This is a genomic window from Mycobacterium sp. NGS57 (assembly GCF_059812405.1).
Map to the genome: position 1 here is coordinate 343,446 of NZ_JCALCP010000005.1, position 56,295 is coordinate 399,740.

General features: G+C 67.6%; 57 protein-coding genes (1 of these 57 cut by a window edge). 35 read left to right on the plus strand and 22 right to left on the minus strand.

Going from position 1 to position 56,295, the window contains the following annotated elements; translation table 11 throughout:
- Positions 1–150: 150 nt before the first annotated feature.
- From AC5Y43_RS12450 to AC5Y43_RS12460, 3 genes are all read left to right on the plus strand, one after another.
- Positions 151–576 (plus strand): hypothetical protein, encoded by a 426-nt coding sequence (locus AC5Y43_RS12450; protein ID WP_499972876.1) that lies wholly within the window; start codon positions 151–153, stop codon positions 574–576.
- A 168-nt stretch (positions 577–744) separates the two neighbouring features.
- The gene (locus AC5Y43_RS12455) at positions 745–1,143 is read left to right on the plus strand and encodes an MmpS family transport accessory protein (RefSeq protein ID WP_499972877.1); all 399 of its coding nucleotides are present in this window, start codon (positions 745–747) and stop codon (positions 1,141–1,143) included.
- A 35-nt stretch (positions 1,144–1,178) separates the two neighbouring features.
- Positions 1,179–3,959 carry an MMPL/RND family transporter gene (locus tag AC5Y43_RS12460; RefSeq protein WP_499972879.1) on the plus strand — a complete coding sequence of 927 codons (2,781 nt, stop codon included), beginning with the start codon at positions 1,179–1,181 and terminating at the stop codon, positions 3,957–3,959.
- Here the strand turns inward: AC5Y43_RS12460 and AC5Y43_RS12465 are convergent.
- The 3 genes from AC5Y43_RS12465 to AC5Y43_RS12475 all read right to left on the minus strand — a co-directional run bounded on the left by AC5Y43_RS12465 (position 3,956) and on the right by AC5Y43_RS12475 (position 5,630).
- Positions 3,956–4,696 (minus strand): SDR family NAD(P)-dependent oxidoreductase, encoded by a 741-nt coding sequence (locus AC5Y43_RS12465; RefSeq protein WP_499972732.1) that lies wholly within the window; start codon positions 4,694–4,696, stop codon positions 3,956–3,958. The genes AC5Y43_RS12460 and AC5Y43_RS12465 overlap by 4 nt on opposite strands.
- Positions 4,697–4,708: 12 nt before the next feature.
- Positions 4,709–4,942 (minus strand): hypothetical protein, encoded by a 234-nt coding sequence (locus AC5Y43_RS12470; RefSeq protein WP_499972733.1) that lies wholly within the window; start codon positions 4,940–4,942, stop codon positions 4,709–4,711.
- Between the two features lie 64 nt (positions 4,943–5,006).
- A complete protein-coding gene (locus AC5Y43_RS12475; RefSeq protein ID WP_499972734.1) occupies positions 5,007–5,630 on the minus strand; it encodes a PadR family transcriptional regulator in 624 nt (207 codons plus the stop codon).
- Positions 5,631–5,691: 61 nt separating this feature from the next.
- Here AC5Y43_RS12475 and AC5Y43_RS12480 point away from each other — a divergent pair, with 61 nt between their 5' ends.
- From AC5Y43_RS12480 to AC5Y43_RS12490, 3 genes are read left to right on the plus strand one after another with little or no spacing between them, the layout of a single operon-like run.
- Entirely contained in the window at positions 5,692–6,510 is an 819-nt protein-coding gene (locus AC5Y43_RS12480) for a maleylpyruvate isomerase mycothiol-dependent enzyme family protein (RefSeq protein ID WP_499972736.1), read from the plus strand.
- A gap of 57 nt (positions 6,511–6,567) precedes the next feature.
- Positions 6,568–7,161, plus strand: a complete 594-nt coding sequence (locus tag AC5Y43_RS12485) for a helix-turn-helix domain-containing protein (RefSeq protein WP_499972737.1) — start codon at positions 6,568–6,570, stop codon at positions 7,159–7,161.
- The gene (locus AC5Y43_RS12490; RefSeq protein WP_499972739.1) at positions 7,158–7,787 is read left to right on the plus strand and encodes an RES family NAD+ phosphorylase; all 630 of its coding nucleotides are present in this window, start codon (positions 7,158–7,160) and stop codon (positions 7,785–7,787) included. Before AC5Y43_RS12485 ends, AC5Y43_RS12490 begins: the two co-directional genes overlap by 4 nt.
- Positions 7,788–7,879: 92 nt before the next feature.
- On the opposite strand, the gene AC5Y43_RS12495 is transcribed toward AC5Y43_RS12490, so the two are convergent.
- Positions 7,880–8,491, minus strand: coding sequence for a nitroreductase family protein (locus AC5Y43_RS12495; RefSeq protein ID WP_499972880.1), 612 nt, complete (start codon positions 8,489–8,491; stop codon positions 7,880–7,882).
- Positions 8,492–8,535: 44 nt separating this feature from the next.
- Positions 8,536–9,648, minus strand: coding sequence for an NAD(P)H-dependent amine dehydrogenase family protein (locus AC5Y43_RS12500; protein ID WP_499972740.1), 1,113 nt, complete (start codon positions 9,646–9,648; stop codon positions 8,536–8,538).
- A gap of 97 nt (positions 9,649–9,745) precedes the next feature.
- On the opposite strand from AC5Y43_RS12500, the gene AC5Y43_RS12505 reads away from it, so the two are divergent.
- Positions 9,746–10,654, plus strand: coding sequence for an enoyl-CoA hydratase (locus AC5Y43_RS12505; RefSeq protein WP_499972742.1), 909 nt, complete (start codon positions 9,746–9,748; stop codon positions 10,652–10,654).
- A 17-nt stretch (positions 10,655–10,671) separates the two neighbouring features.
- A complete protein-coding gene (locus tag AC5Y43_RS12510; protein ID WP_499972881.1) occupies positions 10,672–11,085 on the plus strand; it encodes a PaaI family thioesterase in 414 nt (137 codons plus the stop codon).
- Here AC5Y43_RS12510 and AC5Y43_RS12515 read toward each other — a convergent pair.
- Positions 11,067–12,083 carry an acyl-CoA dehydrogenase family protein gene (locus tag AC5Y43_RS12515; RefSeq protein WP_499972744.1) on the minus strand — a complete coding sequence of 339 codons (1,017 nt, stop codon included), beginning with the start codon at positions 12,081–12,083 and terminating at the stop codon, positions 11,067–11,069. The two genes, AC5Y43_RS12510 and AC5Y43_RS12515, sit on opposite strands and share 19 nt — an antisense overlap.
- A gap of 108 nt (positions 12,084–12,191) precedes the next feature.
- On the opposite strand from AC5Y43_RS12515, the gene AC5Y43_RS12520 reads away from it, so the two are divergent.
- Positions 12,192–13,349 (plus strand): acyl-CoA dehydrogenase family protein, encoded by a 1,158-nt coding sequence (locus AC5Y43_RS12520; protein ID WP_499972745.1) that lies wholly within the window; start codon positions 12,192–12,194, stop codon positions 13,347–13,349.
- On the opposite strand, the gene AC5Y43_RS12525 is transcribed toward AC5Y43_RS12520, so the two are convergent.
- Positions 13,338–14,126, minus strand: coding sequence for a TetR/AcrR family transcriptional regulator (locus tag AC5Y43_RS12525; protein ID WP_499972747.1), 789 nt, complete (start codon positions 14,124–14,126; stop codon positions 13,338–13,340). The two genes, AC5Y43_RS12520 and AC5Y43_RS12525, sit on opposite strands and share 12 nt — an antisense overlap.
- 179 nt (positions 14,127–14,305) lie before the next feature.
- Between AC5Y43_RS12525 and AC5Y43_RS12530 the strand changes: the two genes are divergently transcribed.
- Positions 14,306–15,493, plus strand: a complete 1,188-nt coding sequence (locus tag AC5Y43_RS12530; protein ID WP_499972748.1) for an amidohydrolase family protein — start codon at positions 14,306–14,308, stop codon at positions 15,491–15,493.
- A gap of 152 nt (positions 15,494–15,645) precedes the next feature.
- Here AC5Y43_RS12530 and AC5Y43_RS12535 read toward each other — a convergent pair whose 3' ends face one another.
- Genes AC5Y43_RS12535 through AC5Y43_RS12550 form a run of 4 tightly spaced genes read right to left on the minus strand, consistent with a single transcriptional unit; the run spans position 15,646 to position 19,513 of the window.
- A complete protein-coding gene (locus tag AC5Y43_RS12535; protein ID WP_499972750.1) occupies positions 15,646–16,470 on the minus strand; it encodes an enoyl-CoA hydratase/isomerase family protein in 825 nt (274 codons plus the stop codon).
- Entirely contained in the window at positions 16,467–17,552 is a 1,086-nt protein-coding gene (locus AC5Y43_RS12540; protein WP_499972751.1) for a hydroxyacid dehydrogenase, read from the minus strand. Before AC5Y43_RS12540 ends, AC5Y43_RS12535 begins: the two co-directional genes overlap by 4 nt.
- Positions 17,549–18,667 carry a TauD/TfdA family dioxygenase gene (locus AC5Y43_RS12545; RefSeq protein WP_499972753.1) on the minus strand — a complete coding sequence of 373 codons (1,119 nt, stop codon included), beginning with the start codon at positions 18,665–18,667 and terminating at the stop codon, positions 17,549–17,551. Before AC5Y43_RS12545 ends, AC5Y43_RS12540 begins: the two co-directional genes overlap by 4 nt.
- 27 nt (positions 18,668–18,694) lie before the next feature.
- Entirely contained in the window at positions 18,695–19,513 is an 819-nt protein-coding gene (locus tag AC5Y43_RS12550) for an HpcH/HpaI aldolase family protein (protein ID WP_499972756.1), read from the minus strand.
- 53 nt (positions 19,514–19,566) lie between these two features.
- Here AC5Y43_RS12550 and AC5Y43_RS12555 point away from each other — a divergent pair, with 53 nt between their 5' ends.
- Positions 19,567–20,712, plus strand: a complete 1,146-nt coding sequence (locus tag AC5Y43_RS12555; protein WP_499972757.1) for an acetyl-CoA acetyltransferase — start codon at positions 19,567–19,569, stop codon at positions 20,710–20,712.
- Positions 20,712–21,116: a Zn-ribbon domain-containing OB-fold protein gene (locus tag AC5Y43_RS12560; protein WP_499972759.1), complete on the plus strand. Its 405-nt coding sequence runs from the start codon at positions 20,712–20,714 to the stop codon at positions 21,114–21,116. Before AC5Y43_RS12555 ends, AC5Y43_RS12560 begins: the two co-directional genes overlap by 1 nt.
- On the opposite strand, the gene AC5Y43_RS12565 is transcribed toward AC5Y43_RS12560, so the two are convergent.
- The gene (locus AC5Y43_RS12565; RefSeq protein WP_499972884.1) at positions 21,113–22,573 is read right to left on the minus strand and encodes a class I adenylate-forming enzyme family protein; all 1,461 of its coding nucleotides are present in this window, start codon (positions 22,571–22,573) and stop codon (positions 21,113–21,115) included. The two genes, AC5Y43_RS12560 and AC5Y43_RS12565, sit on opposite strands and share 4 nt — an antisense overlap.
- A 108-nt stretch (positions 22,574–22,681) precedes the next feature.
- On the opposite strand from AC5Y43_RS12565, the gene AC5Y43_RS12570 reads away from it, so the two are divergent.
- Positions 22,682–23,548: an SDR family NAD(P)-dependent oxidoreductase gene (locus AC5Y43_RS12570; RefSeq protein ID WP_499972762.1), complete on the plus strand. Its 867-nt coding sequence runs from the start codon at positions 22,682–22,684 to the stop codon at positions 23,546–23,548.
- Positions 23,549–23,557: 9 nt separating this feature from the next.
- On the opposite strand, the gene AC5Y43_RS12575 is transcribed toward AC5Y43_RS12570, so the two are convergent.
- Positions 23,558–24,394 carry an enoyl-CoA hydratase/isomerase family protein gene (locus AC5Y43_RS12575; protein ID WP_499972763.1) on the minus strand — a complete coding sequence of 279 codons (837 nt, stop codon included), beginning with the start codon at positions 24,392–24,394 and terminating at the stop codon, positions 23,558–23,560.
- Positions 24,395–24,447: 53 nt separating this feature from the next.
- Between AC5Y43_RS12575 and AC5Y43_RS12580 the strand changes: the two genes are divergently transcribed.
- The 9 genes from AC5Y43_RS12580 (at position 24,448) to AC5Y43_RS12620 (ending at position 33,295) form a co-directional block, all read left to right on the plus strand.
- Positions 24,448–25,698, plus strand: a complete 1,251-nt coding sequence (locus tag AC5Y43_RS12580; protein ID WP_499972765.1) for a hotdog family protein — start codon at positions 24,448–24,450, stop codon at positions 25,696–25,698.
- Between the two features lie 4 nt (positions 25,699–25,702).
- Positions 25,703–26,509 (plus strand): enoyl-CoA hydratase/isomerase family protein, encoded by an 807-nt coding sequence (locus AC5Y43_RS12585; RefSeq protein ID WP_499972766.1) that lies wholly within the window; start codon positions 25,703–25,705, stop codon positions 26,507–26,509.
- Positions 26,506–27,753 (plus strand): acyl-CoA dehydrogenase family protein, encoded by a 1,248-nt coding sequence (locus AC5Y43_RS12590; protein WP_499972767.1) that lies wholly within the window; start codon positions 26,506–26,508, stop codon positions 27,751–27,753. The genes AC5Y43_RS12585 and AC5Y43_RS12590 overlap by 4 nt, the downstream gene beginning before the upstream one ends.
- Positions 27,750–28,556: an enoyl-CoA hydratase/isomerase family protein gene (locus AC5Y43_RS12595; protein ID WP_499972769.1), complete on the plus strand. Its 807-nt coding sequence runs from the start codon at positions 27,750–27,752 to the stop codon at positions 28,554–28,556. Before AC5Y43_RS12590 ends, AC5Y43_RS12595 begins: the two co-directional genes overlap by 4 nt.
- Positions 28,553–29,353: an enoyl-CoA hydratase/isomerase family protein gene (locus AC5Y43_RS12600; protein WP_499972770.1), complete on the plus strand. Its 801-nt coding sequence runs from the start codon at positions 28,553–28,555 to the stop codon at positions 29,351–29,353. Before AC5Y43_RS12595 ends, AC5Y43_RS12600 begins: the two co-directional genes overlap by 4 nt.
- A complete protein-coding gene (locus AC5Y43_RS12605) occupies positions 29,350–30,801 on the plus strand; it encodes a class I adenylate-forming enzyme family protein (RefSeq protein WP_499972772.1) in 1,452 nt (483 codons plus the stop codon). The genes AC5Y43_RS12600 and AC5Y43_RS12605 overlap by 4 nt, the downstream gene beginning before the upstream one ends.
- 62 nt (positions 30,802–30,863) lie before the next feature.
- Positions 30,864–31,298, plus strand: a complete 435-nt coding sequence (locus AC5Y43_RS12610; RefSeq protein ID WP_499972773.1) for an SDR family oxidoreductase — start codon at positions 30,864–30,866, stop codon at positions 31,296–31,298.
- Complete coding sequence (locus tag AC5Y43_RS12615; protein ID WP_499972775.1) at positions 31,295–32,053, plus strand: SDR family NAD(P)-dependent oxidoreductase; 759 nt, start codon at positions 31,295–31,297, stop codon at positions 32,051–32,053. Before AC5Y43_RS12610 ends, AC5Y43_RS12615 begins: the two co-directional genes overlap by 4 nt.
- A gap of 48 nt (positions 32,054–32,101) precedes the next feature.
- On the plus strand, positions 32,102–33,295 hold the full coding sequence (locus AC5Y43_RS12620) for an amidohydrolase family protein (RefSeq protein ID WP_499972776.1): 1,194 nt from the start codon (positions 32,102–32,104) through the stop codon (positions 33,293–33,295).
- Here the strand turns inward: AC5Y43_RS12620 and AC5Y43_RS12625 are convergent.
- From AC5Y43_RS12625 to AC5Y43_RS12640, 4 genes are read right to left on the minus strand one after another with little or no spacing between them, the layout of a single operon-like run.
- Positions 33,292–34,851, minus strand: coding sequence for a class I adenylate-forming enzyme family protein (locus tag AC5Y43_RS12625; RefSeq protein ID WP_499972778.1), 1,560 nt, complete (start codon positions 34,849–34,851; stop codon positions 33,292–33,294). The genes AC5Y43_RS12620 and AC5Y43_RS12625 overlap by 4 nt on opposite strands.
- A complete protein-coding gene (locus tag AC5Y43_RS12630; RefSeq protein ID WP_499972780.1) occupies positions 34,848–36,059 on the minus strand; it encodes an acyl-CoA dehydrogenase family protein in 1,212 nt (403 codons plus the stop codon). The genes AC5Y43_RS12625 and AC5Y43_RS12630 overlap by 4 nt, the downstream gene beginning before the upstream one ends.
- Positions 36,056–37,024: an acyl-CoA dehydrogenase family protein gene (locus AC5Y43_RS12635; RefSeq protein WP_499972782.1), complete on the minus strand. Its 969-nt coding sequence runs from the start codon at positions 37,022–37,024 to the stop codon at positions 36,056–36,058. The genes AC5Y43_RS12630 and AC5Y43_RS12635 overlap by 4 nt, the downstream gene beginning before the upstream one ends.
- 17 nt (positions 37,025–37,041) lie before the next feature.
- Positions 37,042–38,238, minus strand: coding sequence for an amidohydrolase family protein (locus tag AC5Y43_RS12640; RefSeq protein WP_499972784.1), 1,197 nt, complete (start codon positions 38,236–38,238; stop codon positions 37,042–37,044).
- A gap of 168 nt (positions 38,239–38,406) precedes the next feature.
- Between AC5Y43_RS12640 and AC5Y43_RS12645 the strand changes: the two genes are divergently transcribed.
- Complete coding sequence (locus AC5Y43_RS12645) at positions 38,407–39,522, plus strand: acyl-CoA dehydrogenase family protein (protein WP_499972785.1); 1,116 nt, start codon at positions 38,407–38,409, stop codon at positions 39,520–39,522.
- On the plus strand, positions 39,519–40,421 hold the full coding sequence (locus AC5Y43_RS12650) for a TIGR03619 family F420-dependent LLM class oxidoreductase (protein WP_499972786.1): 903 nt from the start codon (positions 39,519–39,521) through the stop codon (positions 40,419–40,421). Before AC5Y43_RS12645 ends, AC5Y43_RS12650 begins: the two co-directional genes overlap by 4 nt.
- 7 nt (positions 40,422–40,428) lie before the next feature.
- On the opposite strand, the gene AC5Y43_RS12655 is transcribed toward AC5Y43_RS12650, so the two are convergent.
- Positions 40,429–40,866: a nuclear transport factor 2 family protein gene (locus AC5Y43_RS12655; protein ID WP_499972789.1), complete on the minus strand. Its 438-nt coding sequence runs from the start codon at positions 40,864–40,866 to the stop codon at positions 40,429–40,431.
- Between the two features lie 50 nt (positions 40,867–40,916).
- Between AC5Y43_RS12655 and AC5Y43_RS12660 the strand changes: the two genes are divergently transcribed.
- The 3 genes from AC5Y43_RS12660 to AC5Y43_RS12670 all read left to right on the plus strand — a co-directional run bounded on the left by AC5Y43_RS12660 (position 40,917) and on the right by AC5Y43_RS12670 (position 43,297).
- Positions 40,917–41,552, plus strand: coding sequence for a cysteine hydrolase family protein (locus AC5Y43_RS12660; RefSeq protein ID WP_499972790.1), 636 nt, complete (start codon positions 40,917–40,919; stop codon positions 41,550–41,552).
- An 87-nt stretch (positions 41,553–41,639) separates the two neighbouring features.
- The gene (locus AC5Y43_RS12665) at positions 41,640–42,833 is read left to right on the plus strand and encodes an amidohydrolase family protein (protein WP_499972791.1); all 1,194 of its coding nucleotides are present in this window, start codon (positions 41,640–41,642) and stop codon (positions 42,831–42,833) included.
- Positions 42,830–43,297, plus strand: a complete 468-nt coding sequence (locus tag AC5Y43_RS12670) for a MaoC family dehydratase (protein ID WP_499972793.1) — start codon at positions 42,830–42,832, stop codon at positions 43,295–43,297. Before AC5Y43_RS12665 ends, AC5Y43_RS12670 begins: the two co-directional genes overlap by 4 nt.
- Here the strand turns inward: AC5Y43_RS12670 and AC5Y43_RS12675 are convergent.
- A complete protein-coding gene (locus tag AC5Y43_RS12675) occupies positions 43,294–45,663 on the minus strand; it encodes a CaiB/BaiF CoA transferase family protein (protein WP_499972794.1) in 2,370 nt (789 codons plus the stop codon). The genes AC5Y43_RS12670 and AC5Y43_RS12675 overlap by 4 nt on opposite strands.
- On the minus strand, positions 45,660–47,120 hold the full coding sequence (locus AC5Y43_RS12680; protein WP_499972795.1) for an aldehyde dehydrogenase family protein: 1,461 nt from the start codon (positions 47,118–47,120) through the stop codon (positions 45,660–45,662). Before AC5Y43_RS12680 ends, AC5Y43_RS12675 begins: the two co-directional genes overlap by 4 nt.
- Before the next feature lie 260 nt (positions 47,121–47,380).
- On the opposite strand from AC5Y43_RS12680, the gene AC5Y43_RS12685 reads away from it, so the two are divergent.
- From AC5Y43_RS12685 to AC5Y43_RS12720, 8 genes are read left to right on the plus strand one after another with little or no spacing between them, the layout of a single operon-like run.
- A complete protein-coding gene (locus AC5Y43_RS12685) occupies positions 47,381–48,553 on the plus strand; it encodes a cytochrome P450 (protein ID WP_499972885.1) in 1,173 nt (390 codons plus the stop codon).
- A complete protein-coding gene (locus AC5Y43_RS12690) occupies positions 48,553–49,752 on the plus strand; it encodes an acyl-CoA dehydrogenase family protein (protein ID WP_499972796.1) in 1,200 nt (399 codons plus the stop codon). Before AC5Y43_RS12685 ends, AC5Y43_RS12690 begins: the two co-directional genes overlap by 1 nt.
- Positions 49,749–50,324 (plus strand): FAS1-like dehydratase domain-containing protein, encoded by a 576-nt coding sequence (locus AC5Y43_RS12695; RefSeq protein WP_499972800.1) that lies wholly within the window; start codon positions 49,749–49,751, stop codon positions 50,322–50,324. Before AC5Y43_RS12690 ends, AC5Y43_RS12695 begins: the two co-directional genes overlap by 4 nt.
- A complete protein-coding gene (locus AC5Y43_RS12700) occupies positions 50,324–50,737 on the plus strand; it encodes a Zn-ribbon domain-containing OB-fold protein (protein WP_499972804.1) in 414 nt (137 codons plus the stop codon). The genes AC5Y43_RS12695 and AC5Y43_RS12700 overlap by 1 nt, the downstream gene beginning before the upstream one ends.
- Positions 50,738–50,758: 21 nt before the next feature.
- A complete protein-coding gene (locus tag AC5Y43_RS12705; protein ID WP_499972807.1) occupies positions 50,759–51,859 on the plus strand; it encodes an acyl-CoA dehydrogenase family protein in 1,101 nt (366 codons plus the stop codon).
- Entirely contained in the window at positions 51,856–52,308 is a 453-nt protein-coding gene (locus tag AC5Y43_RS12710; RefSeq protein WP_499972808.1) for a MaoC family dehydratase, read from the plus strand. The genes AC5Y43_RS12705 and AC5Y43_RS12710 overlap by 4 nt, the downstream gene beginning before the upstream one ends.
- On the plus strand, positions 52,305–53,474 hold the full coding sequence (locus tag AC5Y43_RS12715; RefSeq protein WP_499972810.1) for a lipid-transfer protein: 1,170 nt from the start codon (positions 52,305–52,307) through the stop codon (positions 53,472–53,474). Before AC5Y43_RS12710 ends, AC5Y43_RS12715 begins: the two co-directional genes overlap by 4 nt.
- Positions 53,475–53,490: 16 nt before the next feature.
- On the plus strand, positions 53,491–54,093 hold the full coding sequence (locus AC5Y43_RS12720) for a TetR/AcrR family transcriptional regulator (protein ID WP_499972812.1): 603 nt from the start codon (positions 53,491–53,493) through the stop codon (positions 54,091–54,093).
- On the opposite strand, the gene AC5Y43_RS12725 is transcribed toward AC5Y43_RS12720, so the two are convergent.
- Positions 54,080–55,318, minus strand: coding sequence for a cytochrome P450 (locus AC5Y43_RS12725; RefSeq protein ID WP_499972814.1), 1,239 nt, complete (start codon positions 55,316–55,318; stop codon positions 54,080–54,082). The genes AC5Y43_RS12720 and AC5Y43_RS12725 overlap by 14 nt on opposite strands.
- On the minus strand, positions 55,315–56,295 hold the 3' portion of the coding sequence (locus tag AC5Y43_RS12730; protein WP_499972887.1) for a CaiB/BaiF CoA transferase family protein. Its footprint extends 252 nt past the window's final position; the window shows 981 of its 1,233 coding nt (coding positions 253–1,233); its start codon lies beyond the right edge, outside the window; its stop codon occupies positions 55,315–55,317. The genes AC5Y43_RS12725 and AC5Y43_RS12730 overlap by 4 nt, the downstream gene beginning before the upstream one ends.

Below are 56,295 nucleotides of genomic sequence, written 5' to 3' on the forward strand. Positions count from 1 at the left end.
GGGTCATGCCCCGCATTGTCAACCAACCGAACCGCCGCGCGGCGCGACGTGTCGCGGGGACAACTCAAACGTGCCCGAACCGTTACCGGCCCGGTAGTGTTTGCAGCAGTCTTCGCCGGACGACCGTGAGGATTCTCCGTGAGCGGAACGTTGGAATCGGGCCTTTGGGGTTGTCTGACCGTTCTCGCCCTCGCGCTGGCGTTGGTGTTCGCGTCCTTTGCCACGGTCTTCGTCAAACGGCTGGAGGGCCGGGTGCCCCCTTCGATCAGCGAAGAAATCGGTGGCGCCAAATCGGTGATGCGCAAGGCGCGCAAACGCGAACCCATGTCGCCCGACGAATTGGACTATGCCAGGCAAATCGTCGCCGTCCGGAGATCCCCGATGGCGTTCTGCATTCCCGGCACCCTGTTCATGATCGGTTGCTTTTATGTGTTCGGCAGCCTTTACCATCTGCACGGGGCGACGCCCTCCGAGCGCACGTTTCTCGGCGTCTTTCCCATGCTGGCCGCCACGAATCTGACCGTTCAGCTCCTGCGCAGCGCGCGGCTGAAAGGCCGCCTGCAGAAAATGTCCTGAAGCAGGACAAAGGATTTGGTGTGCGCGGCCCGCGTTGTGGACAACAGCGGCGGGTGGTAATCTATTCGCGGTTATATGTCAACCTGGTTGATATATGACGGGTGTGGTGCGAAAGGTGATCGGGTGAGCCCTCGTTCAGTCGGCAGGACTGTCTTGGCGCGCGTCTGGATGCCGTTGGTCGCCGTCGTCGCGCTCGGGGCGGGCGCGGTGGGCATGTGGAAGGTCCATCAGTTTTCCGCCCCGGAACCCGTCGTCACCGTCAACGGCCCGGCGGCGCCCGAGCAAACCGCGCCCAAACAGCTCACCTACGAGGTGTTCGGCTCCGCCGGCGACGGGGGAATGCTCGTCTACGTCGACATCGACGGGCATCCCCATCAGATCGACGTCACCACCCTGCCGTGGTCGCACACCGAGACGACGACGCTCACGGTCGTGTCGGGCAGCATCTCGGCGCAGGTTCACGGCGGCCACGTCGGCTGCCGGATGCTGGTCAACGGCGTTGTCCGCGACCAGCAGTCCGATGCCCACGGGGATGCCCACGTCATGTGCCGGGTGAAATCCGCATGAGCGAGCATCGGATCAAACGCCCGCTCATCCCCCGGATGGTTCGCGTGCTGGCCATACCGATCATCGCCTTCTGGGCGCTGCTGGCCGTGTCGACGAACACCTTCATGCCTCAGGTGGAGCGCGTCGCCGAGGAACTCGCGGGTCCGATGGTTCCGCACTACGCGCCGTCGCAGCGCGCGCTGCTGCGCATCGGCGAGAAGTTCCACGAGTCCGATTCGACCAACCTGACCATGGTCGTGCTGGAAGCCAACCGCCCGTTGGGCGATGCGGACCATCGCTACTACGACGACTTGGTGCACCGCCTCAAGCGCGACCCCGGGCACGTGCAGTACGTGATGGACCTCTGGGGCAAGCCGATCACCGCGGCGGGAGCGCAGAGCGTCGACGGCAGGGCCGCCTATGTGCTGCTGCGTCTGGCGGGCGACATCGGTCAGATGGAAGCGAATCAGTCCGTCGACGCCGTTCGCCAGATCGTCGCCAAGGACCCGCCGCCACCCGGTCTCCGGGTCTACGTCAGCGGCGCGGCGCCGCTCGCCTCCGACACCGTGGCGATCGCCAACGCGAGCCTGAACAACATCACGATCGTCACGATCATCCTCATCGTCGTGATGCTGCTACTGGTATACCGCTCCATCAGCACGCTGCTGGTCCCGTTGCTCGGCGTCCTGATCGAGATGCTGGTCGCCAAAGGCGTCGTCGCGACGCTCGGGCACCTGGGATACATCGAACTGTCGTCGTTCGCAGTGAACATCGTCGTCGCGCTGACCCTCGGCGCCGGAACGGATTACGGCATCTTCCTGATGGGCCGCTATCACGAGGCGCGGCAGGCCGGTGAGGGCAGGGAGCAGGCGTTCTACACCGCGTACAAGGGCGTCACCCCGATCATCATCGGCTCCGGGCTGACCATCGCCGGGGCCTGTTACTGCCTGACGTTCGCGCGGCTCAACTACTTCCACACGATGGGGCCGGCCGTGGCGATCGCCATGCTGTTCACCATCGCGGCGGCGCTGACGCTCGGCCCAGCGCTGTTGACCGTGGGCAGCCTGTTCGGGCTCTTCGACCCGAGACGAAAAGCCAAGGCGCAGCTGTACCGTCGCATCGGGGCGAGCGTGGTGCGCTGGCCGGTGCCGATCCTCGCGGCCAGCGCCGCCGTCGTCATGATCGGTGCGATCTTCGTGCCGACGTACCGGCAGAACTACGACGACCGCTCCTACCAGCCCGCCGGCGCCCCGGCCAATCGGGGCTTCGCGGCGGCGGATCGGCATTTCCCCAAAAGCAAGCTGTTCTCCGAGATGCTGATGATCGAGACCGATCACGACATGCGAAACTCGGCCGACTTCATCTCGCTGGACCGGGCGGCCAAGAGCCTCATCCGCCTTCCCGGCGTCGCCATGGTGCAGAGCATCACCAGGCCGTTGGGCCGCCCCTTGGAACACGCCACCCTCCCCTACCTGTTCACCACGCAGGGCAGCGGCAACGGTCAGCAGTTACCGTTCAGCAAGCAGCAGAACGCCAATACCGACAAGCAGGCGGAAATCACCACGCACAGCGTCGCGGTCCTGCGCCAGGAAATCGTGTACTTCCAGAACATGTCCGACGAGCTGCACCAGACGGTCCTCACCGTCGAGGACCTGCAACGGATCACCGACGAGATGAACCAGGAACTGTCCAACGTCGACGACTTCTTCCGGCCGGTCAAGAGCTATTTCTATTGGGAGAAGCACTGTTTCGACATCCCCATCTGCTGGGCGTTCCGGTCGCTGTTCGACGGGCTCGACAACATCGATCACCTGGCCGCCGACATCAAGGACGCCAAGACCTCGCTGGAGGCCGTCGACCGGATCTTGCCGCAGGTCATCACCCAGCTGAAACTCACCGCCGACGACTCCGAGGCGTTGGCCGCGCTGCTGGTCAGCACGTACGGCCAGTCGTCGCTGCAGTCCACCCAGACCGACCAGACCTTCGACGACCTGATCAACGTGGGCCTCGACTTCGACCGGGCCCGCAGCGACGACTTCTTCTACATCCCCCACGAAGGCTTCGACAACGACGACGTCAAGACCGGCATGCAGCTTTTGATGTCGCCGGACGGCAAGGCGGCCCGGTTCATCGTCACCCACGAGGGCGACGCCATGGGCCCCGAGGGCGTGCAGCACGTCGAGCAGTTCCCCACCGCCCTCACCATCGCGCTCAAGGAGACCTCGCTGGCCGGGGCGCGGATCTATATCGGCGGCTCGGGATCCAACGACAAGGACATCAAGCAGTACGCCGCCTCGGATCTGCTGATCGTGGCGATCGCCGCCTTCGTGCTGATCTTCCTGATCATGCTGTTCCTCACCCGAAGTCTGATGGCGGCCTTGGTGATTCCGGGCACCGTGGCCTTCTCCTACGCCGGGGCGTTCGGGCTCTCCATCCTGGTCTGGCAGCACCTCATCGGCCTGCCGTTGCACTGGCTGGTGTTGCCGCTGACGTTCATCATCCTGGTGGCGGTGGGCTCGGACTACAACCTGCTGTTGATCGTGCGCGTCAAAGAGGAGTTGCACGCCGGGCTGAACACCGGTCTCATCCGCGCGCTGGGCAGCACCGGTGGTGTCGTGACGTCGGCGGGCCTGGTGTTCGCGTTCACGATGCTGGCGATGCTGACAAGCGATCTCAGGTCCATCGGGCAGGTGGGTTCGACGGTGTGCATCGGCCTTTTGCTCGACACGCTGATCGTGCGCTCGTTCGTCGTGCCGTGCATCCTGCGGATCCTGGGACCGTGGTTCTGGTGGCCGACTGTGGTGCGGTCCCGCCCGGTGCGGGCCGCGGCGACCTAGCCGGCGCCCTTGCCGTTGTCGACGCGATAGACGGCGCCGTGCACGGCGCTGGCCGCGTCGCCGGCCAGGAAGGCGATCACGTTGGCGACGTCGAGGGATTGCATCATGCCGCGCGGTGAGGCCGTACGAAGGATCAGGTCGTAGTTCGGGTTCTCCGGCGGGCTGAACTGTTCGATCTGCGGTGTCAGCATGCCGCCCGGGCATACGGCGTTGACGCGCAAGCGATCCGCGGTGTACTCCACCGCCAGCGCGCGGGTCAGCCCGATCAGGCCGTGCTTGGCCGCGCAGTAGCCGGCCGAGTAGGCCTGACCCTCGACCCCGGCGATGGAGCTGACGTTGACGATGTTGCCGCCGCGCGCGAGCAGATGGGGCAGCGCGGCCCGGCACAGGTAGAACGGCCCGTTGAGGTTGACCGCCAGGTCTTGCGCCCAGTCGTCGTCGGTCATCGACTCCGTGCGGCGCATCTGGTGGTGCCCGGCGATGTTGACCAGGATGTCCAGGCCGCCGAATTCGCTGACGCAGCGCTCGACCGCATCCATGCAGGCCTGCGCCGACCCGATGTCCACCGATGCGTACGAACCCCGTTCCACGCCGCCGAATGTTTCGGCCAGGCGCCCGGTGTCGCGTGCGATGCCGAAAACCGTTGCGCCCTGCCGGGAAAGCAGCCGGGCAGTCTCGGCGCCCAGACCCGACGACGCGCCGGTCACCAGCGCGACCTTGCCCTGTAGTGGCGTCATAGAAGTTCCTTCTTACCGGCCCACCGTCGCCCGCAGCAACTCAAGGGGCGCGATGCGTTCGAGCGGGAAGCTGCGCCGGATCCGGCGCATGGCCAGCACTACCACCAGGCTGATCGCCAGCTTGCCCAGCGCGACCCGGCCGGTGCGCTTCCTCCAGCTGGGCGGCGCCACGCGGGCGCGCCGGCCGAAGTAATAGCCGACACATGCCGCCAGCGCGAGCGCCGCGAGTCCGGCGAGCACGATCATGGTGATGAGCGTTCTTGGTCACCGTCGCGGCGAGGTCACGCGCGGGACACACCTCGGCAATAACCTATGGGTCGGGCTGGGCGAGTAGCCGCTCCCACTGCGCCCGCCCGGCCGGCGTGAGGCCGACGTCGCGGGTGTCGGGCCATTTTTCGATCTCGGTCAGCGACTCGTCGCACCAATCGATGAGATTGCGGTAGAAGTCGCCGATGAACACCGACTGACGTTCGATCAGGTGCAGCCGCTGCGGGAACGGGCCGCCGGTGTCGAGCAGTTCTTCGACGAGCGCCGTTCCCTTGGCGTACAACTCGCGGGCCTGACGGGCGGTCGCTTCCAGTGACGCGCGCAGATCCTCCTTGCTGGCCTGGTCTCCCAGAAACAACCGGAGAAACCCCTCGACTTCGAGCAGCGGTGCGGCCGGCTCGCTGCCGAACCACTCCTTCAGTGCCGCACGGCCTTCCGGGGTGATGGTGTAGCGCGTGGCCTGCTTTCGGCGGCCGTCGACGACCTCGGCGGTGGCGTGGCCGCGCTCGACCAGTCGCTTGAGCTCCGCATAGAGATGCGCATCCGATCGCGGCCAGAAGAAGTGCATGCCGCGCTTGATCTGCGCCACGATTTCGTAGGCGGTCCACGGCTTGATGCCCAGCAGACCCAGAAGCGCGAACGACGTGGTGGTCGGCTTGGAGGTCATTCCTTGACAATACTCTATTGTGGAGTAAGTTAAGCTCCACATTGGAGTATGGAGGCCGCGGATGAACGACACCGGGTGCGTCGCCCTGGTGGACACCACCAGGGACGAGCTTCGGACACGCATCGACGAGGCGCGGCAGCGGTTCTACCGGTTGGCCCGCTCCGCGGACCCGAACGCCAGGCGCCGAGGACTGGATTGGAACGTCCACCAGGTCATCGCCCACGTCCTGTGCGTCGCGCGCCGCTACCGGGCGGTCGCCGAGGGGCGGGACTTCCGCCGCGCCCGCCACCCCCGCGAACTCGACCAGATCAACCATGAAGAGATGTTGGCGGCGATGGCACCGATCCCCGACCTGCTGGACGAACTTTCGGCGCTCGAACCGGTGATGGATGCGTTCTTCGACGGCCTACCCGACGACTATGAGATCGAGTTCCACTGTGGTGCGATGGTTTCCGACGTGGTCGGGCAGGTGAACTGGCTCTTCGACTTGCTCCTGCACGGGGAGGACATCGCGCGATGCGTCGGCGTGCCCTGGCAGATTTCGGAGCGCGACATGTTGCTGCTGCTTCGCGAGGGCCTGGAACTCGCGCCCGCATACCTCAGCGCGACGGTGTCCCCGAGGACCGATATCTCTGTGGCCCTACGGATCCCGGACGCCCGGCCATGGGTGATCCACGTTCACAACGGCATGGCGGAATCGCGGCCACGCAGGCCGGGCGACCGTCCGGACGCCGTCGTGCAGGTGCCGGCATCGACGATGGTCAGGCTGCTGCTCAAGCGCATCGGCCCCGTCACCGCCGGCCTGCAGGGTCTGCGCGTCGTCGGGGGACGACGGCCCTGGAAGGCGATGAAGCTGCAATCCTCCTTCGAGCGCGCGTAACGCCACGTGCCGGTGACTGTGCGCACGCAGCCGCATCTTCATGCTAGTATATGCGCTATGGATACGTCGGGCCTCAGCGGGTTGGATGCGCTGCTGGAAAAGCACCAGCTGGATATGACCAGCGAAGACGTCTTAGACCAGTTGGACTCGGCGTTCGCGACGATCCCCGGCGCCGAGGCCGCACCTCTCTCAACCGATGAAGTGAAGTTCCTCCGCGCACACGCTGGCGCCGATACCGCAGCGGTTATCGACAACTGGTCTGGCGAACGGGAACGCGACGCACGCGCGCGCTTGGCCGTAGAGCAACTCGGTGACGCCCTCTCCGGGTCGATGAGTATCAAGGAAGCCGCCGCGCTGCTGAAAATCGATCGGTCCCGTGTGTCTCGGCGCCTCACCGGGAAAGCGTTGTGGGCGTTTGATATCAATGGAAGCCGCCGCATCCCTCGCTGGCAGCTCATCGGCGGAAAGCTACTTCCCGGTCTCGACGTGATCGTGCCCGCGATACCGCGCGACGCGACTCCCGCCGCCGTGGAAGGGTTCATGAAAACCCCGCAGCCAGATTTCGGCGACCGCACACCGATCGAATACCTCGCCGCCGGCGGCGACGCCACGCTGATCGCCGACTTCGTATCGGACCTCACCCGCTGGTGAGTCGGCTCAAGCCGAAAGCCCCGCGAACACCGCCCGACCGGCTCACCAAAGAACCGCGTGACGTCGTCGGCTACCCGGGCACACTGTGGCGAATCCACCGCACCACGGGTGCACATGTGCGGCCCTGGAACGAATTACGCACCTACGGCCCACTGCCCTCGATGCGCTGGGACCCACATCCAGGTCCACGACCCGCCGACCATCCCGACGGCGTCCTCTACGCCTCCTCCGATGTAGCCACCGCCCTCGCCGAGGTTTATCAATCGACACGAGTCATCGACACCCGCGCCGGCGCTCCGAGGCTCACCGCCTGGGAGCCCACGCGGCCCCTACAGTTGCTGGACTTGTCCGGGACCTGGCTGCTCCGCAACGGAGCCTCGGCGGCGCTGCTCGCCGCCCCCCGATCCACCTGTCGGCGCTGGGCGCGCGCGATTTACGCAACCTGGTCCGAACTCGATGGTCTGCAAGCGCCCTCCACCATGACCGGGCGCATCAACGTGGTTGTGTGGACCGCCGGCGCCGGCGCGATGCCTGCGGCGCCATCGTTCTCGCGACCCCTCACACAACCGTTGGTCTGGTCGCTCGCACGCGTCGCCGCCGCCGAAATCGGCTACCGCCTCGGCTGAGCGCGGCCATGAGGCAGTGCTAACCGCCGATCTGGACCGCTGATATTCATTGCTACAGAGGTCGATTCGCGAGGTTGCCGAAGCACGCACTGTCACCCCGGTGAAATTTCCCAGGAATTTTCCCAACGATCGACCGCCGCCACGTCAGCAAGCGGTTTGCGCCGCACCGCGTGGTGCCCGCCGGCGGGCCAGCCCAACGTCAGCAGGGTCGCGATCTTCCAGTCGTCGGGAATGCCGACCAGGGAACGCAATTCGGGCTCGCAGGACCCGTGCCACAGGGTGATCGCCGCGCCAAGGCCTTGCGCGCGGGCGGCCAGCAGGAAATTCTGCACGGCCGGGAAGATCGATCCCCCCTGCTGTAGTTCGGTGGTTCCCCGCTGCGGCTGGACACAGAACAGCACCAGCACGGGCGCGGCACCCCCGACCCGCATGTGCTCGGCCATCGTTCGGAGCACACGCGATTTGGGGTCGTCGGCCCCGTCCTCGGGTGTCGCGAGCCGATAGAACTCCTTCATGACATCCCATGTCTTGTGGGCCGCGGCGGTGACCACGTCGCGCAGGGCATTCGATCTCAGGACGACGAACTTCCACGGTTGCTGATTGCCGCCGGACGGGGCCCAACTCGCCGCGCGCAGGCACGTGTCGACGGCCTCGTCGGAGACGGGCTCGTCGCGATAGCGCCGCACCGCCGACGCGGTGCGCATGACCTCCCACAGGTCCGCCGACGTTCGCGGGACCGCCTGGCCCGTCACGGCTTTGCCGACCCGGGCAGCACGCCCCGCCATGTCCCGCCGCGTGCGGGGCCGGTGACCAAGGGTAGATCCAGGGTCGAAAGCAGGCCGGGTGGGGCGGCCAGCACGGCGGGAATGGCGTTGAGTTCGCGCATGACGGTCGCATACGTCAGGCCGCGCATGTTGTTTCCGCGGCCGTGCATCTCGATGTCGACGGTGTAGGTGGGCAGGCCGTCGACGACGACCCGATAGCCGCCGTGCGGGGACGGATGCCGCGGCCAATCCGGCGCGGCACCTTCTCCCATGCGCGTGACGTGTTCGAGCACGACGCGCTCGTCGCCGTCCACGATGCCGGCGAGCCTGAACCGCATACCTCCCATCGTGCCGGGTTCGATCCAGCCCGACGCCACTTCGTATCGCTCTGTGGCCAGCCATTTTTCGATGGACGTGTCGACGCGGTCGAGCGGAAGCCCGACGCCGTCGGCAACCAGGTGCACGATGGGCGCCCACAACGCGGCCAGGCGGTCGGGGTCGAACAGCGGCGCGCGATGATCGGGCCGATGACCGAAGCCCATGAAGTCGAACATGATGTCGGGTTGATCGATCGGGCCGTAGTCGAGTATCTCGAGCATCGTGATGGTGTCGACACGGCTGCTGAAGCCCGTCATCGTCAGCGCGATCACGTCGTTCGCCCAGCCGGGATCGACGCCGCTGTTGAAGAAGCTGGCGCCGCCCTCGGCGCACGCCGCCTCGAGCAGTTCGGCGGTTTCCCGGTCGGCCGCCGGCGGATAGCACATCGGCACCAGCGAGGTGCACACCACGTCCTTGCCCGCGCGCAGGCAGCGCGCGATGTCCTGCGCCGCCTCGTGGTAGCGGTAGTCACCGGATGCGAAGTAGGCCACCACGTCGGCGTCCGACGACAGCGCGGCGTCGATGTCCCGGGTGGCGATGATGCCGGTCGCGGGCATTCCGCACAGGTCGCCGGCGTCCTTGCCGTCCTTGGCCTCGGAGTGCACGACGACGCCCGCGAGGTCCAGGCCCGGATGCGCGATCAGCGCCCGCAGCGCGCCGACGCCGACCTGACCGGGGCCCCAGAGAATGACACGGGGCTTGTCTTGGCAGACTGTCATGTGGTCCCTTCCCAGGTCATCCGGCCTGACTGTGAGAACATACCTTCTCGATTATTGATAACACCATTGCCACAACGAGAGAACCGTGGAGGAAGCGATGAGCGATTACGAGTTCCTGAAATGGGAATCGTTTGACGACGGCCAGATCGTGCGGATCTCCCTGAACCGCCCCGATCAGCGCAACGCCCAGAACCGCGGCATGCTCGTCGAACTCGACGAGGCATTTGCCCGCGCCGAGGCCGACGACACGGTCCGCGTCGTCATCCTCGCCGGCGAGGGCCCGATGTTCTCCTCCGGCCACGACATCGGCTCCAAGCAGGCGCGCGCCGAGTTCACACCCGGGCCGGGCCAGCACCCGACGGCCGCGATCAACGGCGGCACCCGCGAGGGGGCCGAGAAGATCATGTTGCAGGAATGGCACTACTTCTTCCAGAACAACCTGCGCTGGCGCAACCTGCGCAAGATCACCATCGCCCAGGTGCACGGCGACGTGTTCTCGGCGGGCCTGATGCTGATCTGGGCGTGCGACCTGATCGTCGGCAGCGAGGAGGTGCGCTTCGCCGACGTGGTCGGCACCCGGCTCGGGATGTGCGGGATGGAGTACTTCGGCCATCCCTGGGAGTTCGGGCCGCGGCGCACGAAGGAACTCATGCTCACCGGCGACGCGATCGAGATCGAGGAGGCCTACCGGCTCGGCATGGTCAGCAAGATCTTCAAGCGCGACGAACTCGCCGAACGCACGCTCGAGATGGCCCGGCGCATCGCCACCGTACCGACCATGGCGGCTCTGCTCATCAAGGAATCGGTCAACCAGTCCGTCGACAACATGGGCTTCTACAACGCACTGCAGTCCTGCTTCACGTTGCACCAGCTGAACCACGCGCACTGGGTCGGGGTGCGTGACGACAAGCGCGCGACCGCCGGTGCGGAGCAAGGGGTTCCGGATTGGCGGAGCGCGCCCCCGATCGTCACGTCACTGAAGGACAGGGTGCGGGCCGACGCGTGACAAGTACTTCCAAACCCATGCAGGTGACCATCCCCGGCCACCTGTTCGGCCAGTTGCCGTTTCACGACGTGGTCGACAGCGATGACACCGTCGTCGTCGATCTGGAGAACCGAGAAGATCTGGTCAACAACCGGGGTGCGCTGCAGGGCGGGTTGGTCGCCACGCTCGTCGACGTCGCGGGTGGCCGGCTTGCGGTCAAGTACGCCGGCGCCGGCGCCGGCGCCGGCACCGCGGACATGTCCATCCACTTCCTGGCCCCGATCGTCGAGGGTCCCGCCCGCGCGAAGGCCACACTGGTGCGCGCGGGAAAACGGTTGATCGTTGTCGCGGTCGACGTTGTCGACGTCGGACGAGACCGGCTGGCAGCGCGAGCGACCTTGAGCTTCGCGATCCTCGAACCGCGGGGTCCCGATCAGCCGGCGGCTCCGTAGCACGCTTCGGCGACGCGATCCAATGCGGCCGCGGGATCGCCGAATACCATCGCCCAGCCCCGTACCCGGCGGTAATACCACTGGATGTCGCCCTCCATACCGAACCCGTATCCGCCATGGATGTGCAGGCTGCGTCGCGTCGCATCGCGCGCCGTCTCGTAGGCGAACGCGAAAGCCATGGCGGCCAATTCGCGAACGCGACCGGGCTCGTCGGCGAATGCGCACGCCGCTTTCAGCGCGAGCAGCCGCGCCCCGTCGGCGGCGGTGGCGCTGTCGGCCAGTGGGTGCGACACCGCCTGGAAGGTGCCGATCGCGGCGCCGAAGGCGTGACGCTGTTTGGCGTAGCCGACGCCGATCTCCACGGCCTTCTTGGCCGCACCCGCCAACGCGACGGCCGTCAGCGCCAGCCACAGATCGAGCGCGCCGCAGAACAGGTCGCGCGCCCGGCCCCCGTCGGCGAGCACGATTGGCTCTTCGTCAATCGTGATGTCCGCCAGCGGCATTGACGCAAGGTTTCCCACCGCGGTGCGGTGGTCTCCGATCGGCACCGCCAGCAGCCGTCCCTCCGCCAGGGCAACTACGTAGTCCGCGACGGCCCCGGCGGGGACCAGCCCCAGCCCCCCACCGCGTCCGGGGCGGGGCGCGAACGTGACCAGTCGATCGCCCGCGAGGGCCGCGCGCAACAGCCCTGCGCCGGGCTCGCCGGACCCGGCCAGCAGCCGCGCGGCGACCACCGCGTCGATGAGCGGAGCGGAGGCGACCGCACGGCCGAACTGTTCGGCGATCAGCGCGAGGTCCAGCTCCGAGGCGCCCCATCCCCCGGCCGCATCGTCGACCGCCATCTGAAGCGTCCCGGTCTCCAGCAGCGCATTCCACAGCCCGGGGTCGAAGCCCGACGGCTCGGCTGCGCGGACACGCTCGGAGGTCGATTCGCGCGCAAACAGCGCCGCGAACGAATCCACCAGCTGTCGCTGTTCGGCCGACAAGCTCAGGTCCACCGACTTCCCGTCCCACTCATGTGTGAATATGGATACTCTCAGATTTGAGAGTAGCATTGCCGTTCCTACGGCCCAGGGGCGTGCGCGACCACAGATTGGCATGTACACATGCATTTTCGGCTCGATGAAGATACTGCAACCTACCGCGACGAGGTGCGCGCCCACCTCGAGGACGTGTTGACCCCCGAATTCGAGGAACGCCTCTACCGCAGCGGCGTCGCGCACGACGACGAATTCGCCAAAGGCCTCGTCGACAAAGGCTATTTCGCGCCGGCCTGGCCGGTCGAACTCGGCGGACAGAACCGCAACGCCTGGGACGATCAGGTCCTCAAAGAGGAGCTCATGCGCTTCGACGCGCCGGTGTACCTCTCCGAGACGACCAGGATGGTGGCAGCGATCATCCGCGAGATCGGCACCCCGGCTTTGCAGGAGCGCATCCTGGCCGGTGCGATCAACGGCGACATCACCATCGCCCTCGGCTTCACCGAACCGGAATGCGGGTCGGACGTCGCGGCGGCGGCAACGAGGGCCGTTCGCGACGACGACGGATGGGTGATCAACGGCTCCAAGATGTTCACCACCAACGGTCACATCGCCGACTTCGTGTTCCTGCTGGCGCGCACGAGTCCCGACAAGCCGAAACACCAAGGCCTGACGATGTTCTTGGTGCCCCGCGACTCCGATGGCTTTGCGGCACAGGCGGTGTGGACGCTTTCCGGCGAGCGCACCAACGTCACCTTCTACAGCGACGTGCGCGTCGGCGACGAATGCCGGGTCGGCGAAGTCGACGGCGGGTGGCAGGTGCTCGGGCTGTCCCTGCGCGACGAGCACGCATCGGGGTGGGGCCCGCACCTGATCCGGCTGTTGCACCATGCCGAGCACTGGGCCACCACGGTGTCCGAAGATGGCTCACTCCCCATCGCCAACACCGACGTCCGACGCCGGCTGGCCCGCGTCGCGATCGAGACCGAGGTGTCGATGCTGCTGCAGCGGCGGTGCGTGTGGATGCTCGAAGAGGGCGACATACCGGTGGCCGAAGGCTCCATGTCCAAGGTGTTCAGCACCGAGGCGCTCGAACGCGCCAGCCAGGACGTCGTCGAACTCGTCGGCGCGGACGGCTTGCGCAGCTATCTGGAGCCGACCGCGCCCGAACGGGGACGAATCGAACACTCGCTGCGGTTCTCGTTGGGGACAACGATCTACGCCGGCACCAGCGAAGTCCACCGCAGCATCATCGCCCAGCGCGGGCTCGGCCTACCCCGTTAGCTTCTTGACTTTGCGCGCCGACGTCGCACGCGGTGCCGCCTTGCGCGCGGGCCTGGCCTTGGCGACGGCGGCGGGCGGTGTGACGGCTTGTTTGCACCATGCCCACAACTGGTCCTCGGTCAGCCTGGAACCCTTGCCGCCCAGATGGAAAACCCCGATCTGTGCCAGTGCGGTGAGCGTGGTGTTCAGCAGGGTGGTCAGTTGCGCCGGGGTCAGGTCCGTGCGCACCAGTCCCGCCCGCGCGCACGACGTGATGATCTTCGTCAACAGCTTCAGGTGCGGCTCCCACACCTTGGCGAAGTCGTCCGGCCGCTCGATCTCCAGACTGAGGTTGTAGATCGTCATGACCCGGCCGCCGACCGCTTCCGAGGACTCCGCGCGCGACAGCACGCCGCGGCAGAAGGCCTCCAGTTGCTCCATCGGGCCGTCGGCCGCGGCGACCTCCTGCCGGATGCCCTCGGTGAACTGGCTCGTCACGTTCTCGTAGAGGGCCAACAAGAGTTCTTCTTTGCCCGCGAAGTGTTGGTAGAACGCCCGCAGGCTCAGATTCGACCTGTCGATGAGCGTCTGGATGGTGAAGTCGGCCTTGCCCGACTCCTCCACTAATTCCAGCGCGGTCGCGAGGAACCGAGAACTGCGGGCGAGAGCGCGCGCTCTCGCCGTGCTCAGGCGCCGCTCGATCGTGCGCTGCTGCCACGTGCTGGGCATCTCGACGTCGGTATCAACCAATTCCAAGCCGGTTTCGGATTCGGGGCCGGGGCGCTTCTTCGCAGACATAGTGCCCACCAGAATACGCGCCCGCCGTGAAAAGCGGGCAATCGACCTACGACCCCCTGCGGATTCCGTGCCGGGTACGTCGCGGCGAGTCGATGCGGTACCGTGGAAACGATGATTCTCTTTTTTGAATAAGCATGCCGCGAATCGAAGCCGCAGACCCTCGCCGAAGGAGTGCAGCGTTGAGTGCAGACATTCTGATCGTCTCGCCGGACGATCATCTGGTGGAGCCGGCCGATTTGTGGACGAGCCGGCTGCCCCAGCGCTATCGGGACATTGGGCCGCGGATCGTTCGCGCCCGGGGACGCATGGACCCGACTGTCACCTCCGATGTCGCGTTCATCGAGGACGACGAGGGTCGTGACGCCGACATCTGGCACTACGAGGACGCGGTCATCCCGATCCCGCTCATCAGCGCGGCCGCCGGCTACGAGCTCGACGAGCTCACGACCGATCCGATCACCTACGACGAGATGCGCCCCGGCTGCTTCCGCCCGGCGGATCGGCTCGCGGATATGGACATTGCCGGCATCGAGGCCTCGGCGTGTTTTCCTAATACTCTCGTCCGCTTCTGCGGCCAGCGCTTCCTGTACGGCAAGGACAAGGAGCTCGCCCGGCTGTGCGTGGAGGCGTACAACGACTTCCAGATCGACGAGTGGGGCGGCAGCTCGAACGGCCGGCTGATCCCGCTCGGCATCATCCCGCTCTGGGACGTCGAACTGGCCGCCAAGGAGGTCGACAGGGTCGCGGCCAAGGGCATGCGCGCAGTGTGCTTCTCCGAGTTGCCCTCTCGTCTGGACCTGCCGTCGATTCACAGCGACTACTGGGACCCGTTCTTCGCCGCCTGCGAGCGAAACCAGGTGGGCATCATGCTGCACATCGGCTCGAGTTCGTCGCTGACCAAGTCGTCTCCCGACTCTCCGCATGTCGTCACGAGCGCACTGATGGCGGTCAACTGCACCATCGCCATGGTCGACTGGCTGTTCTCCGGCAAGCTCATTCAGTTTCCCAACCTCAAGCTCGCGTTCGCCGAGGCGCAGGCCGGCTGGATTCCCTACTACCTGCAGCGCGTTGACGAGGTATGGGAGGACCGTCGCGCCTGGGGCGGCATCCATCCCCTCCTGACCGACCCGCCCAGCAGTCAGGTGCCCGGGCGCGTCTACTTCTCCACCTTCGGCGATCCGGTCGCCTTCCGAATCCTCGATCTCGTCGGGCCGGACCAGCTCATGTTCGAGACCGACTACCCGCACAACGACACCAACTGGCCGAGGAGCCTCGAGGTCGCCAACAAGGCGACCGAAGGCCTGGACGAGGAGACCAAGCGGAAGGTGTTGTCCACCAACGCGAAAACCTTCTTCGGGATGATCTAGAACTCCAGTATCCTGAGTCGTTGATGCAACACCGACTCTGTGGGCTATGTAGGGATTTCAAGAATTTTTCATCCATATCACCCACAGTCGGCGGATGCACTCACTGCAAGTGGCTTAATGACGCACGACCTAGCCCACGGGCCTGAACGTGCCTAGCGCGCCTTCCAGTCCGGCTTGCGCTTCTCGAGGAAGGCACGCGGCCCCTCGACCGCGTCCTTGGTCAGGGCGACCTTCATGCGATAGTTCTCGGCAAGCAGTTCGGCCTCGTAGATGGGCAGCGTGAGGCCCTTACGCACCGCCATCCGTGATCCCCGGACCGCCAGCGGCGCATTGGAATTCACGATGTCGGCGACTTCCCACGCCCGCGTCATCAGGGAGTCGTGCGCGACCACCTCGGTGAAGACGCCCAGGTCGTAAGCGCGCTGCGCGTCGAGTTGTTCGTGTCGGCCCATCAAGATCAGCCGCATCGCCACGGGCAGCGGCAGTATCCGGGCGAGCCTGACCCCTTCGCGCCCGGACGTCACGCCGATGCTGACATGCGGGTCCATCAATGTCGCCCGCTCGGAGGCGATGGTGATGTCCGCGGTGGTCACCAGGTCCATTCCCGCGCCGCAGGCGATGCCGTTGACGGCACAGATGATCGGCTTGGTCATCTGCAGCCACGGCGGTGTGGCCTCCTGGGGCGCGTCCCATTGCCGCATCGAGCTGAGGATGGGTTCGCCCTGGTTGTCGATGCCCGCCGCGTTCTCCATGTCGTGGTCGGCCGCCTTGTTGACGTCCGCACCGACGCACAGCGCGCGGCCGGCACCGGTGATAATCACCGTCCAGGTGTCCGCGGAGCGCTCGATTTCCGCGTACGCCACGGACAATTCGGCGATCATCTCGTCATTGATCGCGTTGAGCACCTCGGGACGGTTGAGGGTCACACACGCCGTGTGTCCCCTGACCTCGACCTCGATCGTGTCGTATTGCGTCACCGGGCGCGACCCCCATTCTGCAGAACTGTTGTGGCACTGGGACGGAATCCCAAGATGTCACAGAAGCGGTCGCAGTAGCCGGGCCAGACATCGGGATTGAGCAGCCGTGGCGGCATACCGCCGGCAAAGATCGTCTCCCACTGCAGGGCGGTGGCGACGGCGATGTCGTGCGCGGCCTCGACGGTGATCCCCGCGGTGTGCGGCGTCGCGATCACGTTGTCCAGTCGCAGCAACGGGTTGTCGTGCCGCGGCGGCTCCTCGTGGAACACATCGAGGCCCGCTCCCGCGATCCCGCCCCTGACGAGCGCATCGAGCAGAGCCGTTTCGTCGTGGACAAGCCCGCGCGCGGTCGTGATGAAGAAGGCGGTCGGCTTCATCGCTGCGAACTGAGCCCTGCCGATGAGTCCCCGGGTCTCGCTGGTCAGCGGGCATGTCACCTGGACGAAGTCCGACCGCTCGAGGAGTTCGGCGAGCGTGACGACTCGCACCCCGCGCGCTCGGGCGCCGGGTTCGTCGAGGTAGGGGTCGAAGGCCAGGACCTCCATGCCGAACGGCGCGCACAGCTCGACGAGGCGGCTTCCAATGGCCCCCAGCCCGATGACGCCGAGCGTCTTGCCCTGTAGCTGACTCCCCCTCAGCGCCAACCGATCTCCGAGTGGGCCGGCGCGCAGCACGCGGTCGGCGACGGTGATCTTCTTGGCCAGGTCGAGCATGAAGCCCAGGGCGTGCTCGGCGACCGCCTCCGCGCCGGGGCCGGAGTTGTTGCACACCGCGATCCCGGCGCGCGTGCACGCATCCACGTCGATGACGTCATACCCGGCCCCGGCCGAGCACACGGCGAGCAGCTGCTCGCATCGCCGGACCAACGCCGGCCCGGCCAGCCACTGTGCCCCGTCGGCGTGACCGGCCACGTCGGTCCGAGTGGCCACCTGGTAGCCGTGCGCGGATTCCAGGGCCGCCCAACTCTTCTCACCGGATGCGGCGAGGTCCAGCCTGACCAGATCGACGGCGCCGCCTTCGAGGATCCGGCCGGCGACCGGATCGGTCCACCGTTCGTAGACCAGGCGCGGACGAACGCTCACGTGCTCTTCAGTTTGGGTTTGGCCTGCGCCGCCTTGAACATGTCGGCCAGTTCGGCGTCGACGTTCTTGTAGTCGTTGCGGGCGATGGCCCCGTCCCGGCCCTCGACGACGTCGTAGCCGAGCCGCAGATCCTTGTTCTCCATGTGGAAGTACTCGCGCCCGATCGGCAGCCGCCGATCTTCCCGCGGCACCTCCATCCAGGCCCGCAGGAAGCAGCGCGCCTTCTTCGGGTCGTTGCTGCTGACGAAGTCCGACCGCGAATGGCACATCGCGAAGTTGTTGGCCACCGCCGCCTCACCGGATTCCAGCCGGAACTCGACCTGCTGCTCGACGAGGATGTTGCGCAGCAGCTCCACCGCTTCGGTTTCCTGCGGGGTGAATTCGCGGCCGAGGGCGTGCATGGCGGGCAGGATGCTGCTGTAGGTGAAGTTGATGCAGATCCGCCCGTCGATCTGGGAGAAGACCGGCACATCGTAGGGCGTCACGTCCGGCTGGTCGTCGGGCTGCTCACTGCGACGATGGTGCGGAAAGCCCCGGTAGAGCACGTCGAGCAGGTCCGGACGTTCGGCCAGCACCCGGTTGTGCGCGGCGGGCCCGCTGGCGAACTGGCTCTCCCCGCCCTGAGCCGCCGGATACACGCACAGCAGCGACAAGATGTCGGCGGCGTCGTTGTGCATGGCCAGCTCTGCGCGGGATTTGGTGCCGCGCGCGGGTTGCACGCCGCCGGGCAGGATTTCCTCCTGCACGCGCACCATCCGGTGCCCGAAGGAGTTGTTGGACACCAGATAGCCGAGGTGGGTGCAGAACGCCCAGTAGATGCGTTCGAGATCCTCGATCGGGTGTTGTTCGACGGGGAAGCCGCGCACGCACGCCAGGCCCTTGCCGAACATCAGGTCCCGGTAGAGCCGTGCCAGATCGTCGTCGAGGTCCGGGTGCCGGGCGTCCTCGGGCGTGATGTCATCCCGGTCCTTGCGCGCGGTCTTGGCCAGGATCGATTCCAGTGCAGCCACATTGCGGGCCGACAGGTCGAACGCGAAGTCTTCCTTGCCGGCGAAGTCGGCACCGGTCCATGCCATCGCGTCGCTGACGGGTTCGGTGTGGATGGCTGTCGGCATCCGGTCCTCCTGATGTCTCGGCTTCGGCTAGTGGTGACTCTCCAGTGCGCGCAGCGCTTGCGCACGGGCGGTGGCCGCCTCGGTCATCATCCCGATGTCGGTACCCGCCGAGACGAATCGCAATCCCAGTCCCACGAACCGATTCAGCAGTTCGACGGACCGTATTCCGGCCATGCCGAGCGCCACGCCGTGACTACGGCAAGCCGCCGCCACGGATTCTACGGCATGTTGGAAACGATAATTCTCATAGTCCCCGTGGATGCCCATTTCGGCGGTCAGGTCGCTCGGTCCGACGAGGATCATGTCGACGCCGTCGACCGACGCGATCGAGTCGGCCGCCGCGACGGCCTCGGGCGTCTCGATCATCACGGCGACCACCGTGCGCTCTTCGAGTACCTCAACCAATTCCCGGGCGGCCATCGGCTGGTAGCCACTGACCGCGTTGGGACCCGAAATCGACCGATGGCCTACCGGTGGAAATCGCGCGGCGTGCACGACAGCCTCGGCTTCGTCCTTCGAGTTGACGTGCGGCACAATGACTCCCGATGCCCCACCGTCCAATACCCTGGCGATGGTGCTGGGATCGTGCGACGGAACGCGCACCAGGCCGGCGATCCCGGCCCCTAGCGCGCTCACGCACAGCATCCGCGCCGTCTCCAGCGACGTCGGCGTGTGCTCGAGATCGACGTACACCGCGTCGTACCCACACGCCGCCGTGACCGCCGGAACGTCGGGGGTGCGCGAATTGAGCAGCGCCAGACACAGCACCAATCCGTCTCCGCGCAACGCGGCCCGCAGCGTCGTCGTCATAGGCTCACGGTAGCGGACCGAGAATTGGGTTTCCATGATTTCGCGAACGGTCGTTATCGTCGGCGTCGGCGGTGTGATAACCATTAGCAATGCCGTCGAACCGCGTCGCCATCGTGGGCGCAGCCCTGTCCGACTGCGGCCGGGTCCCCGACCAGACAGCGATGGCGCTGATGGCCCAGTCGTCGCGGCGGGCGGTCGCCGACGCGGGGCTCACCAAGGAGGACATCGACGGTTTCGGCGGGCACGGGACGTTGCTGCCGCCGGTGGAGGTCAGCGAATACCTCGGCCTGCGGCCCACCTGGGTCGATGCGACCAACGTCGGGGGGTCCTCGTGGGAGGTGATGGCCGCTCATGCCGCCGCCGCGATCGCGGCCGGCGAAATCGAGGTCGCCCTGCTGACTTACGGATCCACCGCGCGTTCCGACGTCAAGCGCCGGGCACGCGCGTCCGCCGCCGCGATCGGCACCGGCGGCGCGCTGCAGTACGAGGCGCCCTACGGCGCGACGTTGATCGCCAAGTACGCCATGGCCGCCCGGCGACACATGATCGAATTCGGCACCACCGTCGACCAACTGGCCGAAGTCGCCGTCGCCGCCCACGAGTGGGCGGCCATGAACGAGAACGCATTTGAGCGTGACCGCATCACGGTGGCCGACGTCGCCGCCGCACCGATGCTGGCCGACCCGTTCACCGCGAAGCATGTGTGCCTGCGCACCGACGGTGGCGGGGCCGTCGTGCTGGCGAGCGAGCGGGTCGCCCGCGATTGCGCGAAGGAACCGGTCTGGATTCTCGGCGCGGCCGACGCGACGTCCCACGTCAGCATGAGCCATTGGCCCGATTTCACGACGTCGGCGGCGGCCCGCTCGGGGCCGCGGGCCTTCGCCCGGGCCGGCGTCAGCCCGGCCGACATCGACGTGTGCCAGCTCTACGACTCCTTCACGTCCACCGTGTTGCTGACCGTGGAGGACCTCGGCTTCTGCGCCAAGGGCGAGGGCGGGCCCTTCATCGAGTCCGGCGCGCTTCGCCCGGGCGGGGCCCTCCCGACCAACACCGACGGTGGGGGCCTGGCCTCGTGTCACCCCGGAATGCGCGGCATGTTCCTCATGGTCGAGGCGGTGCGACAGCTGCGCGGGGAATGCGGGCAGCGCCAGGTCGGCGACGCCAGGCTGGCGTGCGTGCACGCGATGGGCGGCTTTTTCACGCACAGCGCCACGATGATCCTCGGGAGGCAATAGTGACGGCTCCCGATCGGCCCACGATCGATGCCGAAGGCCACGCGTGGTGGTCGGCCACGCAGGACCGCAGCCTGATGGTCAACTCCTGCCGGTCCTGCGGTCAGGCGTCGTTGTACGCCCGGCCGTTTTGTCCGCACTGTTGGTCCGATGACGTCGAATTGGCCTCGGCCAGCGGGCGCGCGCGGCTCTACACGTGGAGCGTCATTCACCAAAACGCCGCCCCCTTTGACGCGCGCGTGCCGTACGTCGTGGCGATGGTGGACCTCGAGGAGGGACCGCGGCTGATGACCGTCCTGGAGAACTGCCCCGCCGACGACCTGCGCGCCGGCATGGAACTGGTGGTCGCCTTCCGCGACGACGGCGACGGCTTCGTCGTCCCGGTTTTCCACCCGGCCACCAACTAGGTTTCGGCGGCAAGGCGTTCGGCGAGCAGCCGCCGCCGCCCGGCCGACCGCGCGTCGAGTGTGGTGCGGTCGACCTTGCCGTTGGCGTTGACGGGAAGCGGCTCGTCCCAGAGCACCAGCTCTTCCGGCAGTTTGTATTTCGGCAATCCCTGTGCGACGAGCGCGCGGGCGACGTCGGCCAGTGACACCTCGATCTCCGGTTCGAGCACTACCGCGATGGCCAGTCGCTCGCCGGTGGTGTCGTCGGCGACGGAGTAGGCCGCACAGTCGCGGACTCCCCCGATCCGCGCGACGGCCTCCTCCACCTCGGCGGCCGGGATCTTCAGGCCATTGCGAATCACGATGTCCTTGATGCGACCGATGATTCGCACCCGGCCGTCGACGACCTCCGCCACGTCGCCGGTGCGGAACCACTCGCCGTCGAACGCCTGCCCGTCGTCCTCGGCATCGGTGTAACCGAGAAAAGTGTGCGGCCCCTTGATGCAGCACTCGGTGGGTTCGGCGAGGGATCCGACCCGCACGTCGACGTCGCCGAGCGCCACCCCGTCGTCGGCGTGGCGGACGGCTCGCGATTCGGTCCGCAATCCCGATGTGCTGACCGGGATCTCCGACGATCCGTAGGCGCGCATGACGATGATGCCGAAATCGTCCTCGACGCGTTCGACGATCCGCCGGTCCAGCATCGTGCCGCCCAGATACACCGCGCGCAGCGGGACGGCCGCATCGCGCACCGTGGCCTCGTCCAGCATCCGGTCCAGCAGCCGGTCCGGACCTCCGTACCAGGTCGCGCCGGAGGCGATCAGCAGGTCACACGACGCCGACGGATCCCACCGGTCTTCGAGGATCACCGGTATCGCCAACTGCGGAGCGATGAACAACGCCTGCAACACCCCGGTGACCGAGGCCAGCGGGCTGATCAAGAAGATCCGGTCGTCCGAGCCGAGGCCCGCGGCGGCGATGTAGTTGGCCGCGGCCTTGGCCAGCGTGCTCAGCGAGTGGATCACGCCCTTGGGCCGGGCCGTCGTGCCCGAGGTGTAGAGCACGAAGGAGGGCTCGTCGGCCGGGCGCATGGGGTACGCCGGCTCGCTCGCCCCCGCGTAGTCACTCGGCGTCGCGCCGAGGCGCGCCCCGGTGCGCGCGAGAATGTCGGTGAGCTGCCTCGCCCCGGCGCTGCGCGGCACCAGCAGCACCACGGCGTCGACCCGCAGCGCCGCGTGCACGGCGACCACCGAGTCCACGTCGTTGCCGACTGCCAGCGCGATCGCGCTGCCCGGCACCACGCCGGAGTCGGCCATCGCCGATGCGGCCGCATCGACGCGCCGGTCCAGCTCGCCGTAGGTCAGTTCGGCGCCACGATCCGCCACGGCGAGTCGGGTGGCGTATCGCGCCGCAGCGAATCGCACCACATCGACCGGCTCGGCCGACCAGAAACCGGCCGCACGGTAGCGGGGCCGCAGCTGTTCGGCTCGCCGGTGCGCGTGCCGTAGCAACTCAGCCGGGCGGGTCATGCGGCGTCCTCCGATGCAAATGACTGCTCTCGATTAAGTAAATGTAACCTCTCACCCATGCGGTCAATGACTTTCGACGACCAGGTGGCCATCGTTACCGGCGCCGGCGGTGGGCTCGGCCGCTGCCACGCCCTCGAGCTGGCCCGGCGGGGCGCCCGGGTGGTCGTCAACGACCTGGGCAGCTCGGTGGACGGCAGCGGGGCATCGACATCGGCGGCCCAGGCCGTGACCGACGAGATCGCCGCGGCCGGGGGCACCGCGATCGCCAACGGCGACTCGGTGGCCACCGAGGAGGGCGGGGCGGCGATCGTGGCGGCCGCGATGGACGCCTTCGGCCGGGTCGACGTGCTGGTGAACAACGCGGGGATTCTGCGCGACGCCGCCTTCAAGAACATGACCGCCGAACAGGTCGACGCCGTCATCGCGGTGCACCTCTCCGGAGCGTTCAACGTGACCCGGGCGGTGTGGCCGGTCATGCGGGAACAGAACTATGGCCGAATCGTCCAGACAACCTCGGGCACCGGCCTTTTCGGCAATTTCGGTCAGGCCAACTATGGCGCCGCGAAGATGGGCCTGATCGGGATGATGCACGTTCTGGCCATCGAGGGCGCCCGCAACGGCATCACCGTCAATGCGATCGCCCCCATCGCGCGGACCCGGATGACCGAGGACATCATGGGCGACACCGGCAAGGCCATGCACCCCGAGCTTGTCACCCCCGTCGTGGTCTACCTCTGCCATCGGACCTGCGACCGCACCGCGCACATCTACTCGGTCGGCGCCGGGAAGGTGTCCCGGGTTTTCATCGGCGTCACCAAGGGAATCGAGGACACGTCGTTGACGGCGGAGTCGGTGGCGGCTTCGATCGACGAGATCGACGACAGCGCCACGTTCACCATCCGCGGCGGTCCCCCAAAAGGCTGACACGCAGGGTCAGCGACCGAGGAACCTGGGTGTCCGGCGTTCCGCGAACGCCGCAAGGCCCTCGCGCAGGTCCGCGGTGCGCGACACCACCTCCTGTGCCCAGGCCTCCTGCTCGAATGCCCGGTGTCGGTCCGACTCCGACGACACCGCCAACAGCCGCTTGGTCAGCGTCAGCATCACCGTGGGGCCGGCGGCCAAGCGCACCGCGAGTTCCTCGGCGACCGCGTCGGTGTCGTCGGGTGCGGTCACGCGATTGACCAGCCCGAGCCGTTCGCAGGTGGGGGCGTCGACCGGCTCGCCGAGCATCAGCAGTTCGGTCGCCTTGCGCAAGCCCACGATTCTGGTCAGCAGGTGGATGGCGCCCGAGTCCGGCAGGATCCCGCGGTGCACGAACGCCTCGACAAGCTTTGCCCCCGTTGACATGACGACCAGGTCGCAGGACAGCACCAGGCTGGCGCCGGCGCCGGCGGCGGTGCCGTTGACCGCGCCGACCACGGGTTTGTCGCAGTCCAAGATCGACGCAACCAGTCGCTGCCAGCCCTGCTGAAGCATGCGGGCGATGTCGCCGGGCCGTTTGTCGGGGCTGGGGTTCGATTGTGCGTCGGCGCCGGCCGGCTTCGGCGCCAGGCCCGCGCCGGCGCAGAAGTGCCGGCCACCGGTCGCGGTCAACAGCACGGCGCGGACGGCGGGCTCGTCGTTGGCCCGGGTGAACGCGTCGGTGAGCACGTCACGCGCCAAGGGCGACAACGAGTTTCCAACATCCGGACGGTCGATGGTGATGCGCTGCACACCGTCGTCGCCGACGGCCACCACGATGCCCGCTGCTTCTTCGCTCATGTTCGTCACCTGTCTCCGGCCTGCGTTAACGGCGTTTCCGCTTTTCGGGTATCTTAATTTCCATGCCGGCAACCGGTCAGATTACCGACGAGGGACTGACCCGGTTGCGCGCCACCATCGGCATCGCCGTTCCCCACACGCAGCCGCCGCACTACTTTCGGCCCAACGAGGACAGTTTCCGCCACGTGGCGGAGAGCTACGGCGATCCCAATCCGCTGTGGGCCGATCCGGAGTACGCCGCCAAATCGGTGTGGGGCGAGTCGATCGCGCCGCCCGCGCTCGTCGGCGGCGACACCCTGATCGGCGAGGACGAGGTGATTACGCTCTGCGAGGAAGACCGCGCGCTGACCAAGGGTGATCCCTTGCGCGGCGTCCATGCGTTCTACGCCGCGTCGTCGCGCGAATGGTGGGCGCCGCTGCGCGCGAATCATCGGGTCTTCCGGCGCAACGCTCTGGTCGCGGCGCTGGACAAGAGCAGCGAATTCGCCGGGCGCGCCGTCCACGAATGGTCGGCCCAGGTGTTCCGCGACGACGAGGGCGTCATCCTGGGCGGCCAGTACCGCAACATGATCCGCACCGAGCGCGGCAAGGCGCGCGACCGCAGAAAGTACGAGGCCCTCGAGCTGAAGTCGTGGACGCCGGACGAGATCGCCGAACTCGACGAGCGATACGCGCGCGAGTCGGCGCGCGGCGCCGAACCGCGATGGTGGGAGGACGTCGACGAGGGCGACGCCGTCGGCCCGTTGACCAAGGGTCCGCTGACGGTCACCGACATGGTCTGCTGGCACGTCGGCATGGGGACCGGGATGTACGGCGTGCGGCCCCTGCGGCTGGCATGGCGCAACCGGCAGCGCATTCCCCGTTTCTACACGCCCAATGACCACGGTGTCCCCGATGTGCAGCAGCGGGTGCACTGGGAACCGGACGCGGCCCGCAATGCCGGAAACCCCACCACCTTCGACTACGGCCGCATGCGCGAAACGTGGCTCATCCACTTGTGCACCGACTGGATGGGTGACGACGCCTGGCTGTGGAAACTCGACTGCGAGTTCCGGCTCTTCAACTACGTCGGCGACCTGCACACCATCACCGGAAAGGTGGTGCGCAAGTACCTCGCCGACGACGACCGGCCCGCCGTCGACCTCGAACTGGCGGCCACCAACCAGCGGGGTCAGATCACCACGCCCGGGCACGCCACGATCCTGCTGCCCAGCCGCCAACGCGGACCCGTCCGGCTACCCGACCCGCCCGGTGCGGCTAGCAACCTCGCGGACCTGCTCGCCGCCGTGTCGGCACGGTTCACCGAGCACTGAGGCCATGAGTTACGACAACGTGGCCGGCCTTCGCGCCGAACAACGGGGCCCGGTCCTGTGCCTGACGTTCGACCGTGCCGATCGCCGCAACGCGGTCAACGACGCAATGCTCGACGCGATGATCGTGCATCTGGCCGCCGCGGGCACCGACGAGTCGGTGCGGGTCATCCGGATCGACGCCGAGGGACCGGACTTCTGCGCCGGATCCGACCTGATCGCCAACAACACTCGCTCGCAGCGCAAGCCGAGGGTCGGCAGTACGCAGCGCAGGCTGCCGAACAAGGCCAACCGGCTCATCCCGCTGCTGCTCGAGACGCAGGTGCCGATCGTCTCGGTCGTGCGCGGCTGGGCCGCCGGCCTCGGGTTCCACATCGCGATGGCCTCTGACTTCTGCGTGGCCGCCGACGACGCGCGGTTCTGGGAACCGTTCATGGCGCGCGGCTTCACCCCGGACAGTGGCGCGGCCTGGCTGCTGCCCCGGCTCATCGGCATGGTGCGCACCCGCGAGCTGTTGCTGCTCGGCGACGAGATCTCCGGGGCCACCGCGGCCGAATGGCGCATCATCCACGCTGCAGTCGCCGAGGACCGATTGGACGCGGCCGCAACCGAACTCGTTACCAGGCTCAGCGAGGCGCCAACGGTGGCGCTGGGGCTCACCAAGTGGCTGCTGCACAGCGGCAACGGGCTGGACCTCGACCGGCACCTGCAGAACGAGGCGATGGCGCTCGAGTTGTCCAGTCGCAGCGAGGATTTCAAGGAGGGCCTGGCCGCCTTCCGCGACAAGCGCGACGCGAAGTTTCAGGGGCGTTGATGGTGTTGCCGATCGACGCGGACACCAGCGCCGCCGACGCCGTCGCGGCGGTGCGGCGATGGGTCGACGCCGAGGTGCCCGCCTCCTGGCGCTCAGCCGCCGCCCAGAGCCCCGCCGCGCTGCGCGCGGCGCGCAGCCCCGCGGACTACGAGCAGTGGTATCCGGCCTTCGCCGCGTCCGGCCTGGTCGTGCCGACGTGGGCGCCCGACCACGGCGGGCTGGGTATCGGCAACGAGGTCGCCCACGCGATCGACGAGGTGCTGCGGCCGCTGCGGCTGGCCCGGCTGAATCCGTTGGGGCTCAACAACGCCGCCGCGGCGCTGTTCAGCCACGGCACCGACGAGCAGCGGCGGCGTTTCCTGCCGCCGATCGTGCGCAACGAGGAGAAGTGGTGCCAGCTCTTCAGCGAGCCCGGCGCCGGCTCCGACCTGGCCTCGCTGGCCACCCGAGCCGTCCGAAACGGCGACGAGTGGGTGATCTCCGGCCAGAAGGTCTGGACCACGTGGGCCGGCGAGGCCGACTTCGCGATCCTGTTGGCCAGGACCGACCCCGAGGCCCCGAAACACCGGGGCATCACCTACTTCCTGCTCGACATGCACCAACCGGGCGTCGACGTGCGACCACTGCGCCAGATCACCGGCGAGGCGGAATTCAACGAGGTCTTCCTCGACAATGCGCGGATCCCGGACGCGCACCGCGTGGGAGAGGTCAACGACGGCTGGCGCGTCAGCGCGTCGACGTTATCCAGTGAGCGGCAGATGGTTTCGGGCTCGGGGTCGGGAGGCATGGGCCGGCTCGGCGGCTCCGGCGCCGAGCGTCTGATCGCCCTGGCACGCGAGACCGGCCGGTGGGACGACCCGGTCGTGCGCAACAAGGTCATGCGATTGTGGGCGCAGGAGCAGATCCGGGGCTGGACCAACGCCCGTGTGCGCGCCGCGCTTTCGGCCGGCCAATCCCCCGGGGCCGCGTCCTCGATCGGCAAGGTGCACCAGGCCACCCTGAATCAGCAGATCCAGGACCTCATGGTGGACCTGCTGGGCACGGACGCCATCGCCTGGCCGGCCACCGACGACCCGGACGCGCTGCCGCGTGACGTCAAGGGAATGCTGCGCAGCCTCGCCAACGCCACCGAGGGCGGCACCACCGACATCAACAAGAACATCCTGGGCGAGCGGGTGTTGGGCCTGCCCAAGGAGCCCGACCCGTGGAAGGGCAAGCCCTGGAAGGACATCCCGCGCTCGTGAGCACCTATCGGCGGCTGGTGGCGGAGAAATCCGACGGCATCGGCTGGCTCATCCTGAACCGGCCGGACGCCGGCAACGCCTTCGACTCGCTGATGCTCGACGAACTCGAGGCCGCGTGGGCGGACCTGGATGCCGATCCCGGCGTGCGCGTGATCGTCAACACCGCCAACGGCAAGGCGTTCTGCACCGGAATGGACGTGGTCCAGGTGGCGCGCGACAAGGAGGCGATGCGCCGGCATTCCCGCCGGACCAGGGACGCCGAGCTGAAGATCTCGTCGTGGCACTGCGGGGTGTGGAAGCCGGTGATCGCGGCCGTCAACGGGGTTTGCGCGGGCGGCGGCCTGCACCTGGTGGCCGACGCCGACATCGTGATCGCGGCCGAGGAGGCATCGTTCGTCGACCCGCACGTCTCGGTGGGTCAGGCCGTGGCCTACGAAGCCATCACGCTGCTGCGCAAGTCCCCGATGGAAGCGATCACCCGGATGGCGCTGAGCGGCAACGGCGAACGCGTCTCGGCCCAGCGCGCCCACGAGTTGGGCATCGTGTCCGAGGTGGTGCCGGCCGACCGGCTCCGCGCGGCGGCGGAGCGACTCGCGGCCGCGATCGCCACCAATTCGCCGACCGCGATGCGCGCGACCAAGAGGGCGCTGTGGCACTCCCTGGAGGTCGGCCTGACCCGGGCCCGCAACGAAGCCGCCGCCGAAATCTGGCGGCTGCGCAACCACCCCGACCACGCCGAGGGGGCGCGGGCCTGGCGCGAGAAGCGCGCCCCACAGTGGCAACCGCTGTCGGAGGTGTCATGACCTATCAGCGGCTGGTGGTCGAACGGCGCGGACCGGTCGGCTGGCTCATCAACGACCGGCCCGACCGGCTCAACGCCTACGACGCCGTGATGCGGGAGGAATTCCCCAGGGCCTGGGCGGAATTGAACGCCGACCCCGACGTCCGGGTGATCGTGCACACCGGCAACGGCCGGGCCTTTCAGGTGGGCGCGGACATGGAGTCATTGGACGGCGAGGCGGTGCTGCAATTCCAGGAGACCATGCGCACCCTGAATCTCAAGCTGAGCGCCTGGCACTGCAACGTCGAAAAGCCGGTCATCACCGCCGTCAACGGGGTGTGCGCCGGCGGCGGATTGCACTGGGTGGCCGACGCCGACATCGTCATCGCGGCGTCGGATGCCACGTTCGTCGACCCGCACGTGTCCATCGGTCAGGTCAGCGCGCTGGAGACCATCGCGCTGATGCGCAAGATGCCGGCCGAGGCCGTGTTCCGGATGGCACTGGTCGGCAGCCATGAACGGCTCAGCGCCGGGCGCGCCTACGAACTCGGCATGATCAGCCAGGTCGTCCACCCGCCCGACAAGCTGCGCGATGTCGCCCAGGAGCTCGCCGAGAAGATCGCCAGGAACTCGCCCGCGGCGATGCGCGCCACCAAGCGGGCGCTGTGGGGCGCGCTCGAATACGGCCTCACCGACGCGTGCCGCGAAGGTGCCAAGCACCTGACCTCGATGTGGGGACATCCGGATCAGAACGAGGGCCCACTGGCCTTCGCAGACAAGCGAACTCCGAATTGGGCTCCGCTCGAGGCTGATTCGTGAGCCTGGCGAAGCTGCTGGAGGGTCTGCCCGAGGTCGCCGTGCACACGCTCGACGGTCAGGTTTCGCGCGACGAGCTGGCCGCCAGCGCCCAACGCCTGGGCACCTTGCTCACCGAGAACGGCCTGGCGACGGGACAGGTGGTCGCCGCGATGCTGCCCAACGATGCCACGACCATCGCCGCGCTGTTCGGCGTGTGGCGCGCCGGCGGCGTGTACACACCGCTGAATCCCAGGGCCGCCGATGCCGAGATCGCCACCCAGCTGGAGACGTTGCGTCCCACCGCGGTCGTCACCACCCCGGAACTCGCACAACGGTTCTCGAAGTGCGATCTTCCGGTCATCACCGGCAAGGAGCTGGGATGGTCGGCAACGGACTCGTCACGCGAGCCGGACCAGCCGCGGTCCTACGACGAGGATGTCGCGCTGCTGCAGTTCACCTCGGGTACCACGGGCCCGCCCAAACCCGTGCCGCTGCGGCACAGCACGGTGCTCGACCTGATCGACCGGCTGCTGGCCAAGCTTCGCGGCGCAAAACGCGGTACGGGCAAATCGAAGCGGTCCCCCATGCCGAACCTGGTGCCGCTGTCGTTGTCGCTGTGGGCCGGCATCTACCAGGTGCTGTTCGCCTTCCGGGCGGGATCCGGCGTCGTGCTGATGGACCGGTTCTGCCCGCCGGACTTCGCCGCGCTGGTCAGGCGCCACCAGCTGCGGTCCACCGTGTTGCCGCCGGCCGCGCTGACCATGGTCCTGCACGACGACTCGGTCACCGACCTGTCGCCGCTGAAGATCGTGCGATCGATCACGGCTCCCCTGTCACCCGTCCAGGCGCGCCGGTTCCGCGACAAGTTCAACGTGATCGTGCTGAACTCTTACGGCCAGACCGAGCTCGGCGGAGAGGTGGTCGGTTGGTCGGCCGCCGACGCCCGCGAGTGGGGCGAGGCCAAGCTGGGCTCGGTCGGGCGTCCACTGGCCGGCATCGACGTGGCGATCCGCGGCGACGAGGTGCTGGTGCGCACGCCGACAACCGCCGCCCGCAAGATCGACCCCGCATTCTCCGACCGGCTCACCGACGAGGGCTGGTTCCACACGGGCGATCTCGGCTGGTTCGACGACGACGGGTTCCTGTGGCTCGACGGCCGGGTATCGGACATGATCAACCGCGGTGGCCTGAAGGTGTTTCCGGGCACGGTGGAGGACGTCCTGCTGGCCGCCGACGGGGTGCGCGAGGCGGCGGTGGTCGGCGTTCCCGACGAGCGGCTGGGCGAGGTGCCCTGGGCGTTCGTCGTCAGAGGCGACGAGTCGGTCTCCGAGGGCGGGCTCGTGTCATGGTGCCGCGAGCGGCTGACGCCGTACCGCGTCCCCGTGCGCATCGTGTTCGTCGATCGGCTGCCCCGCAACGACGTCGGCAAGGTGATCAAGCGCGAGCTGGCGGCGTTGGCTGACACGTGAGCGCCATCGTCCTGGGTCCGGCCGAAGCCCTGACGAGAACGCTGGCCGACGCGGTCGGAGACGTGACCGTCGTCGATGTCATCGCGGATGCCGGCGAAACGATGTGGCAGGCGCTTGTCGCGCTCCAGGCGGCACACTCGTCGATGGCGGGACAAGGCGGGCGAATTGTCCTGATCGTCCCGACGATCGGCATCGCCGGTGCGGCCGGACTAGTGGGCTATACGACGGCGACCGAAGGCATCCGCGCGATGGCCAAATCCGCTGCGCGGCAATGGGCAGCCGGTGGAATCGCGGTCAACATGGTCGCGGCACCCTTGCGGATCTTCGACTCCGGCTTTGACAGTGTCGACGCGCATCTGACCGCGGCCGCGGTCTCCGACGACAGCACGCTGATCCACTCCGTCGTGGAAACGGCGAAGTTTCTGCTCCGGCGCGACATCGATCACCTGGCCGGAGCGACGATCGTGGTGGACGGCGGCTCGGTGATGCTGCCGTGAGGCTGGACGGGCACACGGTCCTGGTGACCGGTGCCGGCGCGGGGGTCGGCCGCGGCATCGCCAAGGCCCTTGCGGCCGAGGGCGCGCACGTCGTGGTCGCCACCCGCTCCGAGTCCGGATGCGATGTCGTCGGTGCGATCTCCGCACGACGGCAGCGGGCCACCTGGGTGCGCTGCGACGTCACCGCACCCGGACAGGTGGCCGACGCCGTGGGTGTCGCCGTCGCCGTCACCGGCCGCCTCGACGCGGTGGTGCACAACGCCACGAGCAACAGCTCCAGCCGGCCCCATCGGCTCGAGGAGGTGAGCCGGTCGCTGTGGGACGACCACTACTCGGTGTCCGTCGGCGGCGCCGAAAACTGCGCTGCCGCCGCATTCGACGCGCTGAAGGAGCGCGGCGGCGCCTTCCTGGTCATGACGTCGCCGGCGGGCATCGAGGGCAGCGCGACCCTGCCGCTCTACGCGACGATGAAGGGCGCCCTGCGAGGTTTCGCCAAGAGCCTGGCCCGCGAGTGGGCACCCCACGGGATCACCGTCAATGTGGTGTCGCCCCTGGCCTATTCGCCCGCGATGACGGCCGCAATCGAGGCCGAGCCGGCGATGGAGGAACGCCTGTCGCGACGGGTGCCGCTGGGCCGGATCGGTGATCCCGAGCGCGATATCGGCTCCGCCGTGGCGTTCCTGGTCGGCCCCGCGGCCCGCTACATCACCGGGCAGACCCTCGGTGTCGACGGTGGCCACTTCATGAACCTGTAGGAGCCGGATATTGGCATTCTGCTATCTTGAGAACCAACATTCTCTCGCATGTTGGAGGCGCAGGTGAACGACGACAACGCAGTGGAAGTCTGGGATGCCGACAACCACATGTACGAAACCATCGACGCCTACACGCGGTACCTGCCGGAAAAGTACTCCGAGGCGCTGAAGTTCATCGATGTCAACGGCCGCAAGAAGCTGCAGATCCTCGGCGTGGTCACCGAGTGCATCCCGAACCCGACATACGAGGTGATTCCCACCCCGGGCGCATGGGCCGACTACTACCGCGGCATCAACCCGGAGGGCAAGACGCTGCGGGAACTGGCCGACCCGATCCGCTGCCCCGACGAGTTCCGCCGTCCCGACCTGCGCCTGGCGTTGATGGACCGCCAAGGCGTCGACGGCGCGGTGATGTTCCCCACCACGGCGGGCATGCTCGAGGAACGGACGAAGTCCGACACCGAACTCACCCATGCGGTCACCCACGCCTTCAACCGCTGGCTGCTCGACGACTGGACGTTCAACTACCAGAACCGCATCTTCGCGGTCCCGGCGATCTCGCTCAACGATCCCGCGAAGGGTGTCGAGGAGCTCCAGTGGTGCCTGGACAACGGCGCCAGGACGGTGCTGATCCGGCCTGCGCCGGTGCCGCGCGAGGATGGCACCTCGCGCTCACCCGCGCTGCCGGAATTCGACGACTTCTGGCGGCTCGTCGAATCGTCGGGCATCTCGGTCCAGATGCACAATTCCGACGCCGGCTACGACCGCTACCTTTCCGACTGGGAGGGCGGCGACGAGTTCCAGGGCTTCCAGCTGACGAAGTTCCGCGGCTTCATCTACGAGGAGAGCCGCCACATCTTCGACACGCTCGCGGCGTTCATCGCGCACGGGGTGTTCGAGCGGTTTCCGGGCCTGCGCATCGGTGTCGTCGAGAACGGCGGGTCCTGGGCGAATCGTCTGATGGATGTGTTCGACCGGGTGTACCGCAAAAAGCCGCGCGAGTTCAGCGAGCATCCCTGTGACGTCTTCCGCAGGCACGTGTGGGTCAACCCGTTTCACGAGGAGGACATGTCGCACCTCATCGAGATCCTCGGTACGGATCGCGTGATGTTCGGTTCGGACTTTCCGCATCCCGAGGGTCTGGCCGAGCCGGCGGATTTCGTCAAGGAGCTCGAGGACCTTCCCGCGGCCACCCGGGCACGCCTCATGGGTGGCAACCTCAAGGATCTCATCGGCGTTTAGCCGAGTCGGCTCCCGAACCGGGCCCGCAGTTCGGTCTTGAGTACCTTGCCGGTGAGGTTGCGCGGCAGCGCGCCAATGACTTCGAGTCGTTCGGGCGTCTTGTGCTTGCTCAGCCCCTGGGCCTGACAGTGTTCGAAGACCGACGGGAGCGTGACCGCCGCGCCCGGGCGTGCGACGACGACGGCGCAGACCCGCTCCCCCGTCCGCTCGTCGGGCACGCCGATGACCGCGACGTCGGCCACCGCCGGGTGGGTGGCCAGCACGCCCTCGATCTCCAGCGCCGAGATGTTCTCCGCGTTGCGGATGATCGCGTCCTTGATCCGGCCGGTGACGACGACGTCGCCGTTGTCGTCGACGAGACCCAGATCGCCGGTGCGGAACCAACCGTCGGCGTCAAAAGCGTTGGCATCAAGGGATGCATCGACATAGCCGAGGAAGCACTGCGGCCCCTTGAGGCGAAGCTCCCCCTCCGCACCGATACCGACGTCGCGCTCGGCCGCGTCGACCACCCGCACCGATACCCCCGGCACGGGCCGTCCCACGGTCCGGTCGAGGACATCGGGCGCGCCTTCCGGCGTCTGCGAGGTGGCCACCGGAAATTCGGTCAAGCCCCAGGAGTTGGCCGCGCCGTTGACCGGAAACGTCTCCCGCAGCTGGCGTCCCAGCTCGGGGGTGATCGGGGCGCCACCACCGACGCAGCCCCGCAGATCGGGAAAAAGTGGTTCGTCACCGTGCTTCGCCTGCGCCGCGAGGTAGGCGACGAAGAACGGGGTCGCGCTGCCCAGCAGGGTCGGGCGGTGCGCCGCGATGGCGATGGGCGTCTCGACGGCGTCGAAGGCGTCGAACAGCACCAGCCGCATGCCGGTCTGCAGGCCCGCGGCGAGCATGGCCGCTCCCCCGATGTGCGAAACCGGAAACGTGATCGGGTTGACGTCGCGGCCGGAAGCGCCGACGATGCCGACGACCCCCGCCGAGCCGGCGATGACCGAGCGGTCGCAGTGCCGCGCGCCCTTCGGCGCCGCCGTCGTGCCCGACGAATAGTAGATCCAGCGTGAGTCCTCGCCACCGCTCGGCGGCGGGGGCAAGGCCGCCGGGTCGCCGGCCGGCAGCCGAAGGCCGTCGGTGATCGGCGCGCCGTGGTCGACGACCACGACAGACATGGGCCGCTCGCGGGCGAGCCCGTGCGCCAAGGCGGTGTGGTCGAAGTTGTGCCACGTTCCCGGAACGATGATGACGTCGGTCGCGAGTTGCGTTGTCACGAAACGCAGTTCGCTCTCCCGCCAGATCGGCAGCACCGGGTTCTGGACCGCACCCAGCCGTGTCAGCGCCGCCATGACGACCATCGTCTCCAGCGTGGTCGGCAGTTGCCACGACACCACCGTGCCCGCGCCGATCCCGAGCTGCGCCAACGCCGCCGCGCACGTCAGCGCCGACTCACGCAGCTGCGCGCAGGACAGGCTGCGCCCGTAATCGTCGGCGAGGACCACCCGGTCGGGGCGCGCCCGGGCCGCGGTCTCGATCAGCGACCAATAGGTCTGCCCGGCAGGAGGGGTCACCGGCTCGGCAAGTGCAGTCGGCGCTTGGCAAGAATATTGCGCATCATCTCCGAACTGCCACCCGATATCGTGTAGGCGCGCGACCACAGCCAGCATTCCCGCAACCGCTGTTTGGCCTGCGCCACCTCGTCGTCTGGGACCCCGACGATTGTGGCAGACGCCGCCAGCTCGGCGCCATAGGCCGCGACCCGGTGGTAGGTCTCGGCGAAGCTCAACTTCGCGATGGAGCCGTCGCCCGGTTGTTCGTCGCCCGACGTCAACCGCTCGACGTGGTCGTCGATGAACGCCTTGGCCACTTCGACCTCGACAGCCAGCTCGGCGACCTGCTGGCGGACGTCGGCGGACTGCAGCGCGGGCGCACCGTCGATTTGCGCGTGGCGGGCCACGGCGACCAGGTCGTCGATCAGCAGTTCCAGCAGGATGACGTTGCCGCCGATGCCGAATCGTTCAAAGTCCAAACCCGCCATGATGATCGACCAGCCTTGACCCTCCTCGCCGATCAGGCTCTCGGCACCGAGCCGGACGCCGGTGAGGAAGATTTCGTTCACCTCGATCGCATCCCCGATCGTGCGGATCGGGCGAACCTCGACGCCGTCCGCCGAGAGCGGCACGGTGAAGACCGACAGCCCGTGGTGGCGCGTCGACGCCGCATCGGTGCGAATGAGGGCGAGGCCCATGTCGGCCCAATGGCCGTCGGTGATCCAGGTCTTCTGCCCGTCGATGAGCCAGCTGCCGTCGGCTTGCCGCGCACCGCGGCTGCGCACGGCGGCGATGTCGCTGCCCGCGTCGGGTTCGCTGAGCAGCTGACACCACACGTGCTCGCTGCGCCGGATCGGTGGCAGCAGCGTTCGCTTCTGCTCGTCGGATCCGAAGTGCAGCAACACATGCGCGGCGAGGTTCACCTGATCCACCGGGCGCGGTGCGCGGGCACGCAGGATCTCCTCGCTCACGATGCGGTCGTGCAGCGGATGATGATCGGCGCGGCCGCCATATTCGACCGGCCAGTCCGCGCCGGCGAATCCCGCCTCGAACAGCCCGGCGAACCACGCGCGCAGCCGGGCCTCCTTTGCGGCGGTCTCGGGCGCCCGGTGGCCCTCGCGCGCTTCGGTCGCCGGCGCGTGCTCGGCGATGTGCGCCTTGACCCGATGCCTGAACTCGGTCAGCTGCGCCTGCGAGGGTCGCGCGGGCCGGCTTCCGTGACCGCTCACCAGCCGGACACCTCCGCCAGCAGCTCACGACTCGACCGCGCCGTGCCGATCAGGTGCGCGTTGGTGAAGACCCGGCGCAGTTCGTAGTGCAGCGGGTACTCCCAGGTGAATCCGATGCCGCCCGACAATTGCATGCACTCGTCCACGGCGGCTGTGGCTTTCGCCGCCACGAATGCGTGCGCCGCCGCCGCCAGCGCGGGCGCCCTGCCGTCACCGCACGCGATGGCCCGCGCCGCCCGCATCACCACCGCGCGCGCCTTGACCTCGAAGACCAGGAGCTCGACGAGCCGGTGCTGTATCGCCTGGAAGCTCGCGATCGGCACCCCGAACGCGTTGCGCTCCTTGAGGTATGCCGTCAGCCGTTCCAGGGTCATCGACACCGCGCCGACGGAGTCGGCGGCGACGAGCAGCCGCGCCACGGCGAGCAGCTCGTCGGCCCGCCGGGCCGATCCGATGGCGGTGCAGGGCGCGGCCGCAAGATCGATGCGCCACGCGGGCCTGGTGACGTCCAGCACATCGGCGTCCGGCTGGAGCCGGGCGGGATCCGGGTCACTGAACAGGTGAATTCCGTTGCGCCCCAGACGAACGACGATGTCGACCTCATCGCCACGGATGATCCGTGCGGGGGCCTCATCGAGGGCGAGACCCGCCGTCGCGGTGCCGCCCAGCAGGCCGGGCAGCCACCGTTCCCGGAGCGCATCGGGCGCCGGGGCCAGCGCCGCGGCGGCGATCGTGGTTCCCAACCACGCCGATCCGTCCCGTGCTCGCCCGAGTTCCTCGGCCACGACGCACGTTTCGATCGGATGCCAGCCGGCGCCACCTTGCGCCTCGTCGACCAGCAGCCCGGTCCAGTCCATCGCCGCGAGATCCTTGACGGATCCCGTCTCGCCGCGTTCGGCCAGGAACGCCCGCGCCGACGCTCGCAGCAGGTCGAGGTCGACGTCCGCCGAGTTCTCGTCGGCCATACCTCCGGCGACCCCCGTCAGCTTCGGACGAGCAGCTGCTCGGCGTTGTCGCGCATGATCCGCCGCTTGGCGGCGTCGTCGAGCGGATCGAGCAGCTTGACGAAGTCGGCGGGCTCGGCCATGCCTTCGGCGTGCGGGTAATCCGAGCCCATCACCAGGCAGTCGTCGTATCCCATGCTCGCGACGATCGCGGGGATGTCGTCCTCGGGATAGGGCACGACCCGGACATGACGGCGGAAGATCGCCGACGGCCGTTCGGTCAGCTTCCCGCCGATCCACGGGCCGTTGCGGCCCATGCCGCGGCTCTTGTCCATGTGCCTTACGAAGAACGGCACCCATTCCGCCCCGTGCTCGGCGACAAGGACGTTGAGACCTGGAAAGCGGCCGAAGAGGTTGTCGAAGATGAGCGCGGACAGCGTCTCCTCGATCGGCCGCTGGCCGTAGATGTTCATCCACTGCCACGCCGACATGTGCCACGAGGCGGGGTCGGAGTTCTGTCCCCACGCCGGCGAGATCGCGGTGAAGTACCAGAACGGCATGATGTGGAACACCAGGATGCACCCGGCCTCCTGTAGGCGCGCGTAAATGGGGTCGAAGTACGGGTCGCCGGGTGATCGACCGTAGGCGGGCCCGGTCGGCAGCAGCACGAACCTTGCGCCCTGCGCGATGATCGCCTCGGTCTCCGCGATCGCGGAATCCAAGTCGCGCAACGACAATAGGGCCGTGGCGAAGATTTTGTCGTCGTAGTTGAAGCCCCACTCTTCGTCGAACCATCGGTTGAACGAGCGCAGATTGGCATACAGCGCCGCGGTGTCGTCGACGTAGTGTTCGGCGGCCAGGGCCATACCACTGGGATAGATGACCATGCGGTCGATGTTCTGGTTCGCCATGACGGACAGGCGGGCGGCGCGCTCGATGAATTCCGGCTGCATGGGTTGTGGCTCGTAGGATTCCTCGGGATTTCCCGATCCCATCTGCTTGAGCATCTCCTTGAGCGAGCCGGGGCGGTAGGCGACATCAAGACCCAGTCCGCCTTCGCTGTTGAAGGTGGCGACGCGGTGCCCGGCCAGGATCACCTCGACGCCGTCGGCCCCGCGTACGGTGGTGATCGCCCGATCCCGAAACTTCTCCGGCAGATAGCGTGTGAACGCGTCCCGCGTCTCGTAGCAGTGGGTATCGCAGTCAAAGATGCCGTAGTCGAGTTTCGTCGTCACCGCGTTGCTCCTTCAGCGAGAATGCATATTCTCCGATTCCAGAAAACATACTATCCTGGTGCGGCAATGGCTATCCCGGGCGGCACGGGCCGGGATGCCCTGAGGGAGACATGACCACATCAAAGCCAGTGACCGACAACGCGATGCGACTGAACCGGGAGGCCGCGCGTGCCCACCAGTGAGGTCGACGACCTCCGCGGCGTCGTGCGGGACTACCTGACCGCGATGTCGCCCAGTGAGACCGTACGCACACTGATGGCGACGGACACCGGATACGACGAGGGGTCGTGGCGTCAGATGGCCGGCGAGTTGGGCCTGCACGGCATCGCTGTGCCCGAGCGGTGGGGCGGGGCGGGCGCCGGTGCCACCGAACTGGCCGTCGTCTTCGAGGAAATGGGTCGCGCGCTGTTGTGCTCCCCATTCTTCGCCACGGTGGCGCTGGCGACGCAGGCGATTCTCGTCAGCGGCGACAATGCGGCCGCGGAACGGTTCGTCCCCCGGTTCGCCGACGGCTCCGCCACCGCGACGCTGATCCTCAATGACCGGCTCGGCGCGTGGGATCCCGCGAAGGTCACGCTGCAGGCCGTCCGCGACGGCACCGGTTATCGGCTCCACGGCGCGGCGCCGCTCGTGATCGACGGCCACACCGCCGACGTCCTCCTGGCGGCGGCCAACACGCCGGCGGGCATCTCGTTGCTCGCGGTCACCGCGGGCTCGGAGGGGCTTCGGGGCACCCCGCTGGCGGGGCTCGACCGCACCCGCAAGCTGGCCCGAGTGGAGTTCGACGGCGCGCCGGCGGAACTGGTCGGGCAGGACGGTGGTGCGGCGGGCTTCCTGGCGCGCGCATCGGACCTCGCCATCGTTGCACTGGCGGCCGAACAGGTCGGCGCGGCGCAACGCTGCCTCGATATGGCCGTCGACTACGCCAAGGATCGTATTCAGTTCGGCCGGCCGATCGGGAGCTTCCAGGCGATCAAGCACCGGTGCGCGGACATGTTGGTTCAGGTGGAGGGCGCGCGTTCGGCCGCCTCCCACGCTGCCGAGGTGGCCGGCACCGATGACCTGCCGACCGCCGCGGCGGTCGCCAAGATGGTGTGCTCGGAAGCCTTCCTGCAGGTGGCGCTCGACAACATGCGTATCCACGGCGGCATCGGCTTCACCTGGGAACACGATGCCCACCTGTACGTCCGGCGCGCCAAGGCCACCCAGTTGATCTTCGGCGACCCCGACTACCACGCCCAACGCCTGGCCACGCTCGTCTCCGAAGCGAAAGGACCCTCGTGACCGTCTCGTTCTCCCTCGAACTGCCCACCCAGCGTGTCGAGGCCGTCGATCAGTTCGTCACCGTCGAAGCCATCGCCGAGATCGCGCGCGTGGCCGAGGCCAGCGGATTCGCGGCGGTGCACGTGACCGATCATCCCGCGCCCGACGCGAAGTGGCTCGACCACGGCGGCCACCACGCCCTCGATCCGTTCGTCGCGCTGGCGTTCGCCGCCGCCGCGACGACCGACGTCAAGCTGCTGACCAATGTCTACATCGCCGCTTACCGCAACCCGTTCCTCGGCGCCAAGTCGATTCAGAGCCTGGCGGCGCTGTCGAACGGGCGGCTCATCCTCGGGACCGCCGCGGGCTACCTCAAGCCCGAATTCAAGGCCCTCGGAATCGATTTCGACAACCGCGGCGCCCTGCTCGATGAGGCGCTCGACGTGCTGGACAAGGTCCTCACCGGCGACGACATCGCCTACGAGGGGACCTCGTTCGCCGCTCGCGGAGTTCGGCTGCGCCCGCTGCCGGCGGCTCCCCCACCCGTATGGGTCGGGGGCAACAGCAAGCCAGCCGTTCGCCGCGCGGTCTCGCGCGCCCAGGGATGGGCGCCGTTCAACACCTTTGGCTACGCGGCTGCGTCGCGTACCGCGGAGATCTCGACAATCGACGAGTTGGAACTCGCCATCGACTGGGCCAAGCGGTACGCGGCCGAGATCGGCCGCACCGCGCCGCTGGACATCTGCTTTTCCGCGGGAAATCTGTTGGACGACAGCAGATCGGCCGATGAACGTCACGCGACCATCGCGCGGCTGGAGGCGGCCGGGGTCACGTGGCTCACCATCGCGCCGCCCGGCGCCGACCGGGCCGAACTCGTCGAGCGTTCGCGCGCGTTCGCTCAGGAGTTCGTCGCGGCCTGACGCGCCCTCAGGCCATCAGGCTATTCGCCGCGAAGGCGTCCACACTGATCCGGCGCTGGGTGAACAGCCACCGATCGTGCACGGGGACGAGTACGTCGCGGTAGCGGCCCCAATGATCGAGTCCGATGTCGGTGTGGACGGCGAAATAACTACCGACCTCGACCCTCTCGCGGGTCACCGAGGCGAACCGGACGCTGGAGACGTGGTGGCGCACGTGCGTCGGTGCCCGGCGCGCCGGCCCGCCCGGCCGGGTCACCGCGGCGCCGAGGCCCGCCTCGATGTTCGCAGGTCCCGTCAGCGGTTCGGCACCGCCGGGGAATTCCAAGACGCCGTCGTCGGCGAAGCACGCCGCCAGCGCCGCGAGGTCGAACCGATCGGTGGCCGCGGTGTAATCGGCCAACGTCTGGCGCACCGACTCCCGCACCTCGAGTTCCCAAACCCGCATCGAGCCTCCTCGTGGAATTCGCGTTCTGGCACACGATAACGTGTATTCTCATGCCGCAACCAAGCCTCCGGGAGCTGCTCGATCCCGCCACCACCGCACTCGTGACCCAGGAGTGCCAGGGCGGGGTGATCGGTCCGCAAGCCGGCCTGCCGCTGCTGGCCGAGGAAGCCCGCCGCGAAGCGATTCCCAACATCGCCAAGCTGCTCGGCGCCGCCCGGGCCACGGGCGTCGCGGTCGTGCATTGCCTGATCGAGAAGCGGGCCGACAACCGTGGCTCGAACACCAACGCCAGGCTGTTCATGGCCGGGAAGTCGTTCGCTTCCGACCTGACCCCCGGCAGCCCGGGTGCATCGGTCCTGCCCGAGCTCGGTCCGCTACCCAGCGACCTCGTGCTCACCCGAACGCACGGGGTCGGGCCGATGACCGGCACCGACCTTGACTCCGTGCTGCGGAACCTGAACATCAGGACCATTGTGGGAGTGGGTGTTTCGGTCAACATCGCCATTCAGAACTTCGTGATGGACGCGGTGAATCGCAGCTATCAGTTCGTGTTGCCGCGCGACGCGGTGAGCGGGTATCCGCGGGAGTACGCCGAGTCCATCATCGACAACACGCTGTCCCTGCTCGCTACCGTGACGACCACCGATGCCGTCGTCGAGGCATGGAACGAGCTGCGCACCCCCTGACCCGATCTGGATGTGGCGGGACTATGGTGATAACGTCGTTCTCACTTAGCGTAAATGCTCATATTCGCTGCGCAGGAGGAAAGCCCCATGTCTCCCCGGTCTTTGCCGTATCCGGTTTTCGACATCGACAACCACATGTACGAGACGACGGACGCCCTCACGAAGTACCTGCCGAAGCAGCACCGCGGCAAGGTCGGCTATGTCGAGGTCAACGGCCGGCCGAAACTGGTCGTCAAGGACCACATCAGCCACATGATCCCGAACCCGACGTTCGCGCGGGTGGCCAGGCCGGGCAGCGCGGAGGATTACTTTCTGGGCAACAACCCCGAAGGCCTGAACTTCCGCGAATTCGTCGGTGAGGCAATGGATGTCATCCCCGCGTACCAAGCGCCCGCGCCCCGGCTGGAACTGATGGACGAGCTCGGCATCGACCAGTGCGTGATGTACCCGACCCTCGCCAGCCTCATCGAGGAACGCACCACCGACGACGTCATCCTCACCCACGCGATCATCCATGCGCTCAACGAGTGGATGCACGAGCACTGGACGTTCAACTACCACGACCGGATCTTCGCGACCCCCGTCGTCTGCCTGCCACTGGTGGACGAGGCCATCAAGGAATTCCACTGGGGCCTGGAGCGCGGCATGAAGACGTTCTTGGTCCGCCCCGCACCGGTGCCCAGCCGCTTCGGCGGCTCGCGCTCCATGGGCTTGCCGGAGTTCGACCCGTTCTGGGCAGAGGTCGTCAACGCCGGCATGCCGGTCACCATGCACGCCTCCGACAGCGGCTACCAAAAGCACCTCATGGAGTGGGAGGGCGGCGACGAGTACCTGTCCTTCAAGCCGAGTGCGCTGCGCGAGGTCGTGATGGGCCACCGGGCCATCGAGGACACCCTGGCCGCGATGGTCTGCCACGGCGCGCTGTCGCGCTTCCCCGACCTGAAGATCCTGTGCGTCGAGAACGGCAGCGGGTGGGTGCGCAACCTGCTCGAGCAGCTCAACACCGCGTACAAGATCATGCCGAAGGAGTTCGACGAACATCCCGTCGAGGTGTTCAAGCGAAACATCTACATCCATCCGTTCCTGGAAGACGACCTCAAGGGAATCATCGAGATCATGGGCGAGGACCATGTGATGTTCGGCTCCGACTTCCCGCACCCCGAGGGCATCGGTGACCCGCTGAGTTTCGTCGACCGGCTCGCCGGCGTTTCGGAATCTGCCACGGCGAAGATCATGGGCGGCAACGCCATTGAGCAGTTGGGGCTCAAGGTTCCGGCATGACCCAAACTCCGACGGAGTATGACGGGGTCGCCGGCTTCGAGGCCCACGTCGGCGAGCACCTCGGGTACAGCGACTGGCATCGGGTCACCCAGAAGGAAATCGACCTGTTCGCCGAGGCGACCGGGGACCGGCAGTGGATCCATGTCGACGCGGAGAAGGCGGCCGCTGGCCCCTACGGCAAGACCATCGCGCACGGCTACCTGACGCTGTCGCTGGTTCCGATTCTGGTGCAACAGATTTACCGCGTGACGGGCTTGTCGATGCAGGTCAACTACGGCGTCGACCGGCTCCGGTTCCCGGCCCCGGTCCCGGTCGAATCCCGCATCAGGGCGGGCGCCGAGCTGCTGAAGGTGGAGCGCAACGAGACCGGCGGCCGGGCCACGGTGCGCGTCACCGTCGAGGTGGATGGGTCCGACCGGCCAGCGTGTGTCGTCGACACCATCGCCGCGATGGTCGACGCCTAAGCATTCAGCACGCGTTCGCCGATGACGTGTTGTTCGCGCAGCGCGGCAATCTCCGCCTCGGAGAGCCCGAGCGCTCCCAGCACCTCGGCGTTGTGCTGCCCGAGCGTCGGCGCGGCCGTCCGGTGATGGTGCGCGGGACCCGGCGAGATGCGAAAGGGCCAGCCCGGGAACCGATGCCGGCCGGTGATCGAATGGTCCAGGTTCTGATAGAAGCCGCGCGCGTCGAGCTGCTCGACGTCGTACATCCGGTCGGCGGCAAGTAGCCGTTCCGCGGGGACGCCGCGCCGGGCCAGCGTTGCCACGAGCTCGTCGGGGGATTGCGTGCATGTCCAATCCGCCAGTGTCTCGTCGAATTCGTCATGGTTGGCCCGACGGGATTCCGCGGTCGCGAACCTCGGGTCGTCGCGTAGGTCAGCACGATCGACAACGTCCAATACGGCGCGCCAGTCGGCGTCGTCGCGCACCGAGAGGGCGACCCACTGGTCGGCGATGCTGGTCGGATAGACGCCCTGAGCGTATTCGCGGTGGCGGTTTCCCTCGCGCGGCAGCACCGATCCCGACAGCGAGTACTCGATGACGGGCTCGGCGTTGACGGCCGCCCCGACCTCGATCTGCGCGACCTCGATGAGCTGACCCTCACCGGTAGCCCGCCGGTGTTCGAGCGCGGCCAGCAGCGCGACACAGGCGTGCACGCCGGCGATCGGGTCGGCGGGCCCCTGCAGGTTGCACGGCGGCCCGTCCGCATAACCGGTCGCGGCCGACATACCGGACACCTGTTCGATGTTCAGCGCCCAGCCGACGTAGTCGCGCCACGGCCCCTCCAGTCCGAATCCCGGCATCCGCACCATGATCACGCCGGGATTAACCTTCACGATGGAGTCGTAGTCCAGCCCGAAGTGCTCGACCACGCGCGGCGAGAAGTTCTCCACCACCACGTCGGCTTCGGCGGCCAGCCGCAGCGCCAGCTCGCGACCGGCAACGGAGGTGAGATCAAGCGTGATGTCGCGCTTGTTGAGATTTGTTCCCTGCCATAGTGGCCCGCGCTCGTACCAGTCGTCGCCCTCACGCAGCAGCGAACCCGAGTAGCGGTGCCCGTCGGGTCTCTGGATGGATTCGACCTTGATCACGTCCGCGCCGAACGCGCCCAGGTAACACGTCAGGTACGCGCCCGCCCAGAAGGTGGTCAGGTCGAACACCTTCAACGCGGCGAACGGCAGCGATGGGTTGGGTATGTCGTGCCCCCGGCGGTGTGCGCCGCGTTCGCTCCATGCGGGCACCGCGTCGGTCCGCAGGCCGGGGGCGGGTGCCGGCGCCGGGACCGGCGTCTTGGACAGCCGGAATGGCGGGCCCGGTCTGGTGAATCGCCCCGCGCCGGCGGCCGCCTCGACAAAGAATCCCCGCTCCGCGTATTGCGGACACCGCAGGATGGTGTCGCCGTCGCTGACCGGCGCCGCGGGTATGCGCATGGCCTGACTCAGGTCGACCAGGTCGGCGACGGGCATCGAATCGAGGAAGGGCTGGGCCTTGGCGAAAAACTCGTCGCGCTCGGGACCCCCCAGCATGATCGCGAGCTGATGCTCGCCGAACTCGGGCAACCCGACCATGGCGCAGACGTCCAGCCAGTGCTGGCCGGTCAGGCAGTTGATCCCGATCCATCCATCTGCGGCGTGCACGATACCCAGCATCGGCGCGGCTTTGGAATTGGTCGGCAGGCCAAGGCTTTTCAGGCGCGCGGCCATCAGCATGGGATAGGGCAGCGTCGACAACAGCGATTCGAACATCGAGACGTCCACCTCGACCGGCCGGTCGCTTCCGGCCGCGGCGACGCGCAGCGCCGTCAGCGCGCCGAGGGCCGCGTACCCGCCCGCGATGTATTCCGGGATCCGGGCGCCGGCCTGCACCGGTGCGCGGCCGGGCTCGCGCAGGTTGACCCACCCCGCCGCGGCCTGCAGGGTCAGTGGGGTCGTCACCCGGTCGCGCAGCGGACCGTCCTGGCCGAAGCTCGAGATTCTGACCACCACGAGATTCGCGTTGACCCGTTCCAGCGTGCCCGCGTCCAAGCCCCACTCCCCGCGCTCGGGCGCGCCCGCGGGCAGGTCTTCGACCAACACGTCCGCTTCGGCGATCATTTCGTGCAGAGCCGCGACGTTCTCCGCGTGCCCGAGATCGACTGTGGCGCCGCGCTTCCCGGCGTTCAGATACTCGAACAGCCCGCTGCCGGTACGCCACTCGCGCAGCGGGTCGCCCGCTGGAGGCTCGACCTTGCACACGTCGGCGCCGAGATCGACGAGCAGCTTCGCGCAGTAGGGCCCGGCGATCTCGGAGGCCAACTCGACGACGCGCAACCCCGCCAACGATCCAGTCACGCAGGCACCCCGATCGCCTTGGGCTCCATGTAGGCCCGCAGCCCCATCACCCCGCCCTCGCGGCCGATTCCGCTCTGCTTGAAGCCCCCGAACGGCGCGTCGCCGGGGATCGTGCCGTTGATCGACACCTGTCCGGTCCGGATCCGGCGGGCGAGGCCCACGGCGCGATCGACGTCGCTCCCCCACACCGCTCCCCCGAGTCCGTAGGCCGAGTTGTTGGCGATAGCCACCGCGTCGTCGTCGTCGCGATACCGCAGCACGGTCAGCACGGGACCGAACACCTCCTCCTGCGCGATGTAGGAGTCGGCCGACGCATCGGTGAGTATCGTTGGCTCGAAGTAAAATCCGCCGCCGGGGTCCTTCGGCCGGGCCCCTCCGGCCACGACGGTGGCACCGTCTGCCTCGGCGCGTTTGACGAATCCCTCGACGCGGTCGAGGTGCTCGCGGCTGATCAACGGTCCCATGGTGACCGCCGGGTCGACGGGATCGCCGATCACCACCTCCCGGGACAGCGCGGCGAGGCGGTCCACCACGTCGTCGTGCATCGCACCGGGGACCAGCAACCGGCTGTTGAGGATGCAGGCCTGACCGGCGTGCATCGTGCATCCCTCGAACAGCAACCGTTCCAACAGTTCGTCGGTGACGTCGACGTCGGGCAGCAGCACGGTTGCGGACTTGCCTCCGCACTCGAGCAAAACGCGCTTCATCGTGGTCGCAGCGCCGGCCATCACGTCGCGCCCGACGGCCGAGCTGCCGGTGAAGCTGACCATGTCGACCCGGGGATCCAGCGTCAGGCTCTTGCTGGCCTCGACGCCGGTCGGCGTGACGACATTGACGACGCCGGCGGGGATGTCGGTGTCCTCGTCGATGATTCGCGCCAACGCCAGGCCCGCCAGTGGCGTCAGCGGCGAGGGCTTGAGCACCAGCGTGTTTCCCGCCGCCAGCGCCGCCCCGAGCTTCATGACGTTGAGGGTGTGCGGGAAGTTCCACGGCGTCATGGCCGCCACTACGCCGAGGGGCTCGTACCGCAACAACGTGGTGCCCGCCGCTCCCCACGCATCCATCGGCACCTCGGCGGGCTCGGTGGCGAGCTCGGCGGCATGACCCACCATGAACGCCGGACCGTCGACGTGAATCAGCCGTTCGTTTGCCGCACAGCCCCATTCGGCCTGCGCTAGGGCGTAGATCTCCTCGCCCCTGGCCATCAGCGCGTCGCTGAGCTGTTGCAGGCAGCGGGCCCGTTCGGCGGGCTCGCTCCGGGGCCACGGACCCGTGTCGAAAGCCGACCGCGCCGCCGCGACCGCCCGCTGGACCTGGGCCACGCTCGCATCGGGCGCCGTTTGGATCACCGTCTCGGTGGCGGGATTGACGACGTCGTAGCGCCCGCTGTCCGGCTCGGTCCACTGGCCGTCGATGTAGTGCCCGTAAGCGTCGAGGAGAGAACCCGACCCAGCCATCACTGCCCGCCTTCCTGACTGCATGATCGTGGCGCGGCGCAGGCGACACCACCGAGAGAGCTTACATACTCAAACTGTGTGTACACCGCGACAACATCGCCGTCAACGGGCGATCCACGCAATTTTTAGCCAGATAGGCCGCGATTGACACGCATGTCGACGCTACGGTAGACAGCATGGAAACGGACATTCTTATATGATCTGTCCGGCCAGTCTCTCAGTGTCGAGGAAGGCGTGCGGTGCCAACAACTACTGTCCCCCTGCACTCACCGGACTTCTACTCCGGCGACCCGTACCCGGCCTACCGGGAACTTCGCAACACCACGCCCGTCGTGTGGAACGACGTCACGAACTTTTGGGCGCTGCTGAAGTACGAGGACGTCCGCTACGTGTCGGGACACCCGCTGACCTTCTCGTCGACCAAGGGCATCACCATCCCGGATCCCGCCCAGCCCGAACCGGTTCAGGAGGGCAACCTGATCTTCACCGATCCGCCGCGCCACCGGCAGCTCCGCAAGCTCATCAACTCCGGGTTCACGCGCCGCCAGGTGCAATTGTTGGAGCCCAAGGTGCGCCAGATCGTCAAGGACATCGTGGACGGCGTCGACCCGTCGCGGGACTACGAATTCGCCGAGGAGATCGCCGCACCGCTTCCCACCCGGATGATCGCCGAGATGCTCGGCGCCCCACCCGAAGACTGGGAGCAGTTCCGCGCCTGGTCGGACGCGGCGGTCGGCACCGCCGACCCCGACATCGAACTGGACTCGATGGTCGCGCTCGGCGAGCTCTACGAATACTTCACCAAGCTCATCGCCGCTCGGCGCTCCGGCGAGGTCAGTGGGCAGGACGACCTACTGAGCATCCTGGCCGCCGCCGAGGTCGACGGCGAACGGCTCACCGACGCCGATCTGCTCAACTTCTCCTTCCTGTTGCTGGTCGCCGGCAACGAAACCACCCGCAACCTCATCGCGTTGGGCACGCTGGCGCTGATCGATCACCCCGACCAGTTCGCGCTGCTGCGCTCCAACCCGTCGCTGCTGCCCAGCGCGGTCGAGGAAATGCTGCGGTTCACCAGCCCGGTCACCCACATGGCCCGGCGCGCCACCGAGGACGTCGAGATCCGCGGCCAGCAGATCAAGGCCGGCGACACCGTGGTCATGCTCTACGGCGCCGCCAACCGCGACGAGGAGATCTTCGGCCCCACCTGCGAAGAGTTCGACATCACCCGTAACCCCAACCCACACATCGCCTTCGGGGCCGGTGAGCACGCCTGCCTCGGCGCCCAACTCGCGCGCCTGGAGGCCAGGGTGATGTTCGAGGTGCTGCTCGGCGCGTATCCGACGATCGAGCTCACCGGTGACGTGACCCGACTTCGCGCCACCATGGTACCCGGTGTGAAGCGCATGCCGATCCGGCTGGGAGCCGGCAACTGATGGACTTCGACTACACGCCCGAACAGGAAAAGCTTCGACAGGACTACCGGGCCCGCCTCGAGGCGGTGATGACCCCGGAGCGCCGCGCCGCCGTCGCCGGGCTGATGGAGGGCGGCGCCGCCATGAGCGAGTGCAGGCGGGCGCTCGGCGACGCCGGACTGCTCGGTGTCGCGTGGCCGGTGGAATACGGCGGTGGCGGCCTGACCGCGCTGGAGCAGTACATCTTCTCCGAGGAGGCGCGCAGGGTCAACGCGCCGTTGCCCTTTGTCACCTTGAATACCGTGGGCCCCACGCTCATCCAGTACGGTACCGACGAGCAGAAGACCAAGTTCCTGCCCGCAATCCTCAAGGGCACCGTCGATTTCGCGATCGGCTACTCCGAGCCCGGCGCCGGCAGCGACCTCGCGTCGCTGCGTACCAGCGCGGTGCGCGACGGCGACGAGTTCGTCATCAACGGCTCGAAGATGTTCACCAGCGGTGCGGAGTTCGCCGACTACGTCTGGCTGGCGGCGCGCACCGACCCGAATGCCAAGAAGCACAAGGGAATCACCCTGTTCATCGTGCCGACCGACTCGCCGGGGTTCTCCTGGAAACCGCTGCCCACGATGCCGGGCGTGTCCACCTACTACACGTTCTACGACGACGTGCGGGTGCCCGAGAGCGCGATCGTGCTGGGCGAGAACCAGGGCTGGACGCTGGTGACCAACCAGCTCAACCTGGAGCGCGCCGCCCTCGGGAACCTCGGCGCGCTCGAGCCGCTGTTTCACAAGACGCTCACCTGGGCGTCCACCACACCGCTGGACGACGGCATGGTCATCGACCAGCCCTGGGCGCAACAGGCGCTGGCGCGGGTGGAAGCGCAGGTCGCCGCCTACCGGCTGCTGAACCTGCGGGTGAACGCGACGATGAGCTCGGGTGCGCTCGGGATGGGCGAGGCCTCCGCGGCAAAGGTATTCGGCACCGAGCTCACCCAACAGGTGGCCCGCGAATTGCTCGAAGTCGTGGGGCAGACCGGGGTGCGCAAGGGCTCGGCGGGCCCGCTCAAGGGCGAACTGGAAAGCGCGTACCGTCTGGCGGTCATCAACACATTCGGCGGCGGGGCCAACGAGCTCCAACGCGACATCATTGCCATGGCCGGTCTCGGGATGCCGCGCGCACCCCGAGACGTGCGCGCCGACGGAAAGGGGAAATCCACGTGACAGAGCTGAACAAAGACGGACTGCGCGAGCGCCTCGACGCGCTGATCGGGACGCCCACCGACGGGGTCGGCAGGCCGTCGCGCGCCCCAGATCCGGTGAACGCCGCGATGATCCGGCACTGGGCGTACGCGCTGGACGACATGAACCCCGCCTACCTCGATGCCGAGTTCGCGGAGAACTCCCGCTACGGTGCCCTGGTTTCCCCGCCGGTGATGCTGCAGAGTTGGACGATGCCTCCGCCCAAGCTCGCCGGCATCCACGAACGCGGCGGCGTGCCGATCGAAATCAAGACCAACCCGCTGCAATTCCTCTCCGACGCCGGCTACACGGGCATCATCGCGACGAACTCGGAGTTCGAGATCGAACGCTATCCCCGCGTCGGTGACGAGATCACCGGTGAGACGGTTTTCGACTCGATCTCGGACGAGAAGACGACCGCGATGGGCAACGGATTCTTCGTCACCTGGGTGACCACCTACCGCGATCAGGACGGCGAAGTCATCGGCCGCCAGTGGTTCCGCACGCTGCGATTCAAGACGGGTGGGGCCCCCGCCGGAACGGCTGGGGACTGATGGCCAACAGACTTGCCCCATCGATCAGCCCGGACACCGAATTCTTCTGGACGGGCCTCAAGGAGCACAAGCTGCTGATCCAGCGGTGTGCAGACTGCACGACGTTGCGGGTGCCGCCCCGCCCGATGTGCGGGAATTGCCAGTCGCTCAAGTGGGATTCCATCGAATCGACCGGGCGCGGCACGGTCTACAGCTTCGTGATGCCGCAGTACCCACCGCTGCCCTTCCTGCAGTATCCGTACGTGGTGGCGCTGATCGAGCTCGACGAGGGCGTGCGCATCGTGTCGAACCTGTGCGATATCGAGCCCGCGGCGATCGACGTCGGGCTGCCCGTCGAGGTCTTCTACGAGAAGTTCGAAGCAATCCCGAGCGGCGACGAACTGGTGCTGCACCAGTTCCGGCCCGCGCGCTGACAGGCGAGGCAGCAAGCGAGCATGGACTTTTCCTTCACCGAAGAACAAGAAACCGTCGGCAAAGTGGCCCGCCAGCTCTTCGAGCACCGCGCCACCGCCGAGCATCTCAGCGACCTGGAATCCGGCGGGCTCCGCCACGATCCCGCGCTCTGGGCCGAGCTGGCGTCGTCGGACTTGCTGGGCATCGCGCTGCCCGAAACCGTCGGGGGCAGTGGTGGGGGCTTCCTCGAACTCGGCGTGCTGCTCGCCGAGGTCGGCCGGAGCGTCGCGCCGGTCCCGGTCTATGCGACGCTCCTGCTCGGCGCCGATACGCTTGCGCGGCACGGCAACTCGGACATCCAGCAGCGATACCTGCCGAAGGTGGTGGACGGAAGCACGATCCTGACCGGTGCACTCGCCGAACCGGGAAATTCCGACCCGACCGCGCCACGCACCGCCGCCCGGGCCGATGGCGACGCGTGGAGTCTGACCGGCGGCAAGGAGCTGGTACCCGCGGCGCAGCTGGCCGACGCCATCGTGGTCTCGGCGCACGACGGCGACGGTCCGGCACTATTCGTCGTCGATACGTCGTCCGACGGCGTCGTCGTCACGCCGGCGACCACCACCGACGGCGAACCCTGCGCCGACATCGAACTCGCCGGCGCCCCCGGACGGCGGCTCGGCGGTGCGGACGCGGTCGCCTCGCTGTACACCCGGGCGCTCGTCGGGCTGTGCGCGATGCAGGCCGGGGTGGCCGAACGCGCGCTGAAGATCGCCGCGTCCTACACCAGCGAACGCGAGCAGTTCGGCAGACCGATCGGCTCGTTTCAGGCCGTGCAGCAGCGGCTGGCCGACGCGTTCATCGACGTCGAAGCGATCCGCTGGACCACCTGGCACGCGGCGTGGCTGATAGCCGAGGGCCGGCCCGCGACCCGCGAGGCGGCCATTGCCAAGTTCTGGGCGGCGGAAGCCGGAGCGCGCGTCGCCGCGTCGGCCCAACAGGTCCACGGCGGCATCGGCATCGACATCACCTACCCGCTGCATCGGTATTTCTTGTGGGCCAAGCAGATCGAGCTGTCGCTGGGATCGGCCCCCCAACAACTCGCCCGGCTCGGCGCCGCATACCCGGAAGGACGCAAATGACCTCCACCGTCAACCGCACCACCACGCTGGCGTGGAATTCGATCAACGTGGGCGACGAAGTCACCCCGTTGGACGTCCCGGTGACCACCACCCTGATCGTCGCCGGCGCCATCGCGTCCCGCGACTACATGCCGGTGCACCACGACCGCGATTTCGCCAATTCCCAAGGCTCCAAGGACATCTTCCTCAACATCCTGACGACCAACGGGCTGTGCGTGAAGTTCCTGCACGACTGGGCGGGCCCCGAGGCGATGGTCAAAAGGCTGTCCATCCGTCTCGGTGTCCCCGCCTACCCGAACGACCCGTTGCGTTTCACGGGATCCGTCACGGACAAATCGTCGGGCGACGGCGAAGGGCTCATCGAGGTCACCTTCAAGGGCACCAACGGCCTCGGCGACCACGTCACGGGCACCGCCGTGCTCAGCCTGCTCGAAGGTGTGGATGCGTGAGCGACGGAATCGGCGGCAGGGCCGCCCTCGTCGGGATCGGCCAAACGGAATTCTCCAAAGAGTCGGGCCGCAGCGAGATGCAACTCGCCTGTGAGGCGGTCAAAGCCGCGATCGGCGACGCCGGGCTGCGGCCCGCCGACATCGACGGCATGGTCACCTTCAGCGTCGACGACAACGAGGAGATCGAGGTCGCCCGCAACGTCGGGATCCGGGACCTGACGTTCTTCACCAGGGTCCCGCACGGCGGCGGGGCGGCCGCCGGAACCGTGATGCAGGCGGCGATGGCGGTCGCGACGGGCGCGGCGGAGGCGGTGGTGTGTTACCGCGCGTTCAACGAGCGCTCGGGCTTTCGCTTCGGCGGCGCCGGCCGCCAGCCGGGCGTGACGCCGCTGTGGATGGCACCCTATGCGCCGTTCGGGTTCATGACGCCCGCGGCCTGGGTCGCGTTGCACGCTCAGCGCTACATGACGACGTACGGCGTCACCAACGCCGATTTCGGCAAGATCGCCGTGATCGACCGCAAGCACGCCGCGAACAATCCCGACGCCTGGTTCTACGGCAAGCCGATAACCCTTGAGCAGCATCAGCAATCGCGGTGGATCATCGAGCCGGTGCTGAGGCTGCTCGACTGCTGTCAGGAAAGCGACGGCGGCGTCGCCATGGTGGTGACGAGCATCGAGAGGGCGCGAGACCTGGCCAAGCCACCCGCCGTCATCACCGCCGCGGCTCAGGGCGCCGCCTACGACGGCGAGGTGATGACCAGCTACTACCGCGACGAGATCACCGGCCTACCGGAGATGGGGGTGGTCGGCGGCAAGCTGTGGCGCAATTCGGGGCTGAAACCGCAAGACATTTCGACCGCGTTCCTCTACGACCACTTCACGCCCTTCGTCTTCACCCAGCTCGAGGAGCTCGGGTTCTGCGGTCGCGGGGAGGCCAAGGACTTCGTCTCGGTCGACGAGTTGTCGCTGGGCGGCCGCATGCCGATCAACACCAACGGCGGACTGCTCGGCGAGGCCTACATCCACGGCATGAACGGCATCACGGAAGGCGTCCGTCAGGTGCGGGGCACGTCGCACAATCAGGTGGACGACGTCGAACACGTGCTTGTCACGTCGGGCACGGGCGTCCCAACGAGCGGCTTGATCCTCGCACCCGACCACTGAGCAGGGAATGGTTCAGATGACGCACGCGACGGCGGTCGACACCCGCGCGGTGCTCATCTCGGCAGCCTTCGCCTGCTTCCGCACGCACGGATTGCGGAAGACGACGATCGTCGACATCGCCCGCGCCGCGGACGTGTCCAGAAGCACCTTCTACGAGTACTTCCGGGACAAGGAGACGATCGTCGAGGCCTGCGCGGAGGTGGGCTCGCAGAGCTTCTACCGCAAGCTGGCCACGGCGATCGACCGCCACGGCGGCAGCACGCTGGAGGAAAAGCTTGTCCGGGCCGGTGTCTTCGTCACCCAGGCCCGCCGGGTGGTGGAGCCCGAGACCTACTTCGACCGGGAGGAGGTCAACCTGATGTTGACCAAGAACGCGTCGACTCTACTGCGGGAATGCGGCGAGTTCCTCGCGCCGTATGTGTCGGCAGCGCGTCTGACCGGCGAGGTGCGCAGCGACCTCGACGTCCGGGCCGCGACCGAGTGGTTCGCGCGAATATTGTTCTCGCTGTTCACAACTCCGTCGCCGCACCTCGACATGGGCGACGACGACGCGGTCGCCGATTTCGTCCGCGGCTTTGCCGTGCGGGGCTTTCTGGACGGCCGGCTCAGGAGGCGCTAACCCTGCGCACGGGCACATTGGACCACCCGCAGACGTTGGACATCGCCACCCGCCGCAATCCCGTTCTGTCGACTTCGTATTCGGGGAGAAGGTCGAGCAGCGCCCCCAGCGCGATGCGGCTCTCCATCCTCGCCAGCGCTGCTCCCAGGCAGCTGTGTATCCCGTACCCGAACGCGAGATTGAAGCCCATCCGGCGCTCCCTGTCGATGTCCAGCTGATCGGGATCGGGGAACATCCGCTCGTCGCGCGTGGCCGAGCCCGTGACCAGTAGCACGGCGCTGCCTTCGGGGATTACCGTGCCGTGCAACATCACGTCGCGGGTAGCCGTGCGGACCTGGTACTGCGACGGCGCCTCGTAGCGCAACAGCTCTTCGACCGCCGCGGGAATCTTGCTGCGGTCCCGCTGGAGCTTCTGCCACTGGTCGGGAAAGTCGGCGAACGCGACCATGGCGTTGCCGACGAGCTTGGTCACGGTCTCGGCGCCCGCTCCCCCGAGCATCGTCGCGAAACCGGTGATGTCGATGTCGGTGAGCTTCTCCACCTGACCGTCCCGCTCGAGCTCGGTCTCGATGAGCCGGCTGATCATGTCGTCGCGGGGCTCGGCGCGGCGCTGCTGCACCAGGTTGTAGTAGTAGATCCCGGTTTTCGTCGACGCCTCGAAGCCCTCTCGGGTGGTGGCGATCTCACCGGGACGGCGCTCGAGCAGCAGGTCGAGCCAGACCCGAATCTGGTCGCGGTCCTGCTCGGGCACACCCAGCATGGTGGTGATGACCTCGTTCGGAAACAACGCCGAGAAATCGGCCACCACGTCGAAAGCCGACGGATCCAGCGCGTGGACGCGTTCGTAGACCTTTTCCCGCACCATATCTTCCAGCGCGCCGATGGCGCGCGGGGTGAACACGTTGCTCACCAGCCGGCGCATCTTCTGATGTTCGGGCGGGTCCATCGAGATGATCACTTTGGGCACCGGTATCGCGTCGTCGTGCGCCTGCACCATGTCCAGCGTCGCACCCTTGGCCGACGAAAAGGTCTCGTGGTCCTTGGTGGCGGGCGCGACGTCCTCGTAGCGGGTCAGGGCCCAGAAGTCCCACTTGGCGCTGTAGTACACCGGGGCCTCGTCGCGCAGGCGCCGGTAGGTGTCGAACGCGCCGTTGAAGAAGTCCGGAGAAAACGGGTCGAATTCGGCAGGATCACCGGAAACGGTCTGCGGCGCCGTCGCATTCATAGGATCGCTCCGGTCTCCTTATAGCGCGCGACGGTGTCCCAGTCCATGCCTGCCTCCATCAACACTTCTTCGGTGTGCTGTCCGTGCTCGGGTGCCCCCGCGGGTACGACGGCGTGTTCGTCGAACTGGACCGGGTTGGTGGGCAACGAGTACGGCGCGCCGTTCATCGTCGTGGTGCTGGCGACATAGCCGTTGGCGGTCACCGCTGGATCGTCGCACAGCTCGCCCGGCGTCTGCACCACGCCCCACGCCCCGGAAATCCCCGCCAACCGTTCGCGCCAGTCGGCGAGCGTGCATTGGGCGAACACTTCGTCCATGAGCGCGATGAGTTCCGTGCGGTTGGCGAATCGCGATGCGGGATCGGCGAATCGCTCGTCGTCGATCAGCTCGGGGAGGCCGATGGCGCGCATCGCTTCGGGATAGAACTTGTCGAGCTGCAGCATCATCAGCTGGACGTAGCGGCCGTCCTTGGTGCGGTAGCTTCCGACCAACGGGTTGGGCGAGTCGGCGTGGCCGTAGTTCGGCAGGGAGCTGCCCCCGTGGATCTGGCTCACCGCGACGTCGGGGCTGAGGTTCCAGGCCGCCAGCCCGAGCAGGGACACGTCGACAACCGACCCCTGCCCGGTGGTCGCCTTTTTGTACAACGCGGCCGCAATCCCGCCGGCGATCGTCATGCCCCCCAGCAGGTCTCCGAAGGCGGGCCGCGAGCGCACCAACTCGTCGCCGTCCTCGGTGAGCACGGTGGCGATGCCGCCGCGCGCCCAGTACGAGACGCCGTCGTAGCCGGGCTTGTCGTAATCGGGGCCTTTCGGGCCGTGGCCCGATCCACGCACGTAGACGATGCCCGGGTTCGCGGCCCTGATGTCGTCGACGTCGATGCCGAACTTCTTGCGGCGGCTCGGCAGGTAGCTGGTGAGGAAGACGTCGCACGTGGCGGCGAGCTTACGGATGACCTCCTGGCCGCCCGGGGTGGTCAG

Coding starts and splice junctions, on each gene's coding strand:
- AC5Y43_RS12570 (WP_499972762.1), top strand. CDS start 22,682: ATGCGGTCAATGACTTTCGACGACCAGGTGGCCATCGTTACCGGCGCC.
- AC5Y43_RS12555 (WP_499972757.1), top strand. CDS start 19,567: ATGCCGTCGAACCGCGTCGCCATCGTGGGCGCAGCCCTGTCCGACTGC.
- AC5Y43_RS12550 (WP_499972756.1), bottom strand. CDS start 19,513: ATGGAAACCCAATTCTCGGTCCGCTACCGTGAGCCTATGACGACGACG.
- AC5Y43_RS12725 (WP_499972814.1), bottom strand. CDS start 55,318: ATGAATGCGACGGCGCCGCAGACCGTTTCCGGTGATCCTGCCGAATTC.
- AC5Y43_RS12620 (WP_499972776.1), top strand. CDS start 32,102: ATGTTGGAGGCGCAGGTGAACGACGACAACGCAGTGGAAGTCTGGGAT.
- AC5Y43_RS12525 (WP_499972747.1), bottom strand. CDS start 14,126: ATGTCTGCGAAGAAGCGCCCCGGCCCCGAATCCGAAACCGGCTTGGAA.
- AC5Y43_RS12635 (WP_499972782.1), bottom strand. CDS start 37,024: ATGGCCGACGAGAACTCGGCGGACGTCGACCTCGACCTGCTGCGAGCG.
- AC5Y43_RS12475 (WP_499972734.1), bottom strand. CDS start 5,630: ATGACCTCCAAGCCGACCACCACGTCGTTCGCGCTTCTGGGTCTGCTG.
- AC5Y43_RS12520 (WP_499972745.1), top strand. CDS start 12,192: ATGCATTTTCGGCTCGATGAAGATACTGCAACCTACCGCGACGAGGTG.
- AC5Y43_RS12485 (WP_499972737.1), top strand. CDS start 6,568: ATGGATACGTCGGGCCTCAGCGGGTTGGATGCGCTGCTGGAAAAGCAC.
- AC5Y43_RS12580 (WP_499972765.1), top strand. CDS start 24,448: ATGCCGGCAACCGGTCAGATTACCGACGAGGGACTGACCCGGTTGCGC.
- AC5Y43_RS12510 (WP_499972881.1), top strand. CDS start 10,672: ATGCAGGTGACCATCCCCGGCCACCTGTTCGGCCAGTTGCCGTTTCAC.
- AC5Y43_RS12495 (WP_499972880.1), bottom strand. CDS start 8,491: ATGCGCACCGCGTCGGCGGTGCGGCGCTATCGCGACGAGCCCGTCTCC.
- AC5Y43_RS12670 (WP_499972793.1), top strand. CDS start 42,830: ATGACCCAAACTCCGACGGAGTATGACGGGGTCGCCGGCTTCGAGGCC.
- AC5Y43_RS12585 (WP_499972766.1), top strand. CDS start 25,703: ATGAGTTACGACAACGTGGCCGGCCTTCGCGCCGAACAACGGGGCCCG.
- AC5Y43_RS12460 (WP_499972879.1), top strand. CDS start 1,179: ATGGTTCGCGTGCTGGCCATACCGATCATCGCCTTCTGGGCGCTGCTG.
- AC5Y43_RS12465 (WP_499972732.1), bottom strand. CDS start 4,696: ATGACGCCACTACAGGGCAAGGTCGCGCTGGTGACCGGCGCGTCGTCG.
- AC5Y43_RS12505 (WP_499972742.1), top strand. CDS start 9,746: ATGAGCGATTACGAGTTCCTGAAATGGGAATCGTTTGACGACGGCCAG.
- AC5Y43_RS12705 (WP_499972807.1), top strand. CDS start 50,759: ATGGACTTTTCCTTCACCGAAGAACAAGAAACCGTCGGCAAAGTGGCC.
- AC5Y43_RS12720 (WP_499972812.1), top strand. CDS start 53,491: ATGACGCACGCGACGGCGGTCGACACCCGCGCGGTGCTCATCTCGGCA.
- AC5Y43_RS12665 (WP_499972791.1), top strand. CDS start 41,640: ATGTCTCCCCGGTCTTTGCCGTATCCGGTTTTCGACATCGACAACCAC.
- AC5Y43_RS12545 (WP_499972753.1), bottom strand. CDS start 18,667: ATGCCGACAGCCATCCACACCGAACCCGTCAGCGACGCGATGGCATGG.
- AC5Y43_RS12480 (WP_499972736.1), top strand. CDS start 5,692: ATGAACGACACCGGGTGCGTCGCCCTGGTGGACACCACCAGGGACGAG.
- AC5Y43_RS12600 (WP_499972770.1), top strand. CDS start 28,553: ATGACCTATCAGCGGCTGGTGGTCGAACGGCGCGGACCGGTCGGCTGG.
- AC5Y43_RS12690 (WP_499972796.1), top strand. CDS start 48,553: ATGGACTTCGACTACACGCCCGAACAGGAAAAGCTTCGACAGGACTAC.
- AC5Y43_RS12470 (WP_499972733.1), bottom strand. CDS start 4,942: ATGATCGTGCTCGCCGGACTCGCGGCGCTCGCGCTGGCGGCATGTGTC.
- AC5Y43_RS12710 (WP_499972808.1), top strand. CDS start 51,856: ATGACCTCCACCGTCAACCGCACCACCACGCTGGCGTGGAATTCGATC.
- AC5Y43_RS12680 (WP_499972795.1), bottom strand. CDS start 47,120: ATGGCTGGGTCGGGTTCTCTCCTCGACGCTTACGGGCACTACATCGAC.
- AC5Y43_RS12500 (WP_499972740.1), bottom strand. CDS start 9,648: ATGACAGTCTGCCAAGACAAGCCCCGTGTCATTCTCTGGGGCCCCGGT.
- AC5Y43_RS12455 (WP_499972877.1), top strand. CDS start 745: ATGCCGTTGGTCGCCGTCGTCGCGCTCGGGGCGGGCGCGGTGGGCATG.
- AC5Y43_RS12655 (WP_499972789.1), bottom strand. CDS start 40,866: ATGCGGGTTTGGGAACTCGAGGTGCGGGAGTCGGTGCGCCAGACGTTG.
- AC5Y43_RS12660 (WP_499972790.1), top strand. CDS start 40,917: ATGCCGCAACCAAGCCTCCGGGAGCTGCTCGATCCCGCCACCACCGCA.
- AC5Y43_RS12700 (WP_499972804.1), top strand. CDS start 50,324: ATGGCCAACAGACTTGCCCCATCGATCAGCCCGGACACCGAATTCTTC.